The sequence below is a fragment of the Pedobacter glucosidilyticus genome, assembly GCF_002483235.1.
Taxonomy (GTDB): Bacteria; Bacteroidota; Bacteroidia; order Sphingobacteriales; family Sphingobacteriaceae; genus Pseudopedobacter; species Pseudopedobacter glucosidilyticum_B.
In genome coordinates this window covers 136,395-194,065 of sequence record NZ_DLHN01000027.1, presented here as the reverse complement: position 1 = coordinate 194,065, position 57,671 = coordinate 136,395, and the positions used below count along the sequence as shown (strand labels likewise).

Below are 57,671 nucleotides of genomic sequence, written 5' to 3'. Positions count from 1 at the left end.
GCTGGTGAGCCATACTCGTACCTTAAAATACTTTGACCTCCGCTATCAGGATTTAGTGGAATATACATGCCTCCCGTTTCGGTTAATTGCTTAAACAGCTCGGTATTCATCTCTTTCACAATTGATTTGTATTTAGGATTTCTAATGAGGTTTTTAGTCTCTAATGGGTCATCAATCAAATCGTATAACTCATCAGTATCCCAAATTCCGGTGTAGTGAATGTATTTGTAACGCTCGCCTCTTAAGGCATGAATGGTAGGTGTTTGAGGATAATTGCGCTCCCAGTAATATTCATACAATAAGCCTGTTCTCCATGGTTGATCTTCTCCTTTTAAGAAAGGTAAAAAGCTTTTTCCATCCATATAGCTAGGGGATTTTAAACCAGCTGCTTCTAGGAAAGTAGATGCTACATCAATATTTGCAACTACTTGTTTTACCACAGTTCCTGGTTTAATCATTTCTGGACAATAAGCTAACATAGGCACTCGCATAGAAGCCTCGTAAGCAACACGCTTATCAATAAGTCCATGCTCGCCAAATTGGAATCCATTATCTCCCATATAAATAATTAGGGTAGACTCAAGTAAATTCTGCTTCTTTAAATATTCGATTACCCTACCAACAGACTCATCTACACTATAAAGCGTTTCTGCATATCTTTTATAATACTCTCCAATATTTAAGTTGCTGTGATATGGATATTCTACACCATGCCAAGAATTACGCTGATTTTGTAACCACATGGGTGCACCTTGGTGTGTGCCAACATTCATGTTAAGCGGAGGATTAAAGGCTAAATCGCCTGACATTCCTTTGTATTTATCCTCTGGGATAAAATCTGCATGCACACCTTTATGCGATAAATAAAGCATAAAAGGCTTTTTAGCATCTCTTTTATCTAAGAATTCTAAAGCATAATCGGTTAATTCTGTAGTGATATATCCTTTTTGTTTAACACGATTACCATTTACATTTAATCCATTTTTTTCTGGTAAATAAGAACCTTGTCCTTTAAAAGAAACCCAATAGTCAAAACCTCTTTGCGGACCATCAAATTCTCCACCCATGTGCCACTTACCAATCATTGCAGTTTGATAACCTATTTTTTGCAAATACTGAGGGTAAAAAACTAAGTCTTTAGATACAGGATTGTTATTGTCTACTACTTTATGCTTATGTGCGTAAATACCAGTTAAAATTGATGCTCTGGATGGCGAACATAAAGATGTAGTCACAAATGCATTAGGTAAATAAGCTCCATTTGAGGCTAAAAAATCTAGATGAGGAGTTTTGATAAATGATTGCGCTTTTAGAAACCCTAAAGCATCAAAACGATGGTCATCAGTTAATATAAAAACAATGTTTCTTGGTTTTACTCCCGAGTTTTTAATCAGTTTTAAAGAACCATCTTTTTGTTGAACGGCTGCAGATTGCCCATTCGCAATTTTGAACTGGACAATGAGTAAAGCAATGTAAAACAATTTAATTCTTAAGTGTTTCATATTTTTCGTTTAAAAATTTTCTATCATTTGATATTTAAATGAATAGAATAACTGAATAATAGGTTACTATTTTAATTTATAATGGGCTTTAGAAAATGCAGAGACTAAATGTTTATAATTTTTGATTTTATCTTTCTGTTATAAAAATTTTATTCTATCATTTTAATGAGAACAATTTTACGTTTATCCTCAAGTGAATGATTGTACTATAGTATCTAAAAGTTATATATGAGTCTAAAACAATAATCCTTAAGCAAGTAAATCATTAACTTTAATTCCCGATGAGGAAGGTTAAGTAAAGGCATGAATAATATCTATTATGTGCAAGCCAGATTCTTACTAAAAGTGGTATAAAAAGTCTATCTCTAATGAAAAAGTATAATTACCCTTAAAATTTGTAAAAATATCTAGTCAAATTGTCCTGTTTCAGGGCTTAAGGAAGAAATCTCATTTTAGTTCTTAAATTATGCTCTTTCTCAGTAGTCCAGTACTTACAATCCAATTGGATAAATACCGAAGAATAGGGTATTACTTCATCTGTTTTTAAAACAAGCACCTGAAACAATTTGGAAGCTTTATAAATATCTACAAAAACAGAATCATGCAACATACTTTTAGGCTGATATTTTCTAATATGTTCTAACAACGCAGTTCGGTAATCACCAATATCTTCAACCTGCTCTTTGGTGATATAGTTGAGTTCTTTATCTGTAAAGATTATAGGTTTTACATGAGATAAGCTATCGATTTGACCTAAAGTATAATCAAGTACTTTTAGCAAGCCTTCATGGGTATCAATTGTTACGATACCAGTAGAATTCTGCAATGGAAAAGCTTTGTCAACAATTAAAATCCAGTTCCTGTGACCGTACTCTGAAAGCTTGTTTTTAAGTTTTGGTTTCCAAGAATCTGAAGTTGATTTCTCTATTTTTGAAGCCTCATTTTTACAACCCATACCACAAGTAGCTATCATTAAAACGGCTAAAAAGTATTTTAATATTCTTACCATATTTACAGATTGATTTCTTTATGTTGGCCAGCTTCCAAAATAATGGGCTTTATTTTCGTTGATATATTACCTAAACTGAACCTTGAAAATGAAAGCGTACCATTTAAAACAGTTATTGTTGCTTTTTTATTTTCTACTTTACAGGTACCCCAAGCATATCCATTACTCCAGAAATAGGTGCCAGGATTTGAAGTGAATGAAATACTGCCTTTTACTCCTGAATATTGAAAGCCGCTTAGCGCTAGAATAGAGGCCCAACTAGCCATGGCTCTACCATAATGATGACCACATTCAGGCTCATCATAAGGATTTCTTTTTCGTCCGTCAAACCTTTCTCTGATACTATTAACACATTTTAATGCATTGTCTGTCTGCCCTTCATACATCATCCCTACGGCAGCGGTATATTCAAAACCGGTCATAGACTCAGAAAAATAAGGGAAAGGAACTTTTTCTCGTCCGTTTGGCCAGCTCGCCATAATCAGTCCGCTTTCCTTACCCATTACGAAAGAGCGCATGTTGTTAAATGTAGAAGAGAAATCTTCAACGTAATTATATTTCATAATTGATTTTAGCGTAGTAGCAATATTTTCCTTCTTAGCTAGGTAACCCAATCCACAGATATGTGCCATGTATTGCCCAACTAACTGATCAACCAGACAGCCTTTTCCCAACTGAAAGTTTGGATTTTTCATTTTACTGATATCTATTTTGCCTCCGCCTCTTAGTCCTGGAAAAATGTCAGTTGTAGGTAGCTGAATTTTATGGATATAATATTCTCCATTGAAAAGGTTTGCATCTGTCCATGCACTTCCTTTTTTAAACAATAGGTTACACTTTTTGGCAAAGGCATCATCTTTTAAAAATTTGGCCATTTCTTCTGCTGCCCGTAATGCTCCTAAATACCAAAACTGCATTTGCGGGTTTGACCCATAGTACTCAACATCCATGGTGTTATGCTGGCATCCTTCCATCACGCCATCTACATCACCGTCCCATCCGCCTTTAACCCAAGCAAAAGCCAAAGCATTTTTTACTTTAGGCCAATTATCCTTCAAAAATTTATTATCACCAGATAATTGCCATTCTCTATAAAACTTCATGATGGTACCCATTTGCCCATCGGCAGCAGCTATGGGGCCTTTAGATGCTTCCGATAATGGTAAATTTGCTCTGAAGGACATAAAACCATTATCTCTGGAGGCATAATTAAATTCTACATCCCTCATAGTTTTTGCTAAATCACCATAAAGGAAAGGAGTGGCTACCTCATAATTCCAGACATGGGTACATGAACCTTTACAAGATCCAAATTCGTCCATCACGCCTTCCCATGCCATCATGTGTCCATCCTTTATCCGAAACACCGTTTGAGAACGGAGCGTACTGAGGTTAAAAAGTGCTGCTTCTTTTACCGTTAAGGGTAAGGAAGAATTGATAAACGCATTTAAAAAGAGTTTTGTCTTTTGCTTTAAAGCAGGAATTTGTGGGATAACTTTTTCTGCTACATCCCAAGCATTTTCATATTTAGTGCTATAATAATTACCTACAACGGTTTTAGACCATGCAAATCTGTTGGGGAAATTCCAAGTGATATAAAACTGAAAGGTTTCTGTACTGTTAGGAGCTATTTCTTTTTTAACCGCCAGAGATGCCATGGGGTCATTGTCATTTAATTTTATTTTGTCGGTTAGTTCGCCATCTACGCTAAAATCGTCCCAAAAATCTAGTGTGGAAAGCCCCACCCAGCCGTCGGCTAAAGAAGACCTACGGTAGCTTACTCCAGATTTTTCATCGGTTAGCAAACCAATGGTACCAAAAGCAGGATCAGCTTTATTTACACTGTCAGAGTACATATAAATGCCTCTAAACTTCCCATTGTCTTTAAAAATATTTTGGTTTTGTTTTGCGCCATCAGGAATAAAGTCACCTTTCCAATCGCGATGATAATTGCTGCCATCTCTTCCCACAAAATTGCGCATAGAACCACAAACAGAAACGGTCATTGGCTTTGATGTTAAGTTTGTAACCTGATAGGTAAGTACAGCAATTGGAAGTCCGCTTGCATCTGCATCTCCGGGAACTAAAGGGTTAAACCCGATGATTTTAACTTTTAATGGCAAATTAGGGTCTGATAGGTTGACCATCCCTACAGGATAAGAAGCATCAAAACTCGCATTTGCAAATCTTGGGAAACCATGCTGGTTAACGGGCCTACCTTCGTAATGCTGATATTCAGTATCATCTACAGGACCAATGAGCGCTCTGGTAATAGGTTTTTCATTTGCAGGCTGCATAAAAATAGCAAAGAAAGGAGCGTTGTTTCCGGCAGTTACAGTGCTGTAGCCAATCCCAGGCTTATTCATGATCTGCCAATCACGCAGCTCTCCACGTCCTCCTAAAGAAACCGTACCAGTACCTATACCTCCCAAAGGGAGTGCAATATTTCGGAGGTGATTTTGGTCGTAATGCTTTAAAATAGGCCAGTCATCTTGATCCTGAGCCCTAAGTTGTAGACCGGAAAAAATTATGAATAGTGATACAAGACTCTTTATGTTCATTTGATTATATTTCATTGGTTTCTAATAGTCCATTAATTTATGAGACCATTGGGAGTGTGTAACTAGTTTCTGTAAGTTTAAAATTAAGATTCAGTTATGCTGGTTTCTTCTCATCGGTACATTTAATAAGATATTCGAAGAGCTTAAAAAAAAGTCTAAATTTCTTCTCTATATAGCCTTTATCTAAGTTTAGTATAGAGGTTTTAAAATATTTTAACCGAATTAACAATCTTATTTCTTCTAATTTCTAAATGCACAACAGGTATAATTACTTAATTATAGAAACTCATTATCCTTTAATGGATGAGAGATTTTTTTTGAAGATCAAATTCATGTATATAAGATGTTTCAAAAACCACTAAAATGTGAGTGTGGATAATACTTCTATAGCTTTAGTTCTAAATTGTTCTGAAGTTGGATAAGTATTATTCTTTAACTTTTCTTCTTTAAGGTAAGCATTCATTTTTTGGTAAAAATCCTGATGAAGGCTATATAACCTTGTTTTCTCTCCTTGTTCATTAATCAGCGACATATTTTTGGAGGCTTTGGTAATATTATCATATTCATTATTATACATTTGCCAGTGTAATGCAAATGGTAAATTGAGCTCAAAGGCTATTTTCATTATTTCTTTGCTTTGATTGAATTGCTGTTGTAGCGTGGTAGGTCTTGTGGCATCTGCCTGAAAACCGTATTCTCCAATAAAAACTCTTTTAGAAAATGGTAGTGAAGGCTTTGGCTGAAGCTTTGATTCTAGATAATTAAAAGCAGCTGTTAAATCATTCTTTTTTGCATCATAGTTTGGACCTTTGATTGATTCATAACTGGAATATGAAATTAAATCTACATTTACTTGAGGTATTACAGATTGTGCAACACAGGGTTGGCCATTCATACCCTTCTTAACTAAATTAGCCTCTATGTAATGATACATATAAACATTTTTAGATGTAGATGCCGCTTTAGCATCATCAATGGCCCTTTGTCTTATCTGAAACCACTTAGCCATGTTGTTTAAAGAAGCTGCTGATGGTGTTACGCTAGCATCATAATTAGGAATCAATAACCAATCACCTTCCCAATTTCCTATAAAAAATGTTTTTCCTGAATTGTCATACCTATTGAGAAGATAAGTGGCAAACTTGTACATTTCATCGTATAAAATTTTCTCATTCTTAGGACTAATAGTGCTCTTCCAATCAACATTTGTTAAAGTATGAACCCAAAGAAAGATATACTTAAAATCCATGTCACAGGCTATTTTATAAGCTGCATTATTGGAGAAAAGTTCTAATGTGGTTTTACTAGGAAATGTCTCATTAATTTTATAAATACTAGTAGCGTCTTTACCTAAAGAGATTTTAAGAATGTTAGAGCCCATCTCTCTCACTTTTTGTGCTTGTTCTATTAAACTAACATTGGTTGTAAATTGATAGCTACCTGATATAGCATGTGTGCCTAGAATAAAATTATAAGGCTCGCGTTCAACAAATAAATCCTTAATAACTAGCTTTTTATCTTCAGTAGGAGCTGTCTTTTTACATGAAAATAATACCATTGTTATGGTTAATAGTAGTATTGGAATTAATTGCACACGATGTTGTACAGCCTTTTGGAAAGGAGTGATTAGCATAAGAAAAAATTTTTGAAAAAACATTTTTAAACTTAGTTCAACTGGAAAAAGTTTACTTAAAATCTTAGAATCATTAAAATGGCTTATTCGTCGCATTAAGTTTAATTTAGGTTAATAGTTAGTTTTCTTTAAAGTCGCAGAATTAGTTATCTCAAAAACTTCTGATTAATGATTTCGCTTTCTGTTGTATATCTTAAAATATGTATGCCGCTTTGAAGTGTTGATGGTAGAGAAAACGTATTGTATCCTTTATTTACGTCAACTGTGGTTTCTGATAATTTTCGTCCTGAAATATCAAAAAGTTGTAATTTACCTTTTGTATTATTTGGTGATGAAAGTGTAATGTTTACATCTGTTGAAGTTGCATAAGCAGAAAGCTGCGAAGCCGCAATTTTTGAACTAGCGGATGTGATAAACTCAGAGGTTTTACCATCAAAATCATGCTGTATTAATTTGTAATAATTAGTGCCAGCAAACGGGTTTTCATCTGTAAACGAGTAATCTTTAACAACTTTAGAAGTTCCTGCTCCATTGAGTTTACCAATTGTGGTAAAAGATTTTCCATTAGCAGAGTGTTGAATCTCAAAATAATCGTTATTTTCTTCTGAAGCTGTTGTCCAGTTCAATAAGATGTTTTTATCTACCGCTTTGGCTGTGAAAGAGGTTAAAGAGATAGGTAAAGTGGTTGGTAATGATGTTACAACTATATTGTCAACATCAAACGTTGCAGCTAATGTATTGGCAGGCAATCCAAATTTAAATTTTGATAAGATATCGCCGGTATTTAAAGCGGCTAAATCATTTACCTCTAAAGTAGTACCTACCCAAATATCATAAGCATCATTAGCAACTGATGTAGTTGAACCGTCAGGCGCAATGTAGGATTTTACTGCTCCAGAGTTGTTGGCAATTAAGGTAATGGTCTGTGTTCCGCTATAAAGCGTATTACTTGTGTTATTATTTGCAATATACCAGGTAAATGGAGCTGTTGTAGTATTGGTATGAGTAATGGTTACTTTACTATGGTAATTTACGGCAGCAGCATCATTTGTAACTGAACTTCCAACCAAAAAATGATAATTCGGTATTCCAGTAGTAGATATAGTGGTAATGTTTGAAACTGTATAATCAAACTTGTATTGAACTAAATCTAAATTTGAACCACTACCTATTGCTGTACTACGAATAGCATAAAAAGTATTTGCACCACCATTAAAAGCCCCTGTTTTTACTAGTCTTAATGCGTTATTATTAATTGATATAGCAGCATTAGTAGGATTGCCACTAACAATATTATCAAACTGGTTGGTGGTAGGAGATACATTGTAATAATCTGTTAGTACTGCACTACTATTAAAATTTTGAGAAAATAACGTTGTTTGCGCATGAGCTTTAATTCCGAAATAGCATGCAAGCGCTGAAATAAGTAAAGTTTTTTTCATTTCTTTTAGGATTAATTGGTATGGTTAACATTAAAAAAAAAGTGTTTTTTAATGAATACAATGTTACGTTTATCCTAAAATGACTTATTGTACTATAGTATTTAAATATTATATTTTAGTCCTAAAACTGTGTTTTAAAGCCGTTTAATATTGAAATCTCGAAAGCTAATTTGAATAATACAGAAATGCTTTTCTAAAACTTAATGTAGGGGTAACTTATGTTTTGCTCTGTATTCTGCTGGAGAACAATTATACTTCTTTTTAAACTCGCGGTAAAAATAAGATAGATTACTAAAGCCTGTTTTATAAAATATTTCTAAAACTGTAAGCTCAGAATTTTTTAATAATTCGCTTGCTTGTTGTAAACGAATACTCTTAATTAATTCTCCAGGTGTCATGTTCGACAAAGCTTTTAACTTTTTATAAAAGTTTGCCTTACTCATTCCTAGCTTGTTTTCCAGATAAACGGCATCTAAACTTTCATCGTCCATTTTCTCTTCTATTAAAGCAATAGTTTGCTCCAAAAATTCTTTGTCATTATGTTTCATTCCAACATCAGGAATTTTTATTGGAGATTGATCTTTATTAAATAAATCATGTAACCTTTGTTGATATTCCAACAATTTTCTTACCCTTAACAGTAAATTCTCTGTATGAAATGGCTTAGGAAGGTAAGCATCGGCGCCAGCCTCATAACCTTCGTTTTTCTGTTCAATAGTTCCCCTGGCTGATAGGATAATAAATGGAATATGGCAAGTTTCGGGTGTGTTTTTAATGATGTTACAAACTTCTAATCCGCTCATATCAGGCATCATAATATCACTTATGATAAGGTTAGGGATTATTTTCCTTACAATATCTAATGCTTTTTTTCCATTCTCGGCCTCATAAACATTATAGACATCTTTTAGAATATCTTTTAATAAGTACCTAATGGAAGGCTCATCTTCAATAATTAAAATGCTTTTTTTGTCTTGATTTTCAACACTATTTAGAACCGCTTGCTTATTATTATCAAATATAATTTTCTCTTCAGTGCCATCTTGTTCAATAGCCATAGAAGTTAGTAAATAAGATGGTTTATCTAATTTATCAATACTGTGTTTCAGTTTTTCTTCCTCGGCAGGAATGTAGTTAAGTGGTAGTTTTACTGTGAAAAAAATCCAGTTATTTTCTGATGAAACTGCTATATCTCCTTTTAAAAGGTTAACCAGCTCTCTGGTAAATGCTAAACCAATACCCGAGCTTATTTTGCTTTGCTGGGTATCATCAACAACAAAAAACCTGTCAAACAAATTAGATAATTCCTCTTTAGACAAATTATACCCAGAATTTGATACCTTAATTTCTAATTGCTGATTTTCTGAATTTTTAGTTACAGAAAATTGGATAGTATTACCAGCATGAGTATGTTTAAATGCGTTTGAAAGTAAATTAAAGATGATTTTTTCTAGTTTATCTTTATCTACCCAGGTTTCTATATCAGGTTCTATATTCGCAGTATAATAAAATTTATCCTGATCATTTACATGCAAAAACAGCTCAGAAATATTAGTTAAAAGCTTACTAATATTTACATAACTATAATGATTTTTAAGATGCCCTGCTTCGGCTTTTCTAAATTCTAAAAGCTGATAAACCAAATAATTTAAGCGAGAAGCCTGCTGATTGACAATAGAAAGAAAATAATTATGCCCTTGTTTAGTATCTGTTTTTGCTTTAAGAAAATAGCGTTCAAGAGAACCTAATATCAGTGTTAATGGTGTTTGCAATTCATGAGCGATATTGGTAAAGAAATTAAGTTGTTCTTGATGAACTTCTTCGTCTTTCTCTCTCAACATGTGCTCCATAGATAGCTCATATTGCATTTTCACCTTATTTCTTCTATATCTATAAAAAACATAAAGTCCTGATGCGGCTATAATAAAATAGCCTAGAAAAGCTATCCATGTAAGCCAAAAATATTGCTTTATTTGAAGGTTAAAGGCTATAACTTCGTTAGTCCAAACGCCACTTTCATTAGACCACTTTAATTTCAAGGTATAATTACCGGGTGGAATATTACTGTAGGTGATTTTATTGTCTTGGCTTAAATAATGCCACACTTTATCATTTCCTTCTAAAAAATAGGTGTAATTAGATTTTTCAGAACCTGTATAATCTATTGCTTTAATTCTGAGCTCGAAAAAGTTATCGCCCGGAGATAAAATATATTCTTTTGGACGAGCATTATTTTTTGCACTTAAAATGTTAAACTGTGATACTTCTTCTGACAATCCAGCCATTTGAATTTCACTAAGCAGCAAATTAGGCTGATAATTATTGGTTTTTATATTCTTTGGGAGAAAATAATTAAAGCCATAAATCCCACCAAAAAACAGATAGCCTTCACTGTTTTTCCAAACAGCGTTATCACTAAATTCATCACTTTGTAGGCCATCTGCTGCTTTAAACCTTACTATTTGTAAAGATGTTGGATTAATCTTCACCAGACCTTTATTTGTACTTGCCCAAATAAAACCTTCGTTATCTTGCGTAATGGTATGAACGGTATTATTTGGTAAACCATTCTCTTTGGTGATTTTCTTAAAAACAGGCTTGTCTTTAATTAAGTCCTTTTCTTCAATATAATTCAGGCCATAACTGGTACCTATCCAAAGTTTATTGGTTTTATCTTTATATAAGGCCAGAACATCATTATTTGAAAGGCTATTTTTATAAGAAAAGGCGTTGATGGTCCTAAAAGTCTTTGTTTTTTTATTAAAAATGCTCAATCCACCATATCTACAGCCAACATATAGCTGGTTGTTATTGCCGTTCTCTAAAGTATAAATCACATTATTACCAGGTCCAAATCTATTACCTGTATATGGGTATTTTCTTAAGTATTGGATGGTAGGTAAGCCAGTCTTATTTCTTTTTATTTTAACATGAATTAATCCAAAAGTTTCTAATCCTAACCAAACAGAGCTGTCTCTATCGATTAAAATACTATGAACAGAGTTAAATGAGTCGTATTTATCATGTTCTAAGATTTTGTCCCAAGTGTACCATTTTTTTTGCTGCTGGTCATACAAGGTAACGCCTAATGCATCAGAACCTACATAAACAAAATTATCTTTCCCTTTTTGGATAGAATAAACACAGTTATCTAATAAGCCATAAACAGAATAAAACGTTTTGATGGAACTGCTAGAGGCATTAGGTTTACCCAAATTGCTTATGGTGATGATACCATTTCCTTTAGTTCCAATCCATAATTGATGATCAACTTCATTAAAGGCTCTAATAGGAGTATTGATTTTTCCTCCTCCTGGCAATTGCTTTACCAAACCAAAATGATTTTGCTTTTCGGCAATTTTAACTACTCCACTTCCATCTGTACCAATCCAAAGTATGTTTTGACTGCCTACATATAAAGAAGTAATTCTTGTATTTTGTAAAGGCTGCAGCTCATCTTCTAAATTATTAGAAGGCTTAAAATCAGTATTATACTCAGCTAGTCCTTTAGAAGACCAAGCTAGGATATAGTTGTTTTTAAAGAAAGTAATGGCTTTTAAAGCATTTGGTAAAACAGCTACTTGTTTAAAATTAAGTTGCTCATTTGCTTTAAACAGTTGTTTATTAGAGGTGGTATAAAATATAGTGCTGTTGACATCATAAACATCTACTACATCATCTGGCAGGTTTAAATTTTTAATTTTGGTAAACTTATTGTTCCGCTTTTGATAAGCCTGCAAACCTCCGCCTCTGGTAACAATCCATAATCTATTGGCATAGTCACTTATGATTTTTGATATTTTTCCTTGCTTAAATTCAGGTAAATCGCATCTCTTAAAGTTAGAGGTTTTGGTATCGTAATAGTTAACAAACGAATCAGTTTTCTGGATACCGTAAATTGTTCCATCTAAATCCTTTGCTAAAAGAAAGCCCTTGTTTATAACCTTATCATTAAGGTCTTTACTATAAAAATAGTGTTCAAAATTTCCAGTTAACTTATCATACTTAGATATGCCTTCAATTGTTGCAATCCATATATTCTTGTTTTTATCTTCCTTTATCTGATAAATTATATTGCTTCTGATACTTTTTTTAGTATTGCTTTGGCTGTATTCAAATATGTGAAAAGAGGAGCCATCGTACATACTTAGGCCGTCCCAAGTTCCAAACCACATAAGTTTATCAGAATCTTGATAGATAGAATTTAAACAGCTGTTAGATAAGCCTGTACTATTGTCTAATTGCTGGCTAAAGAATCTAGCCTGAGCATAACTAGTTTGCTGTACAAGTAATAAAAAAAACAGCAATAAAGTGCCATTAGATATTTTTAGTTTAAAAATATCCTTGTAGAGAGAAGTAATTCTCTCAAAGAGTTTAATTAAAAATCGACAGAAAAAAAGCAATGATATTTTACCCGTTTATGTTGGCTTGCACTAAACTAATAAAAAAAATGGACTCGGCTAAAGTTTAGCTTGTATTAATTTCTTTTGTTTGAATTATTTTACAATGAGGGATATCAGTATAATTCTTAAATGGTTAAAATTATTTATTCCACCAAAAATATAGCATCATTATGTCTTTCAGTCATCTCTACATAGATAAAAAAAGAGGCTGTCTCAAAAATCATATTTGTCACATTGAGCGGAGTCGAAATGTTCTCTGATATACTCAGAAAAGGCTTCGACTCCGCTCAGCCTGACACAAAGTGGTGATTTGAGACAGCCTCTAAAACTATATTTCAGATATAATTATCTGATATTAAATGTTAAGTTAACTAACTGATTATATATACCTCCTTGGAAATCTCTAGCCTCTAAAATTGCAGTATCTGTACTTGGGGCAGTGCCATTGTACAAGTATTTTACTACACCTTTAGCTATCTGCTCTTGTGTAAAAGAAGCGTTTACAAGTAATGGGATACCATTTAAAACTAAGAATCCGTTTTGAGGAGCCTGAGTTAAAGTGTAAGAAATGTTTTTATCAGCAGTACCTTGAAATCTAAGCTCATTTAAAGACAATACTTTAACTGGGTTTGAAACCTGAACTTCTATTGGATTATTTGCTGCGGGACTAATAATACTAACCGGTGGACTGCTAAGAATTAATCTTGATCTGAAAGCCCCACCACTGAATTCTTTAGAACGGAAATGTGTGTTTAAATCTGGAACAACAGCACCACCAATATTTACAAAGGTTTTACCTTGGCTTAAAGCAGCATTATAGAAAGAAGTAATGTCAATATTTGCCCATGTATTTCTCATGGCTTGAGTTAAACTTAAGCTACCAATTGAAATAGAACCAAAAGTTGGTGCAGTTACCCAGCTTACTGTGCTTTCGTTCCAATCAACATTTTGCTCTTCAAAGAAATTCATGGTAGTAGGAGTTTGAGGATTGTTAATTTGAATAGTATTGAAAAACATTTCTAGCCTTACAGTTCCAATTCTACCATTAAAACGAGGTCCCCTAACAGCATACTGAGTTAAAGTCCTTTTACTAAAACTTGCGGCATTACCTGTAGCGCCAAACAATTTAGTTTGTACGTCTTGTATACTGCCATAATTTAATGTTCTATTAGCAGTTCCATTCTGAAGGTAAGTATCTTTAGTCACGTAAATGGTATCAGTTAAAATAGAAACATTAGCTGGGTTTACTTGATCCTTAGGATTTGTTTTAGCTGTATAATAGGTGAAAGTGTTTACCACATGAGCTACCCCATTAATAAATTCTAAATTTTGAGTTCTAACGCTAGCACTCACGGAGCTTGCATTGGGTGATGAATTAACGGTTAGTACATACTCGTTGCCAACAGCAATACTACGGGTTAGGTATAAGCTATCATTACTTAAACTAGGGTAAGAATAATTTACGCCTGCTTCTAAATCAAAAGATCTTACACGTCTCTCAATAATATTGTTTAGTAAGATATTCTTCAAAATAATAGCTGGTACATCTTCTACTTCAGTATAACCTAAACCTTCAATGAAATTTTGAAGTACATCATCATTAGGAATAATTACCGTTAAGTTTTGTTTAGAATCATTTAGTAAATCTTTTAAACCTGCATGTTGTATAGCTTTACCAAATAAACCAATCTTGGTAGGGTCATTTTCATGGAAGTTATTTTCTGATATAAATTCCCATACGGTCTTAGTTTTAAGATTTACACCAGCTGAAATATGCTCTACATTTTCATTTTTAAGTAGTGAAAATTTTTCACAAGAGGTGATACTCATACTGAGTATCATTGTACAGATTAAAATCTTTAGATAAGTTATTTTCTTCATCATTTCTTGATTTTATTTGTAAAAATTATTTTGCTCGATCAATGGGTTTAATCTAATCACATTTAAGTTAATCGGAAATAAGATGTTTGCTGCATTAACTACAAGAGGGCGTTCCACACCATTAGCGGTAACTTTGGCCGTTAATACTCTACCAGTTCTTACCAAATCAAACCATCTTTTACCCTCAAAACATAGCTCTTTTTGTCTTTCTTCCAAAATAACATCAATTGCTGCACTTCTTGAAAGCGCCATAAATGCAGCCATTTCATTACTACCCGTTGGACCAGTATTAAATTTGTTATTGGGATTTGGATTATTAATTACATAACCTGTTGGTGAATTTGCATCCGGAGTTTGTATTTCTACAGGTCCAAATGTTCTTTCTCTAATTCTCTTAAGTAAATTCCAAGCAGCAGCTCTATCTCCTTTAGCAACAAAGGCTTCGGCTCTTAGCAAGATGATATCTGCCAATCGGTACAGGATTACATTTTTGTCGTTTTGGGTATTTCTATCAAAAGTTCCTTTAGGGAATTGTTTAAATATTTGAACACTAGATCTAAAATTAGCCAAATTCCTTAAGTCTGTTGATGAAAATTTTGAAGCAAAAACAGCATTAGCTACAAACTGGGCTACACCATCGCCACCAGCAAATAAAGCTAATAAACCAGAAGTAGTACCTTCATCAAAGCTGTACTCAATCTCAAAAATAGATTCCGGACTAAATCCATCAATAAACATTTTGGCATATTCTGTATTGTCAATATCTACTTGCGGTCTGCTTAAATAATCTATGTTAGGATCATGTAATGCGGCTAATCTGTACTGCGTAGTATTGTCTAAGATATTTCTAGAGTATATTAATGCGCTATCAACATTATTGCGCCACATGAAATAATCGGTAAGAATAGCGTCAATTCCTCCTTTAGTTAGTGTGGCTCTGGTTCTTCTAGCATCTGTATAAGATGCAGGTAGTAAATCTCTTGCTTGCAATAAATCTGTAGCAACCTGATTGTAAACTTTCAGAGAATCTGTTCTTGGGGTTTTAAAAGAATTAATGTCTCCATTGCTTAATATAGGCTCGGTAATAAGAGGTACATTTCCCCAAACTTTAGTCATCAGCAAATAGCAATATGCTCTTAAACCTAAAGCCTGCCCTAAAACTCTATTATACTCGGCTGTTTGATTAGCATAAATGCCTCTTTCCCTCATTTCTTTTACATTCTTGATAATCAAGTTGGCTTGACCAATCACCCTGTAAAAGTTAGACCAATCAGATATCGCTAAATCAGGACTTAACCTATTTCCTAAAAGGGCCAAGTTGGTCACATTGTCTTCTCTGGGTACTGCAAGCATGTCTGCTCTGGCTTCACCGTATAAGACAAATTCAGTATTTAAGGTAGATTGTAATCTGAAATATGCTCCACTTAATGCCGCACTAGCTTGCGAAGGCTCATTCCAATAATTATCGTAAGTATATTCTGTTAGAGGGTCACGATCTAAAGCAGATTTACATGAACTAATAACTGTTATAAGACAGCCTAATCCGGTTAAAAGTTTGATGATATTTTTCATGTAATTAAAATTTAATGTTTAGAGATAGGTTATAAGATCTGGTTCTAGGAAATGAACCATTGTCAACACCAAACCCTAGTGGGTTGTTTCCGGCACTTACCTCTGGGTCATAGCCGGTATAACTACCAAAAGTGAATAGATTTTGAACACTAAAACCTAAATTAGCAGCGTTTAATCCAATATTCTTTATGGTCTTTGGAGGTAAATTGTAACTTAAGGCCACATTTTGAACTCTGATAAAAGAGCCATCTTCTACAAACAAACTACTTACCGAATAATTTCTCATACGATCACCTCGTTCTAGTCTTGGCACATCTGTTACATCACCTTGTTGTCTCCATCTTCTTAATTGCTTAGTAGAATAGTTAACGTCAAATTGGTTACCATCTAAACGTCTGTTTAAATCGTTAAAGATATCGTTACCAAAAACAGCATTGATAAATAGGTTTAGTGTGAAACGCTTGTAAGAAAAAGTATTTTGAAATCCGCCAAATGCTTTAGGTGTTGGATTTCCTATAATTTGCTGGTCATCAATATCAATAATGCCATCATTATTGATGTCTTCAAAAATAACGTCACCACCTTTATATATGTCCCCATCTGCAGAGCCTCTTCTATACTGTGAAATCTGTCCGTTAGCATCTATATATACATTGTCTTCATCTCTGGCATAAATTCCTAAAGCTTTAAAGCCATAAAAAACACCAACAGCTTCGCCAACACGAGCTAAACTGAAATTAGTTGGTCTATAATCCTCATTACCAGGTAATGAAGTAACTTTATTTCTATTTAAACCAAATGTTATTGTTGATGACCACTTAAAAGCTTTATCAATAACTACTCCGTCTACAGATAGCTCTACACCTTTATTACTTAAACTTCCGAAGTTAAACGGAATAAAGCTATAACCTGTTTGGGTAGGTATTTGTACGTTAAATAATAAATCGTTACTGTTTTTGGTGTAGTAATCTGCTGTAAAATTTAATCGTCCTTTAAAGAAAGAAAGATCCGTACCTATATCAAATTGTTTGGTGGTTTCCCATCTCAAATCTGCATTTCCAAGGGCATCTGCGGTAATAGAAACTTCACCCAAATAAGAGCCGGCTCTTCCTAAAGAGCCTTTTGAAGCATAATTAGCAATATTTTGATTTCCAGTGATACCATAACTCGCTCTTAATTTACCATCATATAACCAACCTAACTTTTTGCTCCATTTTTCTTCAGAAAAACGCCAGCCTCCGGATACAGAAGGGAAATAAGAGTTTTGATTAGCAGTTCCAAATCTCGAAGAACCATCTCTTCTCATTAAGAAAGAAAACAAGTATTTACTTTTATAGTTATAATTTGCTCTGGTAAAATAAGAAAGCAGAACGTTCTCTTGCATACTTTGGTTAAAAGTTGAAATACTTGCCGAGCCGCTAATAGCAGTAATTTGGTTGTCGATATTTCCTATTCCTCTAACAAAAGTGCTATTGGTTTTAAAAATTTGATAAGATTGGCCCAACAAGAAAGTAAGGTTATGCTTTTTCTTAAACGTCTTTTTATAAGTCAATGTGTTCTCATTTACGATTGAAGATCTCAATTCAGGACGATAGTCGCTGAAAATGGATTGAGCTGATAAATTGGTGGATAAAATAGGAGGGTTGTAGAAAAAACTTTCTGTATTACTATAATCTAAGGAAATATTGGTTCTAAAATCCAATCCTTTTAAAATAGTAGCAGTAAATTCTTGCTTACCTAAAATACGCCATCTTTTTACATCATTGGTCATGTATAAAGCTTGCGCCAAAGGGTTGGGTCTAGAGGATTCAAACAAAGGGATAATACTTCCAGTAATAGGATCATAAGGGCTATACACCGGGAAACTTCCTAAATACCTAAAAATAATACTATTGTCTTGTCTGTTATAATTATAGTTTGACAAATTAAAGTTAGTAGAGCCTTTAATAAATTTACTGATGTTATAATTTACTTTGGCGTTTCCGAAAACCTGTTTGTACTGTGTTTCAATAACAATGGGTGCTAAATCTCTGTAACCGGCACTAATAAAATAATCTACATTTTTCTCTTTAGAAGTACCACTTACACTTAAATCTAGCTTTTGCTGAAAGGTTTCGCGATACATGATATCCTGATAATCATAAGAATCACGATAGTAGGGATGTAAAGAATCATATAAAGGAATACGGGTTGGTGGCAAGCCAGTAGCATTGATAGCAGCATCATAATTTGCGCTTCTGAATTGAGTAGCATTAAGAATCCCTATCTTTCTGGAAATATCTACAAAACTGCTATTATATGCCAAATTAATTGTTGGCTTAGTGCTTGTTCCCGTTTTAGTAGTAATTAATATAACGCCGTTAGAAGCTCTTGAACCATAGATGGATGCGGTTCCAGCATCTTTTAACACTTCAATAGAAGCAATATCTGCTGGATTGATATCATTTAAAGGACTAAAAGAGGCACCATCATTTAAAGATTCAAAGGTGTCATTATTTACAGGAATTCCATCAATAATAAATAAAGGCTGACTTGCTCCATTAATAGATGAAACCCCTCTTAAGGTAATGTTGGCACCAGCCCCAGGCTCGCCAGAATTGTTTGTGATTTGTAAACCTGCAATTTTACCTTGTAAACTGGTATTGATAGAACCTCCGGCAAACTGATCAATTTGATCAGCCTTTATGGAACTTGCAGAACCTGTGATTTCACTTTTAGCTTGTGTTCCATATCCTACAACTACTACTTCATTTAGGTTGGTATAATTTTCACTTAACTGAACGTTGATAATGGATTGATTACCTATTTTTCTTTCTGTGGTTTTAAATCCTAAATAAGAGAAAACGAGGATAGCATTTTCATCGGCAGCTTTGATACTGTATTTGCCATCAACATTAGTTTGTGAAGAAATATTAGTGTTTTTTACTTTTATAACTACACCAGGTAAAGCATCCCCATTTACATCTGTAACTTTACCAGTAACCATCACCTGTTTTTGTACTTGCTTAAAGTTCTCTGTTTGATGAGAAAGAGTAGCTTGTTCATATCCAGAGGCACTAGCCTGTAAGATGGTTGCTAAGGTTAAAGTAAGTGTAATTTTCACTATGGGTAAACTTCTTTTAAAGGAGGTATAATTTTGCTTTTTACGTATAGTGCTTCTACCATAGAAATTCATACTTCTAAATTTAGTTTGGTTTATAATTAGGTTTATTATACTCAATTTTTTCGAGGTAACTCAAATTCATTCTTTTCGTATTTAAACAGCGAAATGAGTTAAACTGGGCTATACGTTTAATTTTTGAGATACCTTTATAATCATTAAACAGATAAGGTATGGTTAAATTAAAATTTTCGTAGTCCTCATGTATGCTAGTTTCTCCAGTAAGTTGCCGCTGTTTAATATAAATAAGCTTTGTAGTCATGTGCGAACCGCCAAAATCTGCGTTCATCACAATATGAGGTGCGCTTTTCATTCGTTTTAAATTTTTAATAATTGGTTTATTTGGTTTATAAAGCAATGTTAGATAAAACATAAGCTTTAGCATTGTACTAGAGTCTATTTTGATTGTACCAAAGTCTAGCTTTTTAGAAAATGCTTGTAATAGCCTTGATGAGGGGGGTATTAGTAGATAAGAAAATACATATTTTAGTTCGAAATCGCTAGACGAGATAGGCTATAGAACCTTCTTCTCCGATCTATGAGATAAACTTTAAAAGTATGATGATGTATTTTTCCATCAAGCTTTTAGGCTAAACCTCTTTTAAATTGTGGATGGCTTGAATGCTTAACTATCAAGATGGTATTTTCGAAAATTCCATGAACTGTTTAATCAAGAGGATGATTTATCATCAGCATGTTGATTCGGATTTTGAATAAATCTATTCTAAAAAAAAATATTCAGTAATCTGCTACAGAATATTTTTTAATCAGCTTTAATAAGTGTTATTTCTGCTAATGATGCTTTAGGATCTTTAGGGTTAAAGCCATTTAAGGCAACAAGTTTTAAGAACTTCACTGCTACAGGCTCTGGAAAAAGAATCGTCTTTATTTTATTATCATAACTGAAGGTACCTTCAACTAAAGACTTTTCCCATTTTTTACCATCATCACTAACAAATATGGCGTAATCTTTAATCCAGCTTGCTTTTTCTCCGGTATATTCAGGGTCTCTTGCCGGAAGACAAGTAAGTCCTTTTAGTTTAGTAGGATGGTATAGTTCTAAAACAAGTTCATGCGGATAAGGAGAGACAGGGTCTTTGCCTTTACTCTGCCAAGAAGTTATCGGATCACCGTCAATAGCATTCTCTGGTTTAAAGGTTTCTCTTTTCCCAACGGCATCAAAACTATCTGAACTGATACTGGCAATTTCAGGTGTAAAAAGCTTATCAAGTATTTCTAAATTCAGCTCTTGCGTGGGTACAAATTTATCAGAGCCGGCGTAATCGTATAAATTGCTTAAAAATTGGCGACAAGCAGCATCCTGAGGTACTGCCGTTGGATCAAAACCACAAACTAAAAGCTTACCCTTACCAACTGTAGCTTCAAAAACAACTCCGAGTTTATGGTTTCTTTTAAAATTATCAATAACCTGAATTATTGGACGATAAGCGGCTGGAGTACTATCTAAATTGAAAAAACGAGCATGCTCCATAAGGTTAAACCATTGCCAATTGCTGTGATTTTCAGTTGGAAACTTTGCAAAAAACGGTTCATCCGGATTACACAATAAGCCCATTGTATTTGGCCTTTGCGTAGGAAACCATATCGGACTCCAAAAAACGGGTAAAAACCTACCAGGCATAGAGGATTTGGTATAAGTATGATGCGAAAAAAACACTACTTTTTTGCCACTTTCAAGCATTTTTTTGGCAATATCCCATCTGTTACATACCGTTACGGTTGATGGTGCTTCGGTTACAACTTTTGTTGGATATACCCAAATATCCCAACTGTTAATTGCTTTTGCTCCATTTGTTAATGATACAGTTACCGTAAGCTTACAAGGAGCTTTTGCACTAAGCAATGATGCTTGAATATTTCCTATAGAACTTAATTTTCCAGTTGGTAAAACATCAGATTTAAGATTTCCCTCATCTATCAAATGTCCTCGCTCATCTTTTATCTTCCAATGAACTTGTGCTTTTGATAAATCTGTAGAACCGTAATGTGCCACATCAATACTTGCATTAAAAGATTCATCTTGCGTATAAGTTCGTTTAGGCATACGTAATAGCGGGACAGTACTAGAACAATATTCACGAAACTTTTTAGGCGTAACAAAGCCTTTAGATTTCCAAAAAGCATCAAGAGGCCCCACCAATGCTGTTCCTTGAGTTGGATAATCATGTAAATCTAACAGTTGAAATCCTCCATATCCCGGAGTACGCAAATGCACTTCAATTTCTTCTTTATACAATAAGGTAGAAAATTTCCCGCTTGCTTCTACATATTTTGGTGCTTGGTCAAGAAGATTTTTTTTATTGAGGTCATCACGAATCATTTCATAATTCTTCAACTCCATCACTCCATTCCATTTTTTTATTTCTTTAAAATCAGGATAATACATCCATTCTCCAATTTCATGGCCTATTATTGGAATTTTCTCTTTAACCACAGCATTCCTTAAATCTCGAAAAGTACCAGGCCCAAATATCCCTCGGCCGCCAACGGTTACCGTAAACTGACGATTTTGAGTCTTTTGTGCATTAGAAGGAGAGGAGTAAACATGACGAGAATCATGCGTTATAAGCATCTGAACCCATCGTGATAATACCTCATCTTTGCCACCATATTCATTCCCTGGTGTCATTAAACAAAAGGATGGATGATTGCCATAGGTATCAACAATACGTTTTAACTCTGCTTCAATGAATTTATCTCTTGCAGGATCCTGACCTGCTGCTACATTGGCTTGTGGGGCTTCTGTTTGTACGATGATGCCCTCCTGATCTGCTGCAATAAATGCTGCTTCAGGTGGTGTCCAAGAATGAAAACGAATGCTATTGAGACCGTAAGACTTCATGATTTTATAGATACGCTTCCAGGCTCCAATATCAGTTGGTGGGTATCCTGTGAGTGGCCAAATCGAACATTCTAAAGTACCACGCAAGTAAATTGGTCTGCCATTTAAAATAAATTGCGATTCTTTGATTGCAAACTCTCGCATTCCAAATTGAACAGTGCGTTCATCACCACCCAATTTCACCGTAACCTTACTCATATTTGGCGTAAATTCATCCCATAGCTTTGCAGTACTCATAGCTATTTCTACTTCGGCTTGCCCTCCTTTTGTATCCCAATAGGCTTTAATGTTTTTTCCATTGATATACATTACACCACTATCTGCCTTGCCTGTTGCATTGCCAATCTCTACTTTTACCACTGCATTTTTTTTAGCAATATTTGGATAAACCTGTATATTATGAATCCATACTGGTGGTGTTGCATCTAATGCTATACGGCCGATAATGCCATTCATATTGCCCCATGTACCACCAAAAAGTGCAGAAACAAAACGACCAAGATCTAGCTTTACCGTATTATCTACACAGATGGTGAGTTTATGTTTCCCAGGTTTAATATTTGTCCCAAATTCATAAGTATGAGGTGCTACAAGACTCTCCTGAGTTCCTAAATATTGATCATCAATCCAGACCTTGGTAGTCCAACGACAACGTTCTAAAAACAGGCTGATTCGCTTTCCTTTCCAATTTTCAGGTATTTCAATCTCTCGTTGATAATAAACTGGTCCTGTATAATTAAACTTCCTGTAAGGTCCTTCAAGCGTAGCTGTTGCAGTATTTTTTGGTCCAATACCGGCATCATCAATAGTGCCTGGTAAACGAATTTTCCCCTTTAACGTTTGGGTAAAAGCCGGATAAGTTGCATCTGCAATTTCAAATCTCCATTGACCAGCAAGAGAAATAGATTTTTCTTTTGCTATAACGTAAGAGCTAATGATACAGAATAAAGAAAGTGAAAGAAGCAGTTTCATTTTTGATGGTTCTATACTTGGAAATTTATGTCTTAGAGCGGGTTAAATATACCCATGTAAGAACACTATTAACATGTACAATTAAATCAAAAAACTAGATTATTCAATCATGCTTACCAAGCTGTTAAACATCATGATATTATTTTTAAGATTATCCTTAATGATTGAGACCTCAACATAAAGTTGATACAAAGCAAATATTAACAGAGTAATAATGCGATACTAGCAAGTAAATTAAAAGGTCTTTATAGGGTTAATTATCTTGTTAAAAACGAGTAATGACCCTGTTAGCACCCTGTTAGTACCCTGTTAAGTAGGGTATTTAACCAGTTTAGCTATAGAAGTAGAATTTCTTAATTGGTTATTGGAGTGATTAAATAATGCTATATACATTTTATAAATGTCTACTTCATTAGTTCTAATTAAAAATATTGAGCTGATTTAAAATGTAAATACTATTTTAGTGGCTAAGCTTAATACCTAAGAATAAAAATGGGTCTATCTAATTTTGAGTTTTTAGAAAATGAATTTCCGTTATTGTACAATTTGGCACAATCTGCCGAGTATAACTTACATACTGATTCTACCATAACACTCATCAAATTAAGGCAATTTGCTGAGCACATGAGTGAGTTGATTTTTAATTAAACGATAAAATAGAATCCCTTTAAAGCCTCAGTTACCACTTTAATGCGGACTATGTTTTCATGCATATTGTCTATTAAATAACTGTCTTAAAAGTTCTAGCGCTTTTTCACACTCTCGGGGCTTTCCAATTCTTATGGCATCAACAAGTGATAACATTTGATATAGGTTTTGGTCTTCCAATGCGGCTTTTACTTGATTAGGATATAACGGTGCCACCGCTTTGCCTTTTGATTTTCCTTGTGGATCTGGCCAAACATAAACTGTTTTGGAAACAAATAATTCTTGGAGTAAAGGGGAGCTATGCGCAGTGGGCATTCCTCTAACGATTGCACCAATTTCTACGGGGAAGACAAAACCAATGCCATTCTCGATAAATTTCAAGAGGGCATTCTTTTGAACTTTTCGCTTATCGGGACTAATCAAACGGGCAATCATCGACCTGTTCAACGATTCGCTGATTTCCGAAGGACTGATAAAAAGTCCAGATGACAAGTCTTTTTTAAGCCAATTTTCACCTGGCAGAGCTATGATCTTCAAGAGTACCACCACATCATGTGGCCTCATGCCATTATGTGCTTTCATACTTAAAAGTAATACATCAATTCTCAATTCGCGAACTGAGAATTGATTTTTCTCTACTGTGGGGAGAGCTGTTAAAGAGCGTTAAATCAACTCTATATTTTATACTAACTTACATTGTCTTTGTAAAACTCTAGAGCAATTTTTAAAATTTCATTTTCAACAAACAGCAGCCCTTTTAGCGTTAGCTGGCCTACTTTTTCAAAAGGTCTCCAATCAAGGCTTTTAAAAAGTGGATTCCCCACAATATGTATATTACATTTCCTTACATAAGGTACGCATGACTTTACCAATTGAATGTCATACCTTAAAAATCTTATTATTTTAAGGTGAAATTAAATTTCTTGACTTTAAAGTGGGACTGCTTAAGCGTGAAATACCTTAAAATTTGGCCTTTTTAAAGCTAAATAGGAATTCGACCTAAGAATAATTTAGTAATAAGCAATATGACTTAAAAGTATGGTATTTTAAGGCTAAATAGGGAATACGAAATTATTGAATCAAGAAATGACAGGCTTACACAGAATTGTTTATTTCAACATAAATTTTAAATTCAGTCTTTTTCCAAGTATAAGGAACTTCTTAGCTAGAATTTTTGAATTAATAAAATAAAAGAATCTATCTTTTTTGCTTATTATTTGTATTTCTCAAAGAAAGTATCTACTATTGTTTTATAATTACCAAACCAAACCAAACCAATTATAGTTATTTAAGTTATTTATTAATCATAGTTATTTGTTTGAATTGGAAGAAATAAATCTATTAACCAATTACTAAATATTTTGACCTCATTTATTAGGAGTTAAGAATTGTATAATATATCAATTGGTTAAGTATTTCATAATTATACTTAATTTATAAAGTAAACCAAAAACCAAAATAAACCATGAACTATATGATTAAATCATTACCAAAAAAAATGTATAGGATTTTATATCTTATATCATTTTTACTATTCACCTACAATTCAATGGTGTTTTCACAGCAATTAAAATCTATAACTGGTATTGTAATAGATGGAGATAGTAATGAAAGTTTACCGGGTACTTCTATTACGGTAAGAGGAACAAATCGTGGGGTAGTTACTAAAGCAGATGGGAAATACGAAATTCAAGCAAAAGCTGGTGATGTTTTAATTTTTAACTTTTTAGGTTTTATAGAACAATCTATAACTGTTGGCGATAAAACTAACATCGATGTCAAACTAGAGTCTTCAGCTAGTTCTTTAAATGAAGTGGTTGTAATTGGTTATGGTTCAATTGCAAAAAGCGACCTATCAGGCGCAGTTTCTTCAATAAATGCTAAGGATATAGGCGATCAAAGCTTCTCAAATTTTCAACAGTTTTTAAGCGGGCGAGCCTCTGGTGTTGTAGTTCAAGAAGCTTCGGGTGCTCCAGGTGCTGGTTTAAGTATTGAAATTCGCGGTATGTCATCTATTTCTGGTAATTCTCAACCTCTGTACGTCATCGACGGATTGCCATTTGATGCGATTGAATCTAGTGGAGGAAGTATCTATGCTCCCAATACAGTAACAAATCCATTGGCTGATATTAACCCGAATGACATTGAAAGTGTTGAAATTTTAAAGGACGCGTCAGCGACAGCCATCTACGGCTCTCGTGGAGCTAATGGTGTAGTGCTTGTGACAACAAAAAAGGGTAAAATTGGTGCCCCACGTATTAATTTGAGCTATAATTATTCTTTATCTGAAATGAATTTCCCTGTAGATAGGCTCAATCTGGCAGATCAAATTACTGCTGTTAATGAAAGATTAGCTTACCGAGGCTTCGATCCAGGATATACCCCTGAAGAAATACCAAATGTCAAATATTATGACCATTTAAGAGACGTTAGCCGAACAGGTAGTATTAAAGATGCAAATCTATCAATTTCGGGAGGAACAGCCATGGCTAAATACTATATCTCTTATCAGAATTTTGATCAGCAAGGTATTTATAAAAACTCTGGTTTAAACAGAAATAGTGTTAAAGTCAACTTAGAAAGTAATATTTGGAAAAATTTAAAACTTACTTCAACAGCAACATATAATAGGACTGTTAATACCGGTTATCCTGTTACTTCTAGTTTGGGTAGTGGGCTTTTTACAAGTGCTCTAGCGTATTCCCCATTAGTCCCTATGATCAATCCCGATGGATCTTATAATAAATTAGGTGATTATAGATATGGAGATAGCGTTTATGAAGATCCGCTCTTAGGGACTATTTATTATAATCCTCGTTATGATATTGAGACTCAGATTTTAGGAGCTATTAGTGAAGAACCTTCAAATAATACCATGGTATTGATTAACGACTATAAGTCCTTAAATACGGCTCAGACACTTGTGGGGAATTTCGGTTTAAGCTATAAAATCAGCAATAAATTTACATTAAATGGAAAATTAGGTGTAATAGCAAGGCAAGCTTTAGCTCAAACCTATCGCCCTCGTTCGCTACCTGTTGAACGAGCCTGGAAGGGTATGGCTCGACTTGATAATGGACAATCAAAGAAATTATTATACGAATCAACTCTTAATTATAATACCAAAATTGGAAAACATAAAATTGACGGGGTAGTAGGTGCAACCCTTGAGAAATATGAAGGTGAATCTTTTTTTTCGGAGACCAGAGAGTTCCCTAATGATCTAACGGGTTTCTACGATATTGGGGCGGGAAGTAGTCCTCAAGTGCCACGAAGTGATTATGACGGCAATCAACTGGCCTCTTATCTTGGTAGGTTCAATTATAATTTTGATAACAGATATTTAGTAACATTAACTGGAAGATATGATGGATCTTCAAGATTTGCAAAGGGCAATCAGTTTGGCTTCTTCCCTTCCGCCGCTGTCTCTTGGAGAGTTCTCAATGAAAAGTTTATGAAAAGCGTTAAGTTTCTTTCAGATCTGAAACTCCGGGCCAGTTACGGTGTTGTAGGCAACCAAGCTGTGGGTAATTATTCTACATTATCAACTTATGGGGCAGGGTCAAATTATAATTTTGGAAGTGTCATAAATACGGCATATACATCCTCTCGTCTACCTAATCCTGATCTTTCTTGGGAAGAAAGTAAATCTTTAAACTTAGGAGCAGACGTTGCAGTACTAAAAAACCGGATTACCCTAGGTATTAATCTTTATCAAAAAGACACAGAAAAACTGCTCTATACTGTAATAACTCCATTAACTACGGGCTTTTCAAATACGGTTCAAAATGTTGGTGCAATGCAGAATAAGGGTCTTGAACTTGATATTTCAGTAATCCCATTTAAAGGGAACTTCTTTTGGAAAAGCGATTTCAATATAGGCTTCAATAGAAATAAAATTGTAAAGTTTGCAGGCGACTTAGATTATATTCAAAGTGGAACAGAAATAGGAGGTTTTACCCGATCTTATTTAGGAAGACCTATCGCAGAGATTTATGGGTATAGAACTTTACCTGTTTGGAATCCAGAAAGCCTTGCAGCAAAGCCAGCAACTTTTCAACCAGGTGCTAGAGAAGGCGATGCTAGATACGAAGATGTAAATGGAAATAATGTTTTGGATAACGAAGACCTTGTGCCGCTAGGGAATTCGCTTCCGAAGTTTACTGGGGGGTTTGGAAATAACATATCCTACAAAAGTTTTGATTTTAACATATTTATGAGCTTTTCTTATGGCGCTTATGCTTATAATGCGTTTGTTGCAAGAATGGCAGATGTTGGAGGAAATAATACAGCGAACAAATTTTTCGAAAACAGATATCGTACGATTACTCCGGATATGGACTTAGAAACTGTAGAAAAACTAAGGGCTTTTAACCAAAACACTCATTATCCACGGGCAGGAGCCTATACTGAAATAAGAACTTCAAGAGATTATTACGTTGAAGACGCTTCTTATATAAGAGTTAATAGTATGACGTTTGGATATACATTAGACTCTAAATTAGTCAATAGAATAAAAATACAGAGTGCCAGATTATTTATAACTGCACAAAATCCATTTATAATAACTAATTACTCAGGTATTAATCCTGAAGGTGCATCTTCTAACACTACGATTGCTAGAGGAATAGATAATGGTAGTTATCCATTATCAAAAATATTCTTGTTTGGGGCTAACTTAAGATTTTAAAATAATTAATATAAATTATTATGAAAAAGCTATTAATCTATTTCCTGTTATCATCTGCCATATTATTTCAATCTTGCGAAAAATTTCTTCAGGAAGACCCTCGAAGTTTAGTAACGCCAGATAAATTTTTTAGAACTCCAGCAGATGCAGTAGCTGCGGTTAACGGAGTTTATGTTGCTTTGTTAAAAAGCGAGGTAATAAGTAATCAGAATTTTTTCGTTTCAGAATTAACGGCCGATGATGCATTTTATGCAGGAACTCCTGTTTTTGAAAGGGATCAATTAAATTTATTGACTTTTGATGAGAAAAGTACATACTTTCGAGATGTATGGGCTAATCGTTACCGGGCTATCAGTCGGGCAAATGAAATCTTATTATATGTTAATTCATCTAATGCTGGTGCATTGGCCGATAGGGTAAGAGCAGAAGCTTGCTTTCTTAGAGCTTTTTCTTACTTTGATCTTGTGCGTTGGTTTGGAGATGTGCCTTTAGTTACTAAGGTTGTATCTGATCCTTTTCCTGCAAAAACTTCTTTATCGATAGTTTATGATCAAATTATTGAGGATTTAAAGTATGCAGAGCAATACCTTGATGATAAATATGCATACATGGATCCTAATGGAGGGCGTGTAACCAAGGCAGCAGCAAAAGGGTTATTAGGAAAAGTTTACCTTACTATGGCAGGAGAACCTCTTAAAAAAACAGAAATGTTTGCACTGGCAGAGCTAAAATTAAAAGAAGTTATTGATAATAGGGTTCAATATGGCTTAGCTTTTCAACCAGTTTATAGAGATATGTTTCCAATATTACCAACTGATGCAACCAAAGCTTTAAACACAGAGAATATGTTTTATAGCCGTAGCCATTCTACTTTGTCATCTGTATCAGGTAGCTGGTCGTTTAACAGAATCCAAACATGGACAAGGCAATTTAATTTTCGTGCTTCATCTGATATTATAAATCCTACTGAAACTAATGCCACTGGTGTTTATCAAAGAAATGATCTAAGAAGAAAAACAAACGTTGGTAGAACCCGAGGAACTACATTAGTAGATATAGATGCAACCGGTTCAGCCATATCGGGAGCAAGTGCAATTGTTGTAACTAAGTATATTGATTTCGGAAACACTAGTAACTCAGCAATTGACCTCCCAATATTACGATATACTGAAGTTTTGTTAATGTATGCTGAAGCATTAATTGAACAAAATAAAGATTTGGATATAGCCAAAGGATATATTAATATGACTAGGGGGCGTGGTGGAATTGGAAATACAACTGCTGTAGGACAGGTAGCTTTAAGAACAGAACTTCGGGCAGAACGTCACAGAGAATTTTTCTTTGAAGGGATAAGAAGAAATGATCTTGTTAGATGGGGAATATATAATCAAACTGTAAAAGCAGCTAAACAAAGAAGCTTTCAATATCATAGAAATTCAAGTATTGGAAACATAGATTATATGGATGATTTAAAATATATTTTATTCCCTATACCTTATAATGATCTGGTAGCAAACATCAATCTTGTTCAAAACACTGGATATGTTGGTAGATAAGAAATCTTATTCTTGATAAAAATCATTAGGAGGGTAATAGCAATAATCATTCTGTTATTCTCCTTTATAATATTTTAAACGAAGATTTACTTGATCGACCCTCAAATAATGAAACAGTTAATACAACTCCGACCTTTATTCCTCCTTTTTATAAGTTTAATTTTTAGCTTCGATATAGCTATTGCTAAAAAAGTAACTACATCTTTAGAAGCAGCTTCTTCAAAAGCTCATTTATCGAGAAAAAAAGTTATTCACTTAAAAAATGAATTTATCGAAATAGACTTTGTACAATGTTTAAAAGAACAAAAAGCCAGTTACACTCCTGTAATAAAAGTTAAAACTTCTTTAGGTTGGAAAAAGTTAGAAACAGATCCAACAGCCGAATCGTATCAAATAGTTTCAGCCGGCGAAACCTCTACAATGGAAATTTCCGGCTTCTACCCTAAGTGGGTAAAATGGGTTTCTCCTAACGAGACGAATATCACAAAGAAAAAAACATTTACCAATACAATTTGGGAGGCTGGAAAAAACTATGAACCTATTATTTCGGCAGTAAAACAGGACGGAAAAAACAGAGTTAGTCTAGAGTTTTACCGTTTAGATGTAGGTGTATTCAAAGCCGTGTGGGAACTTTTTCCTAATGAAAAAAATATACGTGTACAGCTACAATTTACTCCACAAAATTCTGGTCAATATTCGTTAGGTTACTTTGCATTCAATAGAAAATCTCTTGATGAAGTTGAAGAACTCTTAATGCCGATGACTGTCCAACGAAAGCGTTTCCCAACCAAAACATATACACTTTTGCAAGCAGAGTGTCCCACTCCTATTTCACTAATGCAGGTTTCAGAAAACAAACAATCAATTATTTATGGAATCGCTGCGGATTCGAGTGAAATCCCGTATGAATTTCCAATACCGATTAAATCAAGATTTGGTATTCATATTCGGAATTCTCAAGGACAGGTACAACCCTCAATCTACGGACCGCTCATCGGCACCACTGGTTCTCAGAAAAAATCAGGTGAAACCTTAACTTTCTCATTCAGAATCCTAACGGAGTCAGGAGATTGGTATAGTTCTTACCGTAACGTTTGCGATGAAGTGTTTGGTTGGAGAGATTATAGAACAAACGGGGAAATTTCTCTTACAAATGCAGCTTATAATATGATTGATCTTTATATGAACGATGAATATAGTGGTTGGTGGCAACGGGCTAAAGGATTTTATCAAATAGAATCTAAAAATGGTGCAACTCAAGCTTCTCCTCTAACAGCGGTATCTTTATACTATCTTACCGGAGACACTAATCTTTATAAACGCCGTACTTTACCCACTTTGGAATATTTCCTATCGCGTAGTGGACCACACTTTTCTCCCATCCCAGAAGATACAGGAAGTGGGTATCCTGCTGGTACAATGAACGGACCTCCAAGGTATTTTGGAAAATCTGTTTATGGAGATTTAGAAAAAATGTTAAATGGCAGAACACTAGCATTTAAATCCGCTGCATTAAAGGCTTCAAATGTAACAACACCTTATGAAGGAGGGCACATTCAGCCATTTGATGATTGGTTAGGTCGTTATTTATATAATGGAGATAAACATGCTTTAGATAGTGCGATTAAATATGCAGATAAGTACATAGACTCGGCTATAAATAAAGCACCTCAAAAAGACTTGGGAATTAATCCTTTTTTCCTTGTTTCTTTTGTCCCGAATTGGGAGGGACTTTTGCGACTCTACGAGGTCACCAAGGAAAAGCGATTTTTAGACGCTGCTAAAAAGGGTGCACAGCTTGTTATGACCGGTATTTGGACTCAGCCTATGCCTCCACAACGTAATACTACCATCCACCCCAACGGGATTGTACACGGAGATAAAATGGATAGAGAATTATATAAAGGATCAATCAAATATCGAATTGGCTGGCCTAAAAGAGAAGACGATTCCCCAGAAAAAGAGGTGCCAGCTTGGTTAGTATCAAACGCCGGTTTGGGTTTTGAGGCACCTACCACCTATACATACAAAAGTAACGGTGGACGGATGATTTCAATGTCCTCTTGGAGTGGGGCTTTTCTTAGATTAGCACTATATACTGGCGATAAACAGTTTGAAACGTATGCCCGTAATGCGGTATTGGGACGATTTGGCAATTACCCAGGTTATTATTACACCACCTTTACTGATTTGATGCAAGACCCAAATTATCCCTATAAAGGCCCTGATGTTGGTTTTATATACTATCATCATTTGCCAGTACATCTTTCTTGGACAATTGATTACTTAGTAAGCGAAGCAAAACTACGTTCAAAATCAAAAATAAATTTTCCAGGGTTACGCCAGTTTGGATATGCTTTTTTTGATTACCTAGTATACGGCAATCAGCCAGGTGATATTATGGGAATTAAAGATACGTGGTTATGGTTACGCAAAGGCCTAGTCAATGTTGATAATAATCAAATTAATTACCTAACTGCTCATACAGATAATAAGTTTTTTGTGATTTTGATGAACGAAAGTTCAGAGACCCAAAAGACAAATATTACGTTTTTTCCATCTGTAATTAGTAAGTCTGCCCAAATCTTTAAAAGTTTTAAGGTAATGGGTGAAAATGGAGAAAACTTTGCCCTTAAAAATAACTCCGGACAAATTGAGATAAAGCCTAGAGGTCTTCAGGTTATTGAAGTTGATGGCTTAGATATCGATGTTCCTTTGCATAAAAAGCAATTAGGTACAATCCCGTCCAAGTTGGGCACAGCAGAACTAACAACTAATAATGGAATGAAAGTGAATGCTGCCGCTATTCAAATTTTGCCAGGTAGCTGGAGTGCATACATATGGTCCAACGCTAATTCAAAATCCTTGAATGAAATATCCGTTTCATGGACTTGCGGTGATAAGACCGGCGTATTAAAAGACCTAGAATATCCTTACGAATTCTCTATAGAAGTTCCAGATAAGGAAAAGCAATTCCGTTTTTCAGTAAGTGGGATTGATGTTAATGGATCCGCATTTCAAACTAAAGAAGCTGTTATTGGGGTCGTAGATTAATGATTAAATGTATTTGACTCAAATCAATTTATTAATAAAAAACATAAGTTAATAGGTGAAAAATCATGATAAATAAAAAACAAATTCTGTTATTTATATGCCTATTTCCTTTTACCAGCTTAGTAACTGCTCAAAATAGTTTTAAGACGAGTGATAAAAAAATGATGTGTACTTCAAATTATAACAAAAGTGAAGTTTTAATAAAACAGGCAAATAAAACAGACTTAAGAAGTTTTGAAGGAGTAATAAGAAAATCATTTGAAATAGATCTAAAAACTAAAAAATCTTTTACATATAAAAATGTGGAGGGAAAAGAATTACAGATATTCGGTTTCTTTCCTAAGAAACAATTGAAAAAGCAATCTTGTGTAGTATTTATACATGGAGGGAGTTGGAGCGGGGGCAATATTCAAGGTTCTATGAAATGGTGTAGGTATCTTGCAGAGCAAGGCACTGTAGCATTTACAATTGAGTATCGTTTGTCCACTGATAAGCCTTACAAATGTTTAGAAGATATCAAGTCTGGTGTCAGGTGGATTCGTAAAAACGCCTTACAATTTAATATTGACACCACTAAAATTGCGCTTTCTGGCAGTTCAGCAGGAGGGCACCTAGCTGCAGCAACTGCAACCATTAATGAGTTTAATTCAGCTAATGATGATTTGAGCATCAGCTGTAAACCGCAACTTTTATTATTAGTTTCTCCCGTTATAGACAATGGTCCTGATGGATTTGGTTATGAGCGTGTTAAAGACTATTGGAAAGAATTTTCTCCTCTACATAATATGAATGATAATTTACCTCCCACCTGTATTCTATTAGGAGAAAAGGATCCTCTGATTCCTGTGAAAACCGCCCTAAAATTTGCTGAAGCGGTTAAGAAGTCTCGAAGTGATATTAAATTCTATGTTTTTAAAGGAGAGGGGCATAATATTTTTGATCAGAGTAAAAGTGAACTAGCAGATCCAATTATTCAAACCTACTACTATTGGCAAAAATTTCTAGCTCAACATAAATACGTTACAAAGCCCAAGAAACTTAAAAGCGGGTATAAAATACCTACTGAGAAGTATAAAATCTAATCAATAATATTCCTTTAAAGGAAAAATATCAATGATAATCATCAAATTGATCAAAAGTAAAATGAAGAAATTAGCTATACATTTAAGTTTATTATTGAATGTTTTATTCTTTTTCAACACTTATGCTCAATCTGGTTCCTTTACGGTAGAGGAACCTACTACTTCCATGACAAAAAGCTGGACTTATACTGTGCCAAAACAAGGTAATTATCAAATTGGTTATGCGTGGATTTGGGTAGGAGGAACAGACAAACAGGTGGATTTAGAAATTAAAGTAGGAGATGAAATAATAAAAAAATTTACAGCAAAATCTGAAATAGCACCTTATAGATTTGAAACACGGTTAGAAAATCTTAATCCGGGTGATGTTGTATTAGTAAAAGCTACACCGTTAAATGGTGGATCGTATAAATTGAATTATCGTTTGGCTTATGCAACACCAACCTTTGAGAATGCAACTAGTTTCAATGTGGCCTCTTATGGAGCAGTAGGGAATGGTGTTACCAATGATTATAACGCAATTAAAGCGGCTTGGCAGGCTGTTAAACAGACGGGCGGAGTTCTTACATTTGATGGCTCTAAAACTTATTACGTAGAAGGCCCAAAAGATTATGTAGTGTTCGATCTTTTGAATAATTCTAATATAAAAGTTGTAGGAAACGGAGCTAAAATTATCCTACATCCTTTGGGTAATTTTATCCGTATTGATAATTCAGAAAATATTCAAATAGATGGTTTCACTACTACTTACGGCCCTTTACCGTATTATCAGGGAGAAATATTGAATATAAACCCCAGTGAGCTTTATCTTGATATGCAGGTAGATCCAAGATATGAGGTTCCCCAGATAGGAAAATATATATCTCCTCAGGAAAAGTTCGGACGTTCATTTTGGGTAACTATTCCCAATACAAAAATTGGAGATGGAAGACATCTTGGTGTAGATAGTACAGCAAAAATAGGTGATAATAGCTATAAAATAAGGGTGTTCTTTAAAGAAGGTGAGGGAAACGATTTGCTAGTTTCCAAAAATTCAAATGCAACTGATTTTATTTTACCTCATAAAGAGTATGCACAAGCTGTAACTGGCAAATATTCTTATTATTGTTCAATTTTGCGTAGCAGCAGAATTAAAATAAGTAACATCCTAACACATTCTATATGTCATTTCGGCTATTCTATAGGAAGTAATTATGGCCCAGTAACTTTTTCAAATGTTGATATATTGGCACCTAATGAAGCAGATATGCATGTAGCTTGGAGAGATGGCTGGCATGTTTGGGGCAACCGCTACGGAATAATGATAGAATATGGGGATTTCGATGCAGGTTATATGTATGATGATATTTTTAGTCCGCATATGAATGTTCCAGTTGTTGATAATATATCAGGTAGCACAATACGTTTGAAAAGCAAACCTGGAGAATCCACAGAGAAATATACTGATTCCAGACTATGGTTGTTAGGCGATTTGGTGAGTTTTTGGAATGATGAACAAACAGTATACTATGGAATGGCTCGTATAATCAACGTTTTACAAACTTCGGAATCATTGGTAAGCATTACGTTAGATAGAGTTTTAGATCAGTTAAAAGCAGGCACTTACGCTATTAATGAAGAGAATATTAATAGGGATATGGTTATTCGAAATTCAACTACATCACCTAAGGGAAGAATAGTAGCAGTAAGGCAGCGTACACCAATATTATATCAAAACTGTCATTTTCAGAATATTCACTTTTGGATTTATGCTGGGGAACCTTGGCGTACACGCCCTCGTAATGTTGTTTTCGATAATTGTACTATTGATGAAAGGCAAACATTTAATGTAGATGATACTTGGAATTTAACCCTTAAAAACACTACCATGAATGGCCAATTGGATATTGAGAATTGTCCTAGGTTAGTACTGGATAATGTTAAAACCACAAGCTTAAAACTAAGAAATAAGAGTATAGCTTATATGTTTGGAAATACATGTGATGGCAACATAGTTCAAGACTATGATAAAGATGCTTCATCAGTCATTTTTACTTCCAAGCCGGATGAATATCCGTTTTATAATCCTCCTTTTTTGATAAAATAATTAAATTACTTCTAAAAAAGAGAATAGCAAGTCATCCTTCTACTACTCTAAGCCAATATATTTATTGAATAGGCTAAATATTAACCAAAGTCAATGGTTTAAGCAAAAAAAGGGCTATAAATGTGTGTCAGGGATTGGATAATTAATGATTATGAATAGTAAAGAAAAAAGACTAATGTGAATGATATAATTTTTTTGAAAGTTTTTAAAGGGATTTCCTTAAAATAATCTTGGCCTTATCTCTAATTTTTGCAGTTTCTTTATTAAGAATCGCTAAAGCTGCTTCTTTTCCCATCATATTAAAGTCTGTACTAATTACAGTTATTCCTTTTTCCAGCACCTCTTTAACAGAGGTATCATTATAAGATAGCAATCCAATATCTCGCCCCAACTTCCAATTATTTTTATGCGCAATTTTAATAATTGATACATCATCCTGATCATATCTGCTAAAGGTGATAAAGGCATCTCCAATACGCATATTACTTTCGTCTACAGAGTTAAGAATGACGTTATTTTTATTAAATTGCTTCGTAAATTTTTTAAATCCTTTAATAATAGCATCACCATGGTAAGCTTCGCGGGGAGCAACTAATACCAATCTAGAATATTTCTCTAATTGAGGTAGCAATTCAGTCAGGCATTCTTGAATGTCAGATTGATAATCCTGAAAAATACAAGTGTAATCGCCTTCCAATTCTGATTCATTATAATCTAGTATTATTCTTTTATTTGCAGGAATCCGATTCAGCACCTCTTTTACACTTTCTTTAAAGAAAGTTGTGATTACGAAATGAGTATAGTTATTAAGGTTTTCATCAATAAGTTTCTCAAATACTTTAAAATTGTGATGATGGAAGTAAACATCCACTTCCGCAAAATCACTTATGTTTTCCACAAAAGATTGGTATATTCTGTCTCTAAGAATATTCATCTTGTCAAGGATTAGGCAAATGCGATATTGCATATGCTGACTCTTCTTCTTAACATAATAGCCTTTTCTATATTCAGACTCAATAATACCTTTTTCTGATAAGTAATTTAAACCCTTTAAAACGGTTTCTTTACTCATCCCTAAATGCTCTGTAAGCTTATTCAATGAAGGCAGTCGGTCATTTATTTGCAAATCATCCGTTTCTATCTGGTTTGTGATAAATTCCACAAGTTGCATATATTTTGTACGATAATTTCGACCAGATCCAGTTGAAATATTATTATTGGTAGTTTTCAATTTTCGACTATTTTTTACAAAGATATTTATTTTGTGTAAAAAAGGTCGTAGTTGTTGGCAAGAATCTAACCAGCTAAAATTTTTAAAAGAATTATAACAACAGTACTTTTTAATCTATGCATTCTCATTGTATTTAATTTTTAGCAGGAATATACTTATGCCTACATAACGCTATTTTAGAATATTTATAAAGGCTTGATATGAAATTTATTGAGTTGTCAAATTTCTTTATACCCTAAATTGTTTTAATTATTAATCGGATAACCTTGAATAATAAATTAGATAAAAAATTTGTTTAAATCATTTAACTTGCTAGTTTTGTAAAACAAACCAGAACAGACCAGACTAAATTAAATTTCATCTCGTCCTAAATTAATTTTAGTAATACCTGTATGATTAAGAGGTTAACGCAATTTGATGATATTTTGACAATTAAATATGAAATTAATAAATCAAATAATGATAAAAAGAATATTAATACCATTCCTTCTTTTTTTATGCTTTACCGGATCATTAAAAGCTCAAAGCATAGACAAAAATTCAGTTTTAGCATCTTCAATTACTAATGAAGGTATTATTAAGTTTACTGATAGCGGTATAGAATACAAGTTTTTACCCTCTTTTACAGTAATGTACAATAATTCGGATCCCAAAATCAATACATCAGGGGCGTCTGAATTTAATACACTGGTTCCATCATGGAAATTATATAACAATGACAAACTTCGTGTGAAGGATTACTATAAAACTGCAGAATTATTTGCAATAAATCCTACAACTATTAAGAAAAATGGTAATGAATTTCATATTAGCTATCCTGAGAATAGTTTGTTTAAATTGAGTGCAGTTATAAAAAAAGATAGTCGAGGTATTCCAGAATTATCTTATACCCTTCACGTTAAAAATGATGGTTTTTTTTCAGTAGGTTATACAGGTGCGCCAACAAGTAACCAAGCAGATTTGCAGCAGATATGGCAACCTTGGGTGTGGCAAGCACTTCGCTTCCCTGATCAGTCTTATTTAAGTATTGATGATGCTGCTCCTATGCCTGCAACTATGTTTACCAAAGGCGGCATTACCTTTTCTGCTTTCGTTAGTCCTGATGCTATTCCTTATAAAATGCCACATGGAAGCGATGCAAAATTCGGGGTTTTATTACGAAATCAGCATGGTGATGCTCAACCTCAAGTTTTTTCTCCTGTTCTAGGAAAACCAAGTTCAAAATTATTAAAAGGTGCTGTATTTTCATATAAAGTTAATGTTTTAGCTTATAAAGGAAATATTGATGACTTGCACCAATATTTAGCTTATAAGGTTTTCGGATTTAAAGATTATCGTAAAAACTCGGTTGGTACTTTAAATGAAACTATTGAAAATATGGCAAATTTTGCCATGAATGACTATTACTCTGGTTGGAATGCAAATTTAAAAGGTTTTGATTATTCTACAGATGTAAAGAATTCTGTAAAGATGGTTTCAGCATTAGATGCACTTTCTTATGCTATAATATCAGATAATGATGAAATATTTAGTAGAAGAGCGAAACCAATGATGGAATACATTTTATCAAGAGAAAAATTTCTGTTTTCTCAAAAAAATGAGGTTAAGGCTCAAAATCCTTCACACGCAATGAAAGGCCCAACTGCAGAAGTGTCCGAATTAACCTCTTTGTATAATTTTTCTCAAAAACGCTCTCCGGTTTTTAAACATTACACAGAAACACTATATGATAAAGATAGGACATTAAATTTATTAATGCCAAGCAAAGGTAATACATGGCAGAATTTTTTAGCTGTATATCGGGCTACTGGAGATTCCGTATTTTTAAATAAAGCAAAAAAATCTGCTAAAGACTATATTGAGAAAAGGATTAATAAACTTGCTACAGATTTTTCTGATGCGAATGCTCATTTTGGGGCTGGTGGGCAGTTTTGGACAGATTTCACCCCTAAATGGATAGATTTAATTGAGTTGTATGATGAAACTAAAGACCCCATTTATTTAGAAGCTGCTGTTAAGGGAGCAAAAGAATATGTAAAATATATTTGGTTTCATCCACGCATTCCGGATGGGACGGTTAAAATTAATGGCAGCGGAATGCTCCCAATTGGAGACCGTCATAACAAAACTAATCCAGAAGCTATGAAAGCAGATCCTATGCAGGTAGAGGCGTGGCGGGTATCGCAAATTGGATTGACACCAGAAGCTTCCAACACTTACACTGTCAATCAAGGTATATTTATGACAAATTATGCTCCTTATTTGCTAAGGCTCTCATACCTTACAAAAGATTCTTTTTTTCGTGACATAGCCAAAGCAGCAGTAATTGGGCGATATAATAATTTTCCTGGTTATGACATAAACATAGACTTTACTACGCATTATGAAAGACCTGATTATCCGCTTCAGGACTGGCAAAAGCTTACTTATAACCAGATTTATTATAACCATGTTTGGCCACATATTGCCTTACTGGTAGATTATCTAATTTCTGATGTAACGGAAAAGTCTGGTGGTAAAATTTCATTTCCATCTCAATATAAACAGGGTTATGCTTATCTGCAAAGTAAGGTATATGGAAGCTCGCCAGGTAAGTTTTACGCAGATGATCAAGTTTATTTATGGATGCCTCCAAAACTTTTAAGACAAAGTAATATACAAATCAATTACATTTCTGGTTATGGAAATGGCAATTTATACTTTGCATTTATGAATCAAAGTCCGGCAGCCGAAGAATCTGACTTCACAATAAATCAGGAAATAGCTTCCTTTGATATCAACAAAGAATATAAAGTAACAATCTTGAATAGAAAAGGTGAGAAAACATATGGTACTTTGAAAAATGGGCATATTAGAATTAGAATTCCCGGCAATGATATAGTATCTATAATAGTTAATGACTTAAAGATCAAACCAAATTTTCAATCAAAAGTATATGACAAAAATGAGGTTGCTTTAAGTGAAAAATCTTTTCAAGACACTAATACGTCATGGGGAAGAAGTGTTGGAATGATTTATTCTATGGGAAAGAATCTAGAAAATGCATTTTTCTGGTTAGAAGCAGATGAGGAAAAATTCAGTCAGGTAATATTCAGCTATGATGTAGGAAATGGGTGGATAAAAAAAGAAGATAATGAATATCCTTATGAAATCGACTTCCCTGTATCTGAAAAATGTACCAGCGTAGCTTATAAAATAGAAGGAATTGATAAAACTGGAGTAAGAACTGTGATAAACTCAGGGGAGTTAAAAAAATATTAATTTAAAAAGGATGAAAAGATTTATAATTCTAGGTTTTGTTGTTTTGTTTAATTTTTCGTTATTAAGTGCGCAACCTAATACAAGTAGTTGGATATGGAATGCAGAGGCAACTGAGCCTAATACATGGGTAAGTTTCCGTAAAGAAGTAGATGTTAAATCAATTGGGCAAGGAGGAATACTAAATATCGCAGTCGACTCTAAATACTGGTTATGGATTAACGGTACTTTGGTGGTGAAAGAAGGTGGATTAAAACGTGGTCCTACTCCTAAAGATACATATTACGATGAGGTCGATATTAAAAATTATATTACCACTGGTAAAAATACTATTGCGGTGCTAGTATGGTACTGGGGAATTAACGGCTCCTCTCACCATTCTAGTGGTAAACCTGGCTTTTATATGGACGGATTTGTAGGAGATAAGCAGATTCATACAAATTCTACATGGAAAAATATTCAGGTACAATCCTTTCAAAAAAGTAAGATTCCAATTTTTAATAAACAAAATATTTTATCTGAATGGGAAATATCTTACGATGCTAACAAGGCGATAGCTAACTGGTATGGAATTCATTTTGATGATTCGGAATGGAAAAATGCTCAGGAATTAGGAAAAAAAGGAAGTGCACCTTGGAATAATTTATTAAAGCGTGAAATACCCCAATGGAAAAATAGTGTACTTACACCTTATAAAAATAATCTTACGTTTCCTTTGGCTATTTTAAAAGATACTGTTTTAAGGTGTTTTCTCCCTCATAATATGCAGTTCTATCCCCATCTCGAAATTCTAAGTGATAAAGGGAAACTCATAAAAATTAAAATGGAAAGAGATTGGAAAGTTAATAAATATGTAACTACAGATGGGCTTCAATCATTTGAAATACCAGCTTGGGGAAACGGAGAATTTGTTGACTACACTATTCCTGCTGGCGTTACTATCTTAAATTTAAAATATAGAGAAACCAGCTATAATACTTCTATTGAAGGTAAATTCAATAGTTCCAGTGCCGGACTAAATAAATTGTGGGACAAATCCGCCCTAACTACCTTAGTAAATATGAGGGATAATTATATGGACTGTCCGGATAGGGAGCGTTCACAATGGACTCATGATGCAACAAGCATTTCTGAGTTTGCTAACTACACACTTAGCACAAGTTCTGCCTTATTAACACGGAAATTTTTAAGGGAGTTTATAGATTGGAAAACGCCAAACGGAATACTATGGGGTGCTGTACCAACAGGCAGATTTGAGGGATCTTATCGTGAATTTGCAAGTAGTCCATTAATTGGTATTGGTGTAGGGATATATCAGTATTTTATGAATACTGGTGATACAACTTTTATCAAAGAATCTTATCCTGCTGTAAAGAATTACTTATTACAAACGTGGCAGTTAGATCCAGCCACTGGATTGGTACTACACAGAGGAGGCTGGGTTAAGGAGCAGTGGGGAGAAGGCACTCATAATTGGTATGATTGGGGTGATCCTAGCCAGGATTGGTATCTTATGGAGAATTGTTGGTATTATTTGGCTTTGCAAAAGGCTAATTATTTTGCAAAAATTTCTGGTAATAAAAATGATACCAGAGCCTATGAAACAAGGATTAAAAGTATAGAAAAGCATTTTGATTCCTATTTCTGGACGGGAAAACACTATCAATCTAAAAACTTTAATGATGTAGATGATAGAGGAAATGCACTTGCAGTGTATTGTGGTTTAGCAACTAAAGATAAATTTGATAAAATAACAGAAGTGCTTGAGAAAAGCCTTAAAGCAAGTATTTATATGGAAAAATATGTGCTGGAAGCTCTTTACCAGATGGGTAAATCATCAAGCGGTTATAATCGCTTAATGAAAAGATACGATAATGAAATCACTTCAACATATAGCACTCTTCCCGAACATTTTGGTAGAATTGGAAATCATGGATGGAGTGGTGCACCCGCTTTAATAGCAGGCAAATACATAACAGGTGTAAAACCAGTTGAACCAGGTTATACTAAATTTTCTATTACACCTCAACTAGGAGTTCTAAATTATGTCTCTTCAGTTGTTCCATCTAAAATGGGAGAAATCAAAGTTACAATTGCTAAATCCACAAAAAGTGTTTCCATTAATGTTTTAATTCCACATGGAACACAAGCAGTTATTGGCATACCCAAAAATGAGGAGAGTATAGATTTTAAGAATGTTTCAGTAAACAATCTATTAGTTCTCCAGAATAAAAAGACTGTAATCCCTTTAAAAGGTATAAAATTCATCAATGAGAATGAGAGGTATTATTTATTTAATGCAGAAGAAGGCGAATATCATTTTTTAGCTAATTAAGCTTCGGACTTAAATACAGAAGATTTAAAAATGAAAAGGCACTTCAAACACATAATTGCCATTATATTTTTATGTATTATAACACATGCTGAAATTTTTGCCGAGATTAAATTGTCTGCAATTTTTAACGATAATATGGTGTTGCAACAGATGAGCAAATGTGCCATTTGGGGCAAGGCATCAAAAAATACAAAAGTAAATATTACCACATCCTGGAATCAAAAAAAGTACAGTACAATTAGTGCTGCCGATGGAAGTTGGAAAGTAAAAGTTTCTACACCTGTAGCTGGTGGTCCTTATCAAATAAACATTAGCGACGGTAGAACGCTAACCTTAAAAAATATTTTAATTGGTGAAGTTTGGGTATGTTCTGGCCAATCAAATATGCAGATGCCTTTAAAAGGTTTCAGCAACCAGCCTATAAATGGAGCCTTAGAGACAATTGCATTTTCTGAAAATCCTCAGATAAGATTATTTACTGTAGAAAAAAATAGCAGCTTAGAGCAATTAGATAATTTTAACGGGACATGGAATTTGTGTGAGCCACAAAACGTTGCTGAATTTAGTGCCGTAGCTTATAATTTTGGATTAACTTTAAACAAGGTACTACACATACCTATTGGCTTAATTAATATAAGCTGGGGAGGAACTCGTATTGAACCTTGGATTGGAGAAATAGGCATCAAAAACTTAGATTTTGTAAAAGTCCCGAATAAGAGGCCAGTTACTAATTTATCTGCACAGACACCTACAGTTATATTTAATGCAATGGTTAATCCAATGGTTGGATACCAGATTAAAGGAGTGATCTGGTATCAGGGAGAATCTAACACTAAATCGCCTAGTGAATATCAAAAATTATTACCTGTTTTAATTAAAGATTGGAGAAATGCATGGGATATCGGAGATTTTCCTTTTTATTATGTGCAAATAGCACCTTACGATTATAAAAGGCCAAATGAAAATTCTGCTTTCTTTCGCGAAGTACAATTAAAGGTCTCTACAACTTTACCCAATATAGGGATGGTTTCTATCCTAGATATTGGGGATAAAGGGGTTATTCATCCACCAAATAAAAAGCAAGTAGGAGAAAGGCTTGCATTCTTAGCATTAAATAAATCGTACAATCTTAAGGGCATAGCAGCAGAGAGCCCTGTTTATAAAAGTATGAAATTTGTTGAGAGTGACATCATCCTTACTTTTGATCATGCACCTCTTGGCCTTACCTCCTTTGGTAAAGGCCTCCGAAACTTTGAAATTGCAGGTGAGGATCAAACATTTTATCCTGCAAATGCATCAATCACTTCAGAAGGTATTAAAGTTTCCTCATCATTAGTAGCATCACCTTTAGCAGTAAGGTACGCTTTTAAAGATTTTGTAATTGGTGATTTGTTTGGTTTAAACGGATTGCCGGTATCTTCTTTTAGAACCGACGACTGGTAGTAATAAAAAAAATATTCATATTAATGATTTTATCAATATTTGTCTTCCTATAAACGGCCAAAATGATGGTTCTCAAAACCCCTAATAGAAGTAAGCAAAGCTGGTGATATGCCTATATTTTTTGATGTAAATAGAGATTATTTTAAGATAGAGTAGTAGAATCAGTAGATAGAAATTTTGCCTAAGAAAGTGGTCTCTAACTGTTAAACTTTAAATTATAATAGAGGTGTTTATTGGTAAGTTTTCTTCATATTAAACTGTTTCTAAAAAAATTATTGAAATTAAAGAAAAATGTGAAAAGCGATTTATAGCGAACAATTATATTCAAACCTTCAGATGTCTTTTGAGGAAGATTTTGGCAGTTGCATTTAAGTTGGTTTGTTACTATATCGATTTTTAAGAAGCTCAAGCATGAATATATTTATGTCCCACTGATTAGAGATTGGGATTTGAGAGTATGGTTGTAGTGGCATGTATGGAGCGGGGCCAAATTCTGTTGTAATTGTTAGACTTCTCTTATTTTGCTTATTTATTTCAACAACTTTATCCCACCAAAATAAATGTCTTTCAAGTATTGATTGCCACTCCGGGGCTCTTGGATCATTAACCTGAGGCCCCTCTGGAAATCCAATTCTAGAGTGTATATGAACAGACCTTTCAAATGCTAAATTCAAAGCTTCCTCTTGATCTTCCAATAAAGATTCATGTACATTGCACCAATGAGAAATATCTAAACAGATTTTCAAATCTGGAAAACTCTCTAAATACGATTGAGTGATATGCGCAGCGAATAGACTTTTCCCTCTATGAGTTTCATGAATAATATTGATTCCTGAACTGCTACTTAGTCTTTGTGCCAACATAAACAATTCAAGATTTTCCTTTTTAGAAAAATAGTCTTTACCAGTCTGACAATTTATAAATAATGGTTCTGCTTCTAAAAGATTGTTTAGATGTTTCTCATAATTATATTTATGCAACCTAAAATCAGATTCATAAGACTGAAAATATTGGCCTATAAGTTCTAACCCATTACTTTTTAAAGACTTTAAAATACTTTTCTTTCTTTCTGATTCAAAAGGTAGGCTCATTTCAATACCATTGTATCCAAACTTTTTTATATTTTCTAAGAATTCATTTATTGGCAGACTATTGCCCCATTCTGTTGCAAAGTACTTTATTTCTATATTATTTTCCATCATTTTGTTCTGAAGTGAAAAGACTATAATTAGTAGTTATGAATTGATTCTTAATTTGGTATGAATAAAATAATTGAGGTTATATGACAGCTCTGTAAATGTAAAGTCTGCTACATAAAAAAATATTCCAATTTCTTTTTTTTACAGCGAAAAACCGAGTTTATAGTTGGAAATAAATCATAAAAAGCTGCTACTATACTTGAATAAAACTATAGGAAACTTTAGTTTAAGAAGAAAATTAAAATAACTTTCTTCTTAAACTATTTTTAAAATTTTATAAATGCTAGTATCTAGTATCCCCTGAAGAGTTATCCATATTTATAGATGTTTTTAGTATCCAAGCATTTGAACATAAGCTTTATCAAGATTCCAATAACTTTAGTTTTGATTCATTTTATAAATTTGTTAATAGCTTTTTTATAAAACTTTGAATAGGTGCTTTATTTAGCCTTTTAGCGATTCATCTACCTTTTTAGATGAAAAATCTGTCATTTCATTTAAACTCTTTATCTCAGCTTCCAAGAGTGCTTCGTCTTGCACAGGTGAAATTGGAGTAATACATGATTTTGATTTTTCATTGTATGGAATATTTGTTTGTCGGTTATAACAAGAAATTAAGCTCCATCTAGCATTATCAGATAAATTTGCTTCTGAACGATGCAACAAATTACTGTGGAAAAACAAAACATCCCCAGGTTTTAAGGTAACATATACTAGCTCCATAGTCTTTAACGCCAAGTCTACATAATGTTGAGATGCACCAACCTGTTCTCCTGAAAATCCGTGTTCTATCCTTCCAATTTTATGGGATCCTTTTATAACCTGCAAACATCCATTTTCTACAGTTGATTCAGTAATAGCAGTCATTACAGAAATCATTTGATCTGGATATAAGAACTCATTTCTATACCAATAACCATAATCCTGATGCCATTCCCACGCACCCCCAACTTTTGGTTCTTTCTGCATTAACTTTGAGTGAAAATGACAAACCGGTGCATCACCATCTAACAAGAAGTTCACAGCATTAATCATCCTTTTACTTTTTGTCAGTAATCCAAATACATCATCTCCTGGTGTAAACCATAATGCTAGTTTAGTATTTTTTCCAGATTTATCTTTTAATTCATAGGAGTTGTTAGTGATTGCCTCGTCTTGAACGGTAGCCTGATAAATTTTGTTTACCTCTTGAGTGTTTAGAAAGGACCGAATTATTAAAAATCCATCCTCTAAATAAGCTTTTTTCTGATCATCTGATAATTGATTTTTCATCATATCGTTTAAATTTAGTTTATCAAAAGTACCCTGAGATTTACTTTATTTACATACTATGTAAACTAATAGTGATACTTTGTTATCTTAAATATAACTAATTGACTATTTTTATAGTATAAAAGATAATATATGAAAAAGAGAATTATCCCGATTCTAGAGTATTTAAAACCCGAAGAAGAAGATACTTTTGTTATAAGAAAATTCGATCTTCCGTATTTTAGTACTCCATGGCATTATCATCCAGAATTCGAACTTGTTTTTATTATTAAGGGAGAAGGAAAGCGAATTGTTGGGAATTCAATTTCTGATTTTCAAGAGGGACAGCTTTCATTTTTAGGGCCTAAAATACCTCATATATATCAAAACCCGTCTGCATATTACCAACATAACTCCTCGCTCGGAGTGTCTTCTATCGTTCTTCACTTTTTACCAGAGGCATTCGGAAATAGTTGGTTTTCCTTACCTGAATTCAAGAAAGTACATCTTTTATTTAAAAAGTCAAAAATGGGCTTAGACCTTCATGGGGAAGCTAGAAAGTTAATTATTGAAAAAATGTTTTTATTAGTTGAGGCTAAAGGAATTAAAAGGCTTATTTATTTTTTCCAGATTTTGGATATCTTAATCGAGACGAAGGAGTTTACCTATATTACAGATGAAATTATGATAACTGAAAACGTAAACGACGCGAAAAGATTAAGTAATGCTTTACTGTATATCTACAATAATTTCCAATACGAAATTTCCTTAGATGATGTAGCAAGAACAGCCTTTATGACTCGTAATTCTTTTTGCAGATTTTTCAAACTCAGAACTAAAAAGACTTTTTCTTCACTTTTAAAAGACCTAAGATTGAATCATTCTGTTAAATTAATGTTGAATGAAAACTTAAGTGTAAGAGAAGTAGCTTTTAGAAGTGGATATAGTAACCTGGCGAACTTCAATAGGCATTTTAAAAAAAAGTATGAATTAACTCCTCTTGAATACGTAAAAAAGCATAAAATTATTTGATAAAACTAATATTACAAATAATCTAGTTGTACAGTAACATGGTAACTTTTCCGAATTTAATTCTTATATTAAAGGTTGTCGGTTATATCATTGTTGCTGGTTAACCTCCTCTGGTTTACTCCTACTAAAGAAGGTGGAAATTTATATTCGTAGTAAATATAAATAACACCCACTTCCGCACTAGCAGAATAAAGATTTCCCCTAAAATATTTTATAACTAAGAGATTTTATCTGCTAATTCATAAAATATAATTAATCATTCATAAAAATATAATCAATCTGTTATCTAGTTAAATGAGATATTAATAAAGTGGGTGCCATTAGAACTTTAATTCAAGTTAATACAGTAAACTGATTCTTTTATGTAATAAACTTTTATTTTTATGAGTATAAATTACAGTTGCTAAGGTGTTTAATATATATATATCTGCTGTATTTGTAGGCCTTTTCTTTATTTGGTGATAGCTATTTATTTATAACAACGAATTGAGAACAACCCAACTGGTATATTTTCTGAAAATTGTTCAAACTGAAAGATTAGATGTTTTGTAATTACGGTTTGTGGTAGTACAATTTGGTTAATAGTTTGATAATTTCCATTTTTTTCAAAGATTATATTTTCCTTATCATCCTTTATTTTATAATTTCTAATACAAAAAGGCATTACATCTTCTGGATGTCCCATTAGTACACTTTCCATGGGATGATCATAATCTGTATCAAAAAATAAATCAATCTTAGTAATTTCTTTGGCTTCTGTCCAGGTTAACGTTAATGTTGGGAAAGAATCTTCTAACGCAGCTACCCAAGCGTTAGGTTTTGTAGTTGGTCTATAAATACCAGTTTTAATATTTTTCGCATCGAATTGTTTAATAGGTGGATGAATCTTTAAGGCAAGATTATGACCTTCCGGACGACGCTGCGGACACCAAAATTCAAATGAATCTACACCGATATCTTCCTTAGGCTCCTGCTTTCCATAATTTGATACTGCTTTATTAACTGAATTAAATGCAGATAAAATACCAGTTATCCTACGATGTGTACGAGATAGTGATACTTGAGGGTTTTTATGAAAAATAATAAATGCATAGGCAGAATGCGGTACAGGAACCTTAAATGCAATGGTTTGTATACTTTTTCCTGTAGGTATACTCAAGTTTATCTTTTCTAAAGTGACATCTGGAGTATAGTTTCCAATTTTCTTGCTAATACGTAACTCAACTTCAATATTTGTTGTTGTGGATGCAATAGTTTCTATTTGCAAATTTGGTACTACGCCTAAGTTTAAAGGCAGAAGCTGTGCTATAGATAAATCTAGTACTTGATGAAAATCTGCAGGCATATTGTTTAATGCCAATTCACTAGATGCAATAATAGATGCCTCTTGTACTAAATCTTGAGGGTCTTCCAGTTCAAAATCAGGAATATGATGTCCACTTTTTAACAATTCAAATTGTAAATCCTTTATATAACCAGCTTCCAAAATTTCTCTTGGACTTAAGTAGTTTTGTTCAATAGATGTGATGTGTGAAGGGTAGTTTTTTATTTCACAATTATTGCTTACTTTATTTTGTAAGTGTAAAACTTCGTGAGCGTCTACAGATTCTACCAGTTCGTTAATTTCTGCTCCTTTAATCTTAGAAATATATGCCGCCATACCTACTGCTTGCCCAACATGTGCTGCAGTTGCCATCACTCTCGTAGATGCAAATGCCACATGGCTCGCACTAATAATTCTACCGGCTAAGAAGAGATTTGGAATATTATTGCTATAGAGTGTGCGATATGGAATTTGATAAACCCCTTTCCCATGCCATTGATTACAACCTGGTTTCTCACTAAATACTCCATCTGCGGGGTGCAAATCAATTGACCAGCCACCAAATGCTACTGCATCCTCAAATGTGTTTTGTTCAACAATATCTTGTTGGCGCAACATATAATCTCCTTCAAACCTTCTACTTTCTCTTTTTCCGGGTATGGTACCTACCCATTCCAGTGTAAGGTTTTCTGCGTCCGGGAAATCGCCAGAATTTTTAATATAATCCCAGGCACCGTAAACAACTTTCCACAGTTCCCATTTTATTTTTTCCGTATCATGTACTGTATCTAACCTACCACCATACTCTAGCCACCATAACTTACAGCCATGTTCCTTACTATTAAAACTTCTAAATCTTGGAATCTCTTTTGTAACATCTGCTGCAAAAGACGGAGCCGTAAATTTTACAGGCTTGCCGGTGTCTTTACTATAAAAATATAAGCTGTGTCCTAATAGTTCGCCATATTCTTTTGTAGGAGCGAATTTTTCGCCAAATTCTTCTACACTTTCAGCACCCATTCTAAAAGCAGCTCCAGAAAGAAAACCTACAATGCCATCACCAGAGGCATCACAGAATAACGGTGCTGCTACAATATATTCTGTTGAGTTTTGACTACAAAATGCTTTGACTGACTGTATAGTATCTTCTGAAGTTTTTTGAACTTCATAAACTGCTGTATTTAGTAATAATGTGATGTTAGCCTCTGATTTTACTTTATCCAAAAGGATAATATCTAATATCAAAGGGTTTCCTTCTTTGTTTTTATATGTATTCTCAACTAAGATTTCATCTATAACACCTCCTTCTCGGCTCCAACGATTGTTGTTACCCAGATGTGAAGTTGCTCCTAATATCCACAAACGAACTTCGCTAGATGAATTTCCTCCAAGTACAGGTCGGTCTTGGATAAGTACAACTTTTACTCCTTTTCGGGCTGCTGTTATAGCAGCACATACCCCAGACAATCCACCTCCTATTACTACTAATTCTGTCTCAAACTGTTCTTTATTTAATTTTCTTTTTTTGGCGTAGTCTTGTTTTATCATTTTGTATTTTTTTTGCTTTACAGTATCATAAGTATATAAACTTGTTTAAATTAATCTATACTTAATATAAAAACTGGTTTGGTCTGGTTTGTAAAGCAAATATAATTACATTATTCACATTTCTAATTTTTTTTTTGATTTTTATTCTGGTTGGATTCCTTGAGTATCCATAATTCCCAATTATACTGCGGTCAGTATCGCTCTAAAACATAACCACTAATTATAAGATCATTTGCGGAAATTATTTTTTATGCATTAAATAATATCAAATCAGATTGATCTGCCTATTATCAAAATTATAAGGTTGGTAGCATGGTAAATACTATTGTTAAACTTAAATCATAAAAAATTTGGAATATAAAATTATTATGATTTATATTTGTTAACCAGACTAGACCAAACCAATTATTAAGTCTAAAGCAATAAACGTCGAAATACTTTTTTTGGAGTCTTCTGAATTTGTTGTTTGACAATTTACAGCTCAAATAAGCATAACTAAATTGTCAAACAGGTTGCTAGCAATTAATTAAACTTTAATAATATACAAGTATGAAAAAAATTCTCCTTCTTTTTATTGTTTGTTTATCTGTAATAGTGGCATTTGGGCAGCCCACAGAAAAAAAAACCGGAATTTGGTATTCCACTTGGTTCACCAATCAAGGGAATTATGATTGGCTCAAAAATAGCACTTTCAAAACTAATACATTTTTGTTGGGCGATGTTAATGGTGACGGAAAAGATGACGCAGTGTCTTGTAGTGAGGATACTTGGTATGTGGGACTTTCTACCGGTGAGTTGTTTTCTTCGCCACAGATATGGAAAAGTTCGTTTGGTGGTAGCTTGAAAGTAATGCTTGCTGATATTAACGGAGATGGTAAGAAAGACGCTGTAGTAGTTTCTAACACATATGAATGGACTGTTGCTTTATCTAATGGAAGTGGATTCGGAGTACCATATATTTTAAATACATCATTAGGTAATGGGACTACGGAACAATTTTTCGCCGATTATGATGGCGACGGAGATGATGATCTTTTTTTGTATGCTAATGGAAGCTGGAGTATTTCTCTAAATAATAATGGATTTTTAAGTTCGGCTTCAGTAAAAAAGACAAACTTTGGCGGTACTTCTACTAGCCGTTTGGTTGGTGATATAAACGGAGATGCTAAAGCAGATCTTATTATATATTTTAAATCTGGTGGTGTATGGGAGTCGGCTTTGTCTACAGGGAGTGGATTTAGTACCTCATCGCAATGGAAAAGTAACGTTGCGACTGATTCTGATGTAAAAGAGGTATTTGTAAGAGATATTAATGGAGATGGCAAAGATGATGCTGTTTATTATCAATCGACCACAGGTAAGTGGAAATATTCTCCCGCTACATCAACTGCAATAAGCCCCATAATAATGGATAATCATTCTGGAGATGTTCTTTTGATAGGCGATGCTTACGGATATACTAAAGATCCAGGCGATAGTCTTTGTATAGCGCCTAGAATGAAGTATGTAGCCATTGATACATCTGAAAATGAGGAAGTTTGGAAGGTTACGGATGTTTTGAGGTGGAAAATTCCAAAACTTCAAAATAGGTGGCAAGCTGTAAATTACAAGGATGTTCCACTATATTCAATAAACGGAACAGATACAACATATAAACAATATGATAGTTCTGACCCGCTCATTATCGATATGCATTTGCGTATGTTCAGTGAATCAAAAATCGATTATATTATTTTTGATTTGTCCAATAGTATAGATGCTGATGGATCTATTATAAGAAAGGGAGCCCAAGCTGTAGCAAAGAGAATTAAACTTTGGAATGAAAATCCTGAAAATACTAATAAAATTTATTTTTCTTGCGCTCTTGGTGGCTTGAACTATCAATCTACTAATGCGTTAGCTGCAGAAAATTTTGAAATGGAATGTGGCCTTATAACCGATTATTTTCTTGATGAACCGGGTATAAACTCAGAGGATTATTTTAAGGTAGATGGAAAACCTTTGATAATAATGTACACCTTTTATGCTAGAAGAATGGCTTGGGAGAATGCTCAAATAGATAAATCAAAAAGTTCCGTTTATACAATACTACAAGCTCAAGGAAATTTTACTGCGAATGCACCGCTTGCCGACCAGCTAAATGGGAAATATTTTGGTTGGTATGCCTCTAATAATATTTCTCGTCTTCCAATTGGAAATAAAAAAAATATGGTGGTGCTTCCTGGGCATAAAGATCAAAGTTCAGCTTATACAAACAGAGTGTTAGGAATGGACCCAGAGGGGTATTACAAGGCAAATTGGGATTCTGTTTTGGTTAATTCTCCAGACATGGTTACTATTGTTGGGTTTCAAAATAACGAAAATACAAATGTAGAACCTGCTCTTAATCAACACCTTACAAATGAAGACTGGACTCCTTATCCTAATCCTTCACCATGGACAAGTCCATGGGTTTTTTGGAATATAACCAGACAAAAAAATCTCGCTTATAAGGGAATATCAGAAATAAGCCAAGTTAAAACTTCCTCTAATAAGACTACTAATTTAACTGGAATTAATGTGTTGGGGGCATCTTATTGGTCAAGTTTAACTCACAGTGGACCTAATTACAGTGAATGGATATATATAGATCAAGGGGCGTCTAAACTCGTTCAAAAAGTAGCCTTAAATCCGAGATATTTAAACGGCGTTCCTGTAGGCTTTCCTAAGAATTTCGTCATTCAATATTCGCAAGACTCAACAAATTGGGTACAAATCCCTGGTCAGAATTATGAAAATTATTCTATCAAACAGAGTACTAAAGGATTTGAAAACTTTATATTTTCTTCTCCAATTAACTGCCGATTTATAAGGATTTTAGCTACAAAGCTATCATTATCCGAGGGGAGTTATAGCTTTCAATTGGATGAGATAGAATTAAATGCACCTGAGCCAAACCGATTATTTAATTTAGCTCCAGATGGATCTATTAGCTCTTTTTCTTCGGCAGAAAGCGGTAGACCTGCTGGTAATGCTATTGATGGCATCGATTACGATAATGCTAATCTTTGGACAGGAATTGGATTTCCTCAATTTATAGAAATTGATTTAGGTCAAGATAAACTTATTCAAGCTACAAGCTTGTTTGCTTACGCTGACCGAGCTTACAAATATAAGATTGAAGCCAAAGCAGACGGTGAAACCTATAGTTTAGTGACAGATCGATCATCAAATGAACAAAATGGGCTTCTTCAAGATAATTTCGATAGGCGTAAGGCTAGATTTGTCAAGTTAACCATCACGGGTGCTTCGGGCTATACTGGAAATGCTGTAAGTATACGTGAATTTAAAATTCTTGGACAAAATTTATCAATTGAGCCAAATTTATCTGTTAAAGGAACTATCAGTGCTTTTTCTTCAGCAGAAAGTGGAAGAGCAGCTAGTAACGCAATTGATGGCGTTGATAGTAGTGATTCTAATTTATGGACAGGGATTGGCTTTCCTCAATTTATAGAAATTGATTTAGGTGCAGATAAATATGTACAGGCTTCAAAATTAACATCATTTTCAAATCGTATCTATAAGTATAAGATAGAAGCTCGTAAAAGTAGTGGTACTTATACTACTGTGATAGATAAAACAAATAACACTGCAGCTTTGGGAAATGACTTTTGGTTTAAAGAGGCAAGATTTGTTAAGTTAACAGTCACAGGGGCTCATAATTATACTGGTAATGCTATAAGTATTCGTGAGTTTAGTATTTACGGAAAATCTGTTCCCCCCCAGCTAACTTCACAAATAATTCAATTTCCAACTTTAGATAGTGTGGAGTTAGGACAGCCTGATTTTACTATAAATGCATCTACAAATTCTGGTTTGCCAATTAATTTCACTTCCTCTAATCCTAACGTTGCAAAGGTAGTTAATGGAAAGATAAAGGTTATAAGTGCTGGAACTACAGTAATAACTGCTTATCAGGAGGGAAATTCAAGTTATTCTCCTGCCACTCCGGTTAACCGTCTTCTAATAGTAGAAGGTACAAACTTATTAGGTGCACTGTTTGATGCTTCGAGCATGAACGATCAGCATATTTTGCCAATAAAAATCACTTCATTTACAGCAATAAGTAGCAATAATTTTATTGCCTTAAATTGGCAAACTCTAAGTGAATCTAATACTTCTCATTTTATTGTTTACCGAAGTATTGACGGTTTAAACTTCCAAGAGGTAACTGTTTTAAAGGCAGCAGCCAATTCTGCAGAGACTTTACATTATAATACAAAAGACAGCTCTTATCCCAAAGGATATCCAGTAGTTTACTACAAATTGGTAACTATTGATTTGGACGCTAAGATAAGCTACAGTAAGATAATTTCTGTAAACGTTAATTTAGAAGATTTTTCTTCAAAAATATATCCTAATCCCACTAAAGATAAAATAATACTCGAGCATAACTCGCTAAAATCGGAAATTATCAATATTCAAATAATTGATTTAAACGGGAAAGTCATCAGCTTTCAGGATCAGGCAGTTGTGCAAGGCATTAATAGGATAGTGTATGATGTATCAAAATTAAATAACGGTACATACTTGATCAAATGGGGGAAAAACACAAAAAAGTTTATAAAAATCAATTAATCAACATAAAGAGACAATAAAAAGGAAATGCTAAAGATTGGCTAATTAGGTTCTTTATATTGAGATAAAATTAAGTTAAAGCAGCTTAAAATTCCCATCAATTTATATAAATAATTATTTAGACAAAATAATTGAAATTATGAAAGTAAAACTTACCCTATTATCTACCTTTTTTTATTTTTTTACTCATGCGCAAACTTTGCATCCTAATATATCAACTGTTGCTAATGGTGGTTCTATTAGCTTTCGATCTTCCGAAGTTACAGGAGCTGGTGCGAGGCCAGCAACTAATGTTATTGATGGTAATGAAGCAAGTAATGCTCCAACATGGACTGCTACAACAACAGACGGCATTTACCCTCAGTCTGTAGAAATTGATTTAGGAGTTGATAAAAACGTACAGGCCTCTAGGCTTTTTTCTTTTGCCAATAGAGGTTATTACTATAAGATAGAAGCGAAAGAAGATGGTGGTACTTATAGTACTATAGTTGATAAATCAGCTAATACAGTAGCTCCAGTTCTTGAATATTGGTCTTCAATTAAAAAAGCTAGATACGTTAAATTAACTATTTTAGGACACAACAACGTTACAGTTACAAGTGTAAGTGTTGTAGAGTTTGCGGTTTATGGTAAATCTATAGGAAATGCTGGAACACTAAGCGGTTCTCAAAATATTACTCTTCCAGGAACTACTACTTTTAATTCAACAATAAGTGGTGGAACCTGGTCTTCAAGTAATACTAGCGTAGCAACGGTGAATTCCTCAACCGGAGAAATTACAGGTGTTGCTGAAGGAACTGCGACAATAACTTATACTGTTACAGGTAACACTACAACGTCTGGTGCTACAGCAACAAGAGATGTAATTGTTAGTGGAACTTTGCCAATAACGATAACTTCATTTACAGCAACACAAACCAGTAATTACATTGATTTAAAATGGCAATCAAAAGGCGAATCTAAGACGTCTCATTTTAGTATTTATCGCAGTACTGACGGGCGAAATTTTAAAAGTTTAGTTGTTTTAAATGCTGCTGGTAATTCCACAAAACAATTAAATTATAATACAAAAGATAGTTTTTATCCAAAAGGATATCCAGTGATTTATTATAAGTTAGAAACTACGGATTTAGATGGTAAAGTAAGCTACAGTAACATAATTGCTATAAATGTTTCTATAGGGAACAACCTGTCTAAAGTATTTCCCAACCCAACGAAAGATAAAATAACTTTAACATTTAACGCAGAGAATCCAGAGTCTATTCGTTTTCAGATTATAGACCTAAACGGGAAAGTTATAAACTATCAGGATAAACCCGTTGTATATGGCATTAATCAAATAGAATTTAATGTTTCTCAATTGACAGATGGAACATATTTAGTCAAATGGGGTAGTAACTTAGAAAAATTTATAAAGACTAACTAGATATTAAAAGTGTAATAGGTTTATGAGCTAAAAGCTTAAATCCATTACATACTTTAATAATTAAAGGTAGAATCTTTATAATAACCTAAATGTGACATGCCGTATACTATTCCGAACTCAAATAATATATTATCATTTAATAATTCAAAACTAAAAATCATGAAAATCAAACTATCTCTATTATTAAGCTTTTTGTATTTCTTTACTTATGCTCAAGATTCGGTTTTAAAGCCAAACTTGGTCGTAAATGGTAAAATTAGCGGTTTTTCTGCTGAAGAAGCTGGTAAAGCTACTAACGCCATCAATGGTATTGATAATAAAGACAATGATTTATGGAGCACACTCGTCGGATTTCCCCAATTTATAGAGATTGATTTAGGTGCAGATAAAAATATCCAAGCTTCAAAAGTAACATCATTCTTAAATAGAATTTATAAATATAAAATAGAGGCTAGAAGTAGTGATGGTACTTATAAAACAGTTATTGATAGAACACATAACGGTTCTCCTCTAAAGGTTGATTTTTGGCCAAAAAAAATAATGGCTCGTTTTGTTAAATTGACAATTACTGGTACACTAAACCCTTCGGTTACAGCTACAAGTATCCGAGAATTTAGTATTTATGGCGAATAGATAGTTAAGAGCGTAATATATTAAGAAATAGAATTAATTATATCAATTTATAATTGTAAAATAAATTAGGATAAACAATGAAAATTAAGGGAATGAGATGGTGGATAGTTGTGCTACTATTTTTTGCGGCGGTTCTGAATTACATAGATAGGCAAACCCTTTCTGCTTTAGCACCTACTATACAACTTGATTTAAAAATGAATGATAATGATTATGCTAATGTAATCAATATCTTTCTGGTAGCGTATACTATCGCTTAC

General features: G+C 33.7%; 30 protein-coding genes (2 of these 30 cut by a window edge). 14 read left to right on the top strand and 16 right to left on the bottom strand.

Going from position 1 to position 57,671, the window contains the following annotated elements; all coding sequences use genetic code 11:
- From B2745_RS12280 to B2745_RS12230, 11 genes are all read right to left on the bottom strand, one after another.
- Nucleotides 1-1,502 carry the 5' portion of a sulfatase family protein gene (locus B2745_RS12280; protein ID WP_304067017.1) on the bottom strand. It extends 61 nt beyond the left edge of the window, so the window shows 1,502 of its 1,563 coding nt (coding positions 1-1,502); the start codon lies at nt 1,500-1,502; its stop codon lies off the left edge, out of view.
- Between the two features lie 433 nt (nt 1,503-1,935).
- The gene (locus B2745_RS12275) at nt 1,936-2,511 is read right to left on the bottom strand and encodes an RbsD/FucU domain-containing protein (RefSeq protein ID WP_304067016.1); all 576 of its coding nucleotides are present in this window, start codon (nt 2,509-2,511) and stop codon (nt 1,936-1,938) included.
- Between the two features lie 2 nt (nt 2,512-2,513).
- Entirely contained in the window at nt 2,514-5,072 is a 2,559-nt protein-coding gene (locus tag B2745_RS12270; RefSeq protein WP_304067013.1) for a GH116 family glycosyl-hydrolase, read from the bottom strand.
- A 358-nt stretch (nt 5,073-5,430) separates the two neighbouring features.
- Nucleotides 5,431-6,705 carry a hypothetical protein gene (locus B2745_RS12265; protein WP_304067011.1) on the bottom strand — a complete coding sequence of 425 codons (1,275 nt, stop codon included), beginning with the start codon at nt 6,703-6,705 and terminating at the stop codon, nt 5,431-5,433.
- Nucleotides 6,706-6,851: 146 nt separating this feature from the next.
- The gene (locus tag B2745_RS12260; RefSeq protein WP_304067009.1) at nt 6,852-8,147 is read right to left on the bottom strand and encodes a T9SS type A sorting domain-containing protein; all 1,296 of its coding nucleotides are present in this window, start codon (nt 8,145-8,147) and stop codon (nt 6,852-6,854) included.
- 200 nt (nt 8,148-8,347) lie between these two features.
- Entirely contained in the window at nt 8,348-12,454 is a 4,107-nt protein-coding gene (locus tag B2745_RS12255; protein ID WP_304067007.1) for a hybrid sensor histidine kinase/response regulator transcription factor, read from the bottom strand.
- 441 nt (nt 12,455-12,895) lie between these two features.
- On the bottom strand, nt 12,896-14,434 hold the full coding sequence (locus tag B2745_RS12250) for a DUF7594 domain-containing protein (RefSeq protein ID WP_304067005.1): 1,539 nt from the start codon (nt 14,432-14,434) through the stop codon (nt 12,896-12,898).
- A 9-nt stretch (nt 14,435-14,443) separates the two neighbouring features.
- A complete protein-coding gene (locus B2745_RS12245) occupies nt 14,444-16,003 on the bottom strand; it encodes a RagB/SusD family nutrient uptake outer membrane protein (RefSeq protein ID WP_304067002.1) in 1,560 nt (519 codons plus the stop codon).
- Between the two features lie 4 nt (nt 16,004-16,007).
- Nucleotides 16,008-19,178: a SusC/RagA family TonB-linked outer membrane protein gene (locus tag B2745_RS12240; RefSeq protein WP_304067000.1), complete on the bottom strand. Its 3,171-nt coding sequence runs from the start codon at nt 19,176-19,178 to the stop codon at nt 16,008-16,010.
- 10 nt (nt 19,179-19,188) lie between these two features.
- Nucleotides 19,189-19,476 (bottom strand): hypothetical protein, encoded by a 288-nt coding sequence (locus tag B2745_RS12235; RefSeq protein ID WP_304066999.1) that lies wholly within the window; start codon nt 19,474-19,476, stop codon nt 19,189-19,191.
- Between the two features lie 450 nt (nt 19,477-19,926).
- On the bottom strand, nt 19,927-22,998 hold the full coding sequence (locus tag B2745_RS12230) for a discoidin domain-containing protein (protein ID WP_304066997.1): 3,072 nt from the start codon (nt 22,996-22,998) through the stop codon (nt 19,927-19,929).
- A gap of 492 nt (nt 22,999-23,490) precedes the next feature.
- On the opposite strand from B2745_RS12230, the gene B2745_RS12225 reads away from it, so the two are divergent.
- On the top strand, nt 23,491-23,646 hold the full coding sequence (locus B2745_RS12225) for a hypothetical protein (RefSeq protein WP_304066996.1): 156 nt from the start codon (nt 23,491-23,493) through the stop codon (nt 23,644-23,646).
- 57 nt (nt 23,647-23,703) lie between these two features.
- Here B2745_RS12225 and B2745_RS12220 read toward each other — a convergent pair whose 3' ends face one another.
- Nucleotides 23,704-24,228: a hypothetical protein gene (locus B2745_RS12220; RefSeq protein WP_304066995.1), complete on the bottom strand. Its 525-nt coding sequence runs from the start codon at nt 24,226-24,228 to the stop codon at nt 23,704-23,706.
- Between the two features lie 892 nt (nt 24,229-25,120).
- Between B2745_RS12220 and B2745_RS12215 the strand changes: the two genes are divergently transcribed.
- The 5 genes from B2745_RS12215 (at nt 25,121) to B2745_RS12195 (ending at nt 36,114) form a co-directional block, all read left to right on the top strand.
- Nucleotides 25,121-28,336: a SusC/RagA family TonB-linked outer membrane protein gene (locus B2745_RS12215; protein WP_304066993.1), complete on the top strand. Its 3,216-nt coding sequence runs from the start codon at nt 25,121-25,123 to the stop codon at nt 28,334-28,336.
- Between the two features lie 20 nt (nt 28,337-28,356).
- A complete protein-coding gene (locus tag B2745_RS12210) occupies nt 28,357-29,892 on the top strand; it encodes a RagB/SusD family nutrient uptake outer membrane protein (protein ID WP_304066992.1) in 1,536 nt (511 codons plus the stop codon).
- A gap of 108 nt (nt 29,893-30,000) precedes the next feature.
- Complete coding sequence (locus tag B2745_RS12205; RefSeq protein WP_304066990.1) at nt 30,001-32,946, top strand: hypothetical protein; 2,946 nt, start codon at nt 30,001-30,003, stop codon at nt 32,944-32,946.
- Nucleotides 32,947-33,011: 65 nt separating this feature from the next.
- On the top strand, nt 33,012-34,028 hold the full coding sequence (locus B2745_RS12200; RefSeq protein WP_304066988.1) for an alpha/beta hydrolase: 1,017 nt from the start codon (nt 33,012-33,014) through the stop codon (nt 34,026-34,028).
- Between the two features lie 61 nt (nt 34,029-34,089).
- Nucleotides 34,090-36,114 (top strand): hypothetical protein, encoded by a 2,025-nt coding sequence (locus B2745_RS12195; protein WP_304066987.1) that lies wholly within the window; start codon nt 34,090-34,092, stop codon nt 36,112-36,114.
- Between the two features lie 205 nt (nt 36,115-36,319).
- On the opposite strand, the gene B2745_RS12190 is transcribed toward B2745_RS12195, so the two are convergent.
- Entirely contained in the window at nt 36,320-37,345 is a 1,026-nt protein-coding gene (locus tag B2745_RS12190; protein WP_304066985.1) for a GntR family transcriptional regulator, read from the bottom strand.
- A 438-nt stretch (nt 37,346-37,783) separates the two neighbouring features.
- Between B2745_RS12190 and B2745_RS12185 the strand changes: the two genes are divergently transcribed.
- From B2745_RS12185 to B2745_RS12175, 3 genes are read left to right on the top strand one after another with little or no spacing between them, the layout of a single operon-like run.
- Nucleotides 37,784-40,606 carry a hypothetical protein gene (locus tag B2745_RS12185; RefSeq protein WP_304066982.1) on the top strand — a complete coding sequence of 941 codons (2,823 nt, stop codon included), beginning with the start codon at nt 37,784-37,786 and terminating at the stop codon, nt 40,604-40,606.
- 10 nt (nt 40,607-40,616) lie between these two features.
- Nucleotides 40,617-42,938 (top strand): alpha-L-rhamnosidase C-terminal domain-containing protein, encoded by a 2,322-nt coding sequence (locus B2745_RS12180; RefSeq protein ID WP_304066980.1) that lies wholly within the window; start codon nt 40,617-40,619, stop codon nt 42,936-42,938.
- A 30-nt stretch (nt 42,939-42,968) separates the two neighbouring features.
- Entirely contained in the window at nt 42,969-44,381 is a 1,413-nt protein-coding gene (locus B2745_RS12175; RefSeq protein ID WP_304066978.1) for a sialate O-acetylesterase, read from the top strand.
- A gap of 368 nt (nt 44,382-44,749) precedes the next feature.
- Here B2745_RS12175 and B2745_RS12170 read toward each other — a convergent pair whose 3' ends face one another.
- Together B2745_RS12170 and B2745_RS12165 are read right to left on the bottom strand one after the other, a co-directional pair.
- A complete protein-coding gene (locus tag B2745_RS12170; RefSeq protein WP_304066975.1) occupies nt 44,750-45,580 on the bottom strand; it encodes a sugar phosphate isomerase/epimerase family protein in 831 nt (276 codons plus the stop codon).
- A gap of 444 nt (nt 45,581-46,024) precedes the next feature.
- Entirely contained in the window at nt 46,025-46,855 is an 831-nt protein-coding gene (locus tag B2745_RS12165; protein WP_304066972.1) for a phytanoyl-CoA dioxygenase family protein, read from the bottom strand.
- Nucleotides 46,856-46,984: 129 nt separating this feature from the next.
- Here B2745_RS12165 and B2745_RS12160 point away from each other — a divergent pair, with 129 nt between their 5' ends.
- Nucleotides 46,985-47,863 (top strand): AraC family transcriptional regulator, encoded by an 879-nt coding sequence (locus B2745_RS12160; RefSeq protein WP_304066970.1) that lies wholly within the window; start codon nt 46,985-46,987, stop codon nt 47,861-47,863.
- Nucleotides 47,864-48,332: 469 nt separating this feature from the next.
- On the opposite strand, the gene B2745_RS12155 is transcribed toward B2745_RS12160, so the two are convergent.
- Nucleotides 48,333-50,735 (bottom strand): FAD-dependent oxidoreductase, encoded by a 2,403-nt coding sequence (locus B2745_RS12155; RefSeq protein ID WP_304066968.1) that lies wholly within the window; start codon nt 50,733-50,735, stop codon nt 48,333-48,335.
- Between the two features lie 549 nt (nt 50,736-51,284).
- On the opposite strand from B2745_RS12155, the gene B2745_RS12150 reads away from it, so the two are divergent.
- The 4 genes from B2745_RS12150 to B2745_RS12135 form a co-directional block, all read left to right on the top strand.
- Nucleotides 51,285-55,352, top strand: coding sequence for a discoidin domain-containing protein (locus B2745_RS12150; RefSeq protein ID WP_304066965.1), 4,068 nt, complete (start codon nt 51,285-51,287; stop codon nt 55,350-55,352).
- Nucleotides 55,353-55,491: 139 nt separating this feature from the next.
- Nucleotides 55,492-56,778 carry a discoidin domain-containing protein gene (locus B2745_RS12145; RefSeq protein ID WP_304066963.1) on the top strand — a complete coding sequence of 429 codons (1,287 nt, stop codon included), beginning with the start codon at nt 55,492-55,494 and terminating at the stop codon, nt 56,776-56,778.
- Nucleotides 56,779-56,937: 159 nt separating this feature from the next.
- On the top strand, nt 56,938-57,411 hold the full coding sequence (locus B2745_RS12140) for a discoidin domain-containing protein (RefSeq protein WP_304066960.1): 474 nt from the start codon (nt 56,938-56,940) through the stop codon (nt 57,409-57,411).
- Nucleotides 57,412-57,488: 77 nt separating this feature from the next.
- On the top strand, nt 57,489-57,671 hold the 5' end (the start) of the coding sequence (locus B2745_RS12135) for an MFS transporter (protein WP_304066957.1). It continues 1,206 nt past the right edge of the window; the window shows 183 of its 1,389 coding nt (coding positions 1-183); it begins with the start codon at nt 57,489-57,491; the stop codon falls past the right edge of the window.

Bases quoted from the DNA above. Each gene is read 5' to 3' on its own strand.
- B2745_RS12165 (WP_304066972.1), bottom strand. From the start codon at position 46,855: ATGATGAAAAATCAATTATCAGATGATCAGAAAAAAGCTTATTTAGAG.
- B2745_RS12275 (WP_304067016.1), bottom strand. From the start codon at position 2,511: ATGGTAAGAATATTAAAATACTTTTTAGCCGTTTTAATGATAGCTACT.
- B2745_RS12240 (WP_304067000.1), bottom strand. From the start codon at position 19,178: ATGAATTTCTATGGTAGAAGCACTATACGTAAAAAGCAAAATTATACC.
- B2745_RS12210 (WP_304066992.1), top strand. From the start codon at position 28,357: ATGAAAAAGCTATTAATCTATTTCCTGTTATCATCTGCCATATTATTT.
- B2745_RS12215 (WP_304066993.1), top strand. From the start codon at position 25,121: ATGATTAAATCATTACCAAAAAAAATGTATAGGATTTTATATCTTATA.
- B2745_RS12155 (WP_304066968.1), bottom strand. From the start codon at position 50,735: ATGATAAAACAAGACTACGCCAAAAAAAGAAAATTAAATAAAGAACAG.
- B2745_RS12200 (WP_304066988.1), top strand. From the start codon at position 33,012: ATGATAAATAAAAAACAAATTCTGTTATTTATATGCCTATTTCCTTTT.
- B2745_RS12145 (WP_304066963.1), top strand. From the start codon at position 55,492: ATGAAAGTAAAACTTACCCTATTATCTACCTTTTTTTATTTTTTTACT.
- B2745_RS12220 (WP_304066995.1), bottom strand. From the start codon at position 24,228: ATGAAAGCACATAATGGCATGAGGCCACATGATGTGGTGGTACTCTTG.
- B2745_RS12250 (WP_304067005.1), bottom strand. From the start codon at position 14,434: ATGATGAAGAAAATAACTTATCTAAAGATTTTAATCTGTACAATGATA.
- B2745_RS12185 (WP_304066982.1), top strand. From the start codon at position 37,784: ATGAAATTAATAAATCAAATAATGATAAAAAGAATATTAATACCATTC.
- B2745_RS12265 (WP_304067011.1), bottom strand. From the start codon at position 6,705: ATGCTAATCACTCCTTTCCAAAAGGCTGTACAACATCGTGTGCAATTA.
- B2745_RS12175 (WP_304066978.1), top strand. From the start codon at position 42,969: ATGAAAAGGCACTTCAAACACATAATTGCCATTATATTTTTATGTATT.
- B2745_RS12180 (WP_304066980.1), top strand. From the start codon at position 40,617: ATGAAAAGATTTATAATTCTAGGTTTTGTTGTTTTGTTTAATTTTTCG.
- B2745_RS12260 (WP_304067009.1), bottom strand. From the start codon at position 8,147: ATGAAAAAAACTTTACTTATTTCAGCGCTTGCATGCTATTTCGGAATT.
- B2745_RS12230 (WP_304066997.1), bottom strand. From the start codon at position 22,998: ATGAAACTGCTTCTTTCACTTTCTTTATTCTGTATCATTAGCTCTTAC.
- B2745_RS12245 (WP_304067002.1), bottom strand. From the start codon at position 16,003: ATGAAAAATATCATCAAACTTTTAACCGGATTAGGCTGTCTTATAACA.
- B2745_RS12225 (WP_304066996.1), top strand. From the start codon at position 23,491: ATGGGTCTATCTAATTTTGAGTTTTTAGAAAATGAATTTCCGTTATTG.
- B2745_RS12235 (WP_304066999.1), bottom strand. From the start codon at position 19,476: ATGAAAAGCGCACCTCATATTGTGATGAACGCAGATTTTGGCGGTTCG.
- B2745_RS12140 (WP_304066960.1), top strand. From the start codon at position 56,938: ATGAAAATCAAACTATCTCTATTATTAAGCTTTTTGTATTTCTTTACT.
- B2745_RS12270 (WP_304067013.1), bottom strand. From the start codon at position 5,072: ATGAACATAAAGAGTCTTGTATCACTATTCATAATTTTTTCCGGTCTA.
- B2745_RS12150 (WP_304066965.1), top strand. From the start codon at position 51,285: ATGAAAAAAATTCTCCTTCTTTTTATTGTTTGTTTATCTGTAATAGTG.
- B2745_RS12160 (WP_304066970.1), top strand. From the start codon at position 46,985: ATGAAAAAGAGAATTATCCCGATTCTAGAGTATTTAAAACCCGAAGAA.
- B2745_RS12170 (WP_304066975.1), bottom strand. From the start codon at position 45,580: ATGGAAAATAATATAGAAATAAAGTACTTTGCAACAGAATGGGGCAAT.
- B2745_RS12195 (WP_304066987.1), top strand. From the start codon at position 34,090: ATGAAGAAATTAGCTATACATTTAAGTTTATTATTGAATGTTTTATTC.
- B2745_RS12205 (WP_304066990.1), top strand. From the start codon at position 30,001: ATGAAACAGTTAATACAACTCCGACCTTTATTCCTCCTTTTTATAAGT.